General features: G+C 47.7%; 56 protein-coding genes and 2 tRNA genes (1 of these 58 running past the window's edge). 35 read left to right on the top strand and 23 right to left on the bottom strand.

Annotated elements, in window-relative coordinates:
- Nucleotides 1-90: 90 nt before the first annotated feature.
- Nucleotides 91-165 (top strand) — tRNA-Gln (locus tag W04_RS13685).
- A gap of 79 nt (nt 166-244) precedes the next feature.
- A tRNA-Leu gene (locus W04_RS13680) sits at nt 245-329 on the top strand.
- 127 nt (nt 330-456) lie between these two features.
- Here W04_RS13680 and W04_RS13675 read toward each other — a convergent pair.
- Nucleotides 457-1,611 carry an FAD-dependent oxidoreductase gene (locus W04_RS13675; RefSeq protein ID WP_053911203.1) on the bottom strand — a complete coding sequence of 385 codons (1,155 nt, stop codon included), beginning with the start codon at nt 1,609-1,611 and terminating at the stop codon, nt 457-459.
- 253 nt (nt 1,612-1,864) lie between these two features.
- Here W04_RS13675 and miaB point away from each other — a divergent pair, with 253 nt between their 5' ends.
- The 6 genes from miaB (at nt 1,865) to W04_RS13640 (ending at nt 8,584) form a co-directional block, all read left to right on the top strand.
- Complete coding sequence (gene miaB / locus W04_RS13670) at nt 1,865-3,301, top strand: tRNA (N6-isopentenyl adenosine(37)-C2)-methylthiotransferase MiaB (RefSeq protein WP_022944680.1); 1,437 nt, start codon at nt 1,865-1,867, stop codon at nt 3,299-3,301.
- 48 nt (nt 3,302-3,349) lie between these two features.
- A complete protein-coding gene (locus tag W04_RS13665; RefSeq protein WP_053911202.1) occupies nt 3,350-4,381 on the top strand; it encodes a PhoH family protein in 1,032 nt (343 codons plus the stop codon).
- Nucleotides 4,378-4,839 (top strand): rRNA maturation RNase YbeY, encoded by a 462-nt coding sequence (ybeY, locus tag W04_RS13660; protein ID WP_053911201.1) that lies wholly within the window; start codon nt 4,378-4,380, stop codon nt 4,837-4,839. The genes W04_RS13665 and ybeY overlap by 4 nt, the downstream gene beginning before the upstream one ends.
- Nucleotides 4,840-4,899: 60 nt before the next feature.
- Nucleotides 4,900-5,781, top strand: coding sequence for a CNNM family magnesium/cobalt transport protein CorC (gene corC / locus W04_RS13655; protein WP_053911200.1), 882 nt, complete (start codon nt 4,900-4,902; stop codon nt 5,779-5,781).
- Nucleotides 5,756-7,306, top strand: coding sequence for an apolipoprotein N-acyltransferase (lnt, locus tag W04_RS13650; protein ID WP_053911199.1), 1,551 nt, complete (start codon nt 5,756-5,758; stop codon nt 7,304-7,306). The genes corC and lnt overlap by 26 nt, the downstream gene beginning before the upstream one ends.
- A 73-nt stretch (nt 7,307-7,379) precedes the next feature.
- A protein-coding gene (locus W04_RS13640) for an IS3 family transposase (protein ID WP_373432706.1) occupies nt 7,380-8,584 on the top strand; the annotation gives its coding sequence in 2 pieces (ribosomal slippage) (nt 7,380-7,743 and nt 7,743-8,584; 1,206 coding nt in all).
- Nucleotides 8,585-8,612: 28 nt separating this feature from the next.
- Here W04_RS13640 and W04_RS13635 read toward each other — a convergent pair.
- The 5 genes from W04_RS13635 to W04_RS13615 form a co-directional block, all read right to left on the bottom strand.
- Nucleotides 8,613-9,920, bottom strand: coding sequence for an amidohydrolase (locus tag W04_RS13635; protein ID WP_053911196.1), 1,308 nt, complete (start codon nt 9,918-9,920; stop codon nt 8,613-8,615).
- Nucleotides 9,921-10,055: 135 nt separating this feature from the next.
- A complete protein-coding gene (locus W04_RS13630) occupies nt 10,056-11,696 on the bottom strand; it encodes a chitinase (RefSeq protein ID WP_053911211.1) in 1,641 nt (546 codons plus the stop codon).
- 202 nt (nt 11,697-11,898) lie between these two features.
- On the bottom strand, nt 11,899-12,372 hold the full coding sequence (locus W04_RS13625) for an FKBP-type peptidyl-prolyl cis-trans isomerase (RefSeq protein ID WP_022946372.1): 474 nt from the start codon (nt 12,370-12,372) through the stop codon (nt 11,899-11,901).
- Entirely contained in the window at nt 12,365-14,773 is a 2,409-nt protein-coding gene (locus tag W04_RS13620; RefSeq protein WP_022946373.1) for a Lon protease family protein, read from the bottom strand. Before W04_RS13620 ends, W04_RS13625 begins: the two co-directional genes overlap by 8 nt.
- Before the next feature lie 61 nt (nt 14,774-14,834).
- Nucleotides 14,835-15,293 carry a hypothetical protein gene (locus tag W04_RS13615; protein WP_022946374.1) on the bottom strand — a complete coding sequence of 153 codons (459 nt, stop codon included), beginning with the start codon at nt 15,291-15,293 and terminating at the stop codon, nt 14,835-14,837.
- A 167-nt stretch (nt 15,294-15,460) separates the two neighbouring features.
- On the opposite strand from W04_RS13615, the gene leuS reads away from it, so the two are divergent.
- The 14 genes from leuS to W04_RS13545 all read left to right on the top strand — a co-directional run bounded on the left by leuS (nt 15,461) and on the right by W04_RS13545 (nt 28,753).
- Nucleotides 15,461-18,043: a leucine--tRNA ligase gene (gene leuS, locus W04_RS13610; protein WP_053911195.1), complete on the top strand. Its 2,583-nt coding sequence runs from the start codon at nt 15,461-15,463 to the stop codon at nt 18,041-18,043.
- A gap of 1 nt (nt 18,044) precedes the next feature.
- Entirely contained in the window at nt 18,045-18,536 is a 492-nt protein-coding gene (gene lptE, locus W04_RS13605) for an LPS assembly lipoprotein LptE (protein ID WP_053911194.1), read from the top strand.
- Nucleotides 18,536-19,570, top strand: a complete 1,035-nt coding sequence (gene holA, locus W04_RS13600; protein ID WP_053911193.1) for a DNA polymerase III subunit delta — start codon at nt 18,536-18,538, stop codon at nt 19,568-19,570. Before lptE ends, holA begins: the two co-directional genes overlap by 1 nt.
- Before the next feature lie 2 nt (nt 19,571-19,572).
- Entirely contained in the window at nt 19,573-20,214 is a 642-nt protein-coding gene (nadD, locus tag W04_RS13595) for a nicotinate-nucleotide adenylyltransferase (protein ID WP_053911192.1), read from the top strand.
- 55 nt (nt 20,215-20,269) lie between these two features.
- Entirely contained in the window at nt 20,270-20,587 is a 318-nt protein-coding gene (gene rsfS / locus W04_RS13590) for a ribosome silencing factor (protein WP_022946379.1), read from the top strand.
- 2 nt (nt 20,588-20,589) lie between these two features.
- Nucleotides 20,590-21,060 carry a 23S rRNA (pseudouridine(1915)-N(3))-methyltransferase RlmH gene (rlmH, locus tag W04_RS13585; RefSeq protein ID WP_022946380.1) on the top strand — a complete coding sequence of 157 codons (471 nt, stop codon included), beginning with the start codon at nt 20,590-20,592 and terminating at the stop codon, nt 21,058-21,060.
- An 8-nt stretch (nt 21,061-21,068) separates the two neighbouring features.
- Nucleotides 21,069-22,952: a penicillin-binding protein 2 gene (gene mrdA / locus W04_RS13580; RefSeq protein WP_045979816.1), complete on the top strand. Its 1,884-nt coding sequence runs from the start codon at nt 21,069-21,071 to the stop codon at nt 22,950-22,952.
- Nucleotides 22,949-24,052: a rod shape-determining protein RodA gene (gene rodA / locus W04_RS13575; protein WP_022946382.1), complete on the top strand. Its 1,104-nt coding sequence runs from the start codon at nt 22,949-22,951 to the stop codon at nt 24,050-24,052. Before mrdA ends, rodA begins: the two co-directional genes overlap by 4 nt.
- Complete coding sequence (locus W04_RS13570) at nt 24,052-24,819, top strand: septal ring lytic transglycosylase RlpA family protein (RefSeq protein ID WP_045979817.1); 768 nt, start codon at nt 24,052-24,054, stop codon at nt 24,817-24,819. Before rodA ends, W04_RS13570 begins: the two co-directional genes overlap by 1 nt.
- 47 nt (nt 24,820-24,866) lie before the next feature.
- Complete coding sequence (locus W04_RS13565; protein ID WP_053911191.1) at nt 24,867-26,027, top strand: serine hydrolase; 1,161 nt, start codon at nt 24,867-24,869, stop codon at nt 26,025-26,027.
- Between the two features lie 157 nt (nt 26,028-26,184).
- Nucleotides 26,185-26,463 (top strand): DUF493 family protein YbeD, encoded by a 279-nt coding sequence (gene ybeD, locus W04_RS13560; RefSeq protein ID WP_022946385.1) that lies wholly within the window; start codon nt 26,185-26,187, stop codon nt 26,461-26,463.
- A 12-nt stretch (nt 26,464-26,475) separates the two neighbouring features.
- Entirely contained in the window at nt 26,476-27,129 is a 654-nt protein-coding gene (gene lipB, locus W04_RS13555; protein WP_026111315.1) for a lipoyl(octanoyl) transferase LipB, read from the top strand.
- Nucleotides 27,126-28,094 carry a lipoyl synthase gene (gene lipA / locus W04_RS13550; protein WP_053911190.1) on the top strand — a complete coding sequence of 323 codons (969 nt, stop codon included), beginning with the start codon at nt 27,126-27,128 and terminating at the stop codon, nt 28,092-28,094. The genes lipB and lipA overlap by 4 nt, the downstream gene beginning before the upstream one ends.
- Before the next feature lie 107 nt (nt 28,095-28,201).
- On the top strand, nt 28,202-28,753 hold the full coding sequence (locus tag W04_RS13545; protein ID WP_022946388.1) for a LuxR C-terminal-related transcriptional regulator: 552 nt from the start codon (nt 28,202-28,204) through the stop codon (nt 28,751-28,753).
- A 4-nt stretch (nt 28,754-28,757) separates the two neighbouring features.
- Here W04_RS13545 and W04_RS13540 read toward each other — a convergent pair whose 3' ends face one another.
- The 6 genes from W04_RS13540 to W04_RS13515 are packed head-to-tail and all read right to left on the bottom strand — an operon-like array spanning nt 28,758 to nt 34,388.
- Entirely contained in the window at nt 28,758-29,588 is an 831-nt protein-coding gene (locus W04_RS13540) for a hypothetical protein (protein WP_053911189.1), read from the bottom strand.
- A complete protein-coding gene (locus W04_RS13535) occupies nt 29,578-31,998 on the bottom strand; it encodes a fimbria/pilus outer membrane usher protein (protein ID WP_053911188.1) in 2,421 nt (806 codons plus the stop codon). Before W04_RS13535 ends, W04_RS13540 begins: the two co-directional genes overlap by 11 nt.
- Nucleotides 31,974-32,678, bottom strand: a complete 705-nt coding sequence (locus tag W04_RS13530; protein WP_053911187.1) for a fimbria/pilus periplasmic chaperone — start codon at nt 32,676-32,678, stop codon at nt 31,974-31,976. Before W04_RS13530 ends, W04_RS13535 begins: the two co-directional genes overlap by 25 nt.
- A gap of 1 nt (nt 32,679) precedes the next feature.
- Entirely contained in the window at nt 32,680-33,378 is a 699-nt protein-coding gene (locus W04_RS13525; protein WP_045979820.1) for a hypothetical protein, read from the bottom strand.
- Nucleotides 33,379-33,433: 55 nt separating this feature from the next.
- Nucleotides 33,434-33,910 carry a hypothetical protein gene (locus W04_RS13520; protein WP_053911186.1) on the bottom strand — a complete coding sequence of 159 codons (477 nt, stop codon included), beginning with the start codon at nt 33,908-33,910 and terminating at the stop codon, nt 33,434-33,436.
- Between the two features lie 31 nt (nt 33,911-33,941).
- Complete coding sequence (locus W04_RS13515) at nt 33,942-34,388, bottom strand: hypothetical protein (protein WP_138542805.1); 447 nt, start codon at nt 34,386-34,388, stop codon at nt 33,942-33,944.
- 432 nt (nt 34,389-34,820) lie between these two features.
- On the opposite strand from W04_RS13515, the gene W04_RS13510 reads away from it, so the two are divergent.
- The 3 genes from W04_RS13510 to W04_RS13500 all read left to right on the top strand — a co-directional run bounded on the left by W04_RS13510 (nt 34,821) and on the right by W04_RS13500 (nt 37,805).
- Complete coding sequence (locus W04_RS13510) at nt 34,821-35,414, top strand: hypothetical protein (protein WP_045979822.1); 594 nt, start codon at nt 34,821-34,823, stop codon at nt 35,412-35,414.
- Between the two features lie 60 nt (nt 35,415-35,474).
- Nucleotides 35,475-36,470, top strand: coding sequence for a DUF4382 domain-containing protein (locus W04_RS13505; RefSeq protein ID WP_045979823.1), 996 nt, complete (start codon nt 35,475-35,477; stop codon nt 36,468-36,470).
- A 156-nt stretch (nt 36,471-36,626) separates the two neighbouring features.
- The gene (locus tag W04_RS13500; RefSeq protein ID WP_045979824.1) at nt 36,627-37,805 is read left to right on the top strand and encodes a type III PLP-dependent enzyme; all 1,179 of its coding nucleotides are present in this window, start codon (nt 36,627-36,629) and stop codon (nt 37,803-37,805) included.
- 71 nt (nt 37,806-37,876) lie between these two features.
- Here the strand turns inward: W04_RS13500 and W04_RS13495 are convergent, their stop codons facing one another.
- A complete protein-coding gene (locus W04_RS13495; protein ID WP_045979825.1) occupies nt 37,877-38,659 on the bottom strand; it encodes a DUF4124 domain-containing protein in 783 nt (260 codons plus the stop codon).
- A 124-nt stretch (nt 38,660-38,783) separates the two neighbouring features.
- Between W04_RS13495 and W04_RS13490 the strand changes: the two genes are divergently transcribed.
- The 5 genes from W04_RS13490 (at nt 38,784) to W04_RS13470 (ending at nt 44,466) form a co-directional block, all read left to right on the top strand.
- Nucleotides 38,784-40,103 (top strand): DASH family cryptochrome, encoded by a 1,320-nt coding sequence (locus tag W04_RS13490; RefSeq protein ID WP_053911185.1) that lies wholly within the window; start codon nt 38,784-38,786, stop codon nt 40,101-40,103.
- The gene (locus W04_RS13485) at nt 40,096-41,652 is read left to right on the top strand and encodes a cryptochrome/photolyase family protein (protein WP_053911184.1); all 1,557 of its coding nucleotides are present in this window, start codon (nt 40,096-40,098) and stop codon (nt 41,650-41,652) included. The genes W04_RS13490 and W04_RS13485 overlap by 8 nt, the downstream gene beginning before the upstream one ends.
- 95 nt (nt 41,653-41,747) lie before the next feature.
- Nucleotides 41,748-42,767 (top strand): phospholipase, encoded by a 1,020-nt coding sequence (locus tag W04_RS13480; RefSeq protein WP_053911183.1) that lies wholly within the window; start codon nt 41,748-41,750, stop codon nt 42,765-42,767.
- Nucleotides 42,767-43,954, top strand: a complete 1,188-nt coding sequence (locus W04_RS13475; protein WP_053911182.1) for a peptidyl-prolyl cis-trans isomerase — start codon at nt 42,767-42,769, stop codon at nt 43,952-43,954. Before W04_RS13480 ends, W04_RS13475 begins: the two co-directional genes overlap by 1 nt.
- Nucleotides 43,951-44,466, top strand: a complete 516-nt coding sequence (locus W04_RS13470) for a hypothetical protein (RefSeq protein WP_053911181.1) — start codon at nt 43,951-43,953, stop codon at nt 44,464-44,466. The genes W04_RS13475 and W04_RS13470 overlap by 4 nt, the downstream gene beginning before the upstream one ends.
- Here W04_RS13470 and W04_RS13465 read toward each other — a convergent pair.
- The 3 genes from W04_RS13465 to W04_RS13455 form a co-directional block, all read right to left on the bottom strand.
- The gene (locus W04_RS13465) at nt 44,452-44,928 is read right to left on the bottom strand and encodes an NYN domain-containing protein (protein WP_045979830.1); all 477 of its coding nucleotides are present in this window, start codon (nt 44,926-44,928) and stop codon (nt 44,452-44,454) included. The genes W04_RS13470 and W04_RS13465 overlap by 15 nt on opposite strands.
- 9 nt (nt 44,929-44,937) lie before the next feature.
- Complete coding sequence (locus W04_RS13460; RefSeq protein ID WP_045979831.1) at nt 44,938-45,282, bottom strand: hypothetical protein; 345 nt, start codon at nt 45,280-45,282, stop codon at nt 44,938-44,940.
- 64 nt (nt 45,283-45,346) lie between these two features.
- On the bottom strand, nt 45,347-45,793 hold the full coding sequence (locus W04_RS13455; RefSeq protein WP_022946406.1) for an Hsp20 family protein: 447 nt from the start codon (nt 45,791-45,793) through the stop codon (nt 45,347-45,349).
- A gap of 234 nt (nt 45,794-46,027) precedes the next feature.
- Here W04_RS13455 and W04_RS13450 point away from each other — a divergent pair, with 234 nt between their 5' ends.
- The 5 genes from W04_RS13450 to W04_RS13430 all read left to right on the top strand — a co-directional run bounded on the left by W04_RS13450 (nt 46,028) and on the right by W04_RS13430 (nt 50,279).
- Nucleotides 46,028-46,501: a TlpA disulfide reductase family protein gene (locus W04_RS13450; RefSeq protein ID WP_306341153.1), complete on the top strand. Its 474-nt coding sequence runs from the start codon at nt 46,028-46,030 to the stop codon at nt 46,499-46,501.
- Nucleotides 46,494-47,546, top strand: coding sequence for a Kelch repeat-containing protein (locus W04_RS13445; RefSeq protein ID WP_373432705.1), 1,053 nt, complete (start codon nt 46,494-46,496; stop codon nt 47,544-47,546). The genes W04_RS13450 and W04_RS13445 overlap by 8 nt, the downstream gene beginning before the upstream one ends.
- Nucleotides 47,547-47,555: 9 nt before the next feature.
- The gene (locus W04_RS13440; RefSeq protein WP_053911179.1) at nt 47,556-47,834 is read left to right on the top strand and encodes a peptidylprolyl isomerase; all 279 of its coding nucleotides are present in this window, start codon (nt 47,556-47,558) and stop codon (nt 47,832-47,834) included.
- Nucleotides 47,835-47,935: 101 nt separating this feature from the next.
- Nucleotides 47,936-48,202 (top strand): GrxA family glutaredoxin, encoded by a 267-nt coding sequence (locus tag W04_RS13435; protein ID WP_022946410.1) that lies wholly within the window; start codon nt 47,936-47,938, stop codon nt 48,200-48,202.
- A 304-nt stretch (nt 48,203-48,506) separates the two neighbouring features.
- Entirely contained in the window at nt 48,507-50,279 is a 1,773-nt protein-coding gene (locus tag W04_RS13430; protein WP_045979836.1) for a DEAD/DEAH box helicase, read from the top strand.
- A 71-nt stretch (nt 50,280-50,350) separates the two neighbouring features.
- Here the strand turns inward: W04_RS13430 and W04_RS13425 are convergent, their stop codons facing one another.
- From W04_RS13425 to W04_RS13390, 7 genes are all read right to left on the bottom strand, one after another.
- Nucleotides 50,351-51,595: an alkaline phosphatase family protein gene (locus W04_RS13425; RefSeq protein ID WP_053911178.1), complete on the bottom strand. Its 1,245-nt coding sequence runs from the start codon at nt 51,593-51,595 to the stop codon at nt 50,351-50,353.
- 157 nt (nt 51,596-51,752) lie between these two features.
- A complete protein-coding gene (locus tag W04_RS13420; protein ID WP_022946413.1) occupies nt 51,753-52,358 on the bottom strand; it encodes a peroxiredoxin in 606 nt (201 codons plus the stop codon).
- Nucleotides 52,359-52,638: 280 nt separating this feature from the next.
- Nucleotides 52,639-53,352 carry a fatty acid metabolism transcriptional regulator FadR gene (gene fadR, locus W04_RS13415; RefSeq protein WP_022945083.1) on the bottom strand — a complete coding sequence of 238 codons (714 nt, stop codon included), beginning with the start codon at nt 53,350-53,352 and terminating at the stop codon, nt 52,639-52,641.
- A 490-nt stretch (nt 53,353-53,842) separates the two neighbouring features.
- Nucleotides 53,843-54,808 (bottom strand): acyl-CoA desaturase, encoded by a 966-nt coding sequence (locus tag W04_RS13410; RefSeq protein ID WP_053911177.1) that lies wholly within the window; start codon nt 54,806-54,808, stop codon nt 53,843-53,845.
- 109 nt (nt 54,809-54,917) lie between these two features.
- Nucleotides 54,918-55,247 carry a hypothetical protein gene (locus tag W04_RS13405; RefSeq protein WP_053911176.1) on the bottom strand — a complete coding sequence of 110 codons (330 nt, stop codon included), beginning with the start codon at nt 55,245-55,247 and terminating at the stop codon, nt 54,918-54,920.
- A gap of 722 nt (nt 55,248-55,969) precedes the next feature.
- The gene (locus W04_RS13395; protein WP_053911174.1) at nt 55,970-56,458 is read right to left on the bottom strand and encodes a hypothetical protein; all 489 of its coding nucleotides are present in this window, start codon (nt 56,456-56,458) and stop codon (nt 55,970-55,972) included.
- 78 nt (nt 56,459-56,536) lie between these two features.
- A protein-coding gene (locus W04_RS13390; protein ID WP_053911173.1) for a hypothetical protein crosses the window boundary here: on the bottom strand, nt 56,537-56,614 show its 3' portion. The gene runs 123 nt beyond the window's last position; only the last 78 of its 201 coding nucleotides appear in the window; its start codon lies off the right edge, out of view; the stop codon is at nt 56,537-56,539.

The following is a 56,614-nucleotide window of genomic DNA, read 5'->3' as shown; positions in this document are numbered from 1 at the left end:
TTAGGTTCCAGTATCTTCGGATGTGTGAGTTCAAGTCTCACCTTCCGCACCATGTTCTCGATAAGAACTAAAATAATCGTACTGGATTGCTGGAGTATCGCCAAGCGGTAAGGCAGCGGGTTTTGATCCCGCCATTCCCAGGTTCAAATCCTGGTACTCCAGCCAACTTTCCTAAAGTTGAGGAATGAGCCTAGTGTCTCCAACTAGACGCTCTAATTAGGTTTCTTTAGGTAAAGTAAAAAATGCGGAAGTGGCGGAATTGGTAGACGCGCTGGATTTAGGTTCCAGTATCTTCGGATGTGAGAGTTCAAGTCTCTCCTTCCGCACCATTTTTATTATCTCACCTTTTATACATCACCATAGTCTAAGCACTACTTGCTTATCGCGACCACCTATAAGCATCTATAGAGTTCATTTAATAAAAAAATCCGGCACGACTGCAAGATGGCGATTGATCTAATGACCAATCGCGTACTTTAGTACCCAATCTTTTATCGGCCCAGCCTGGTTTGCCGCGCGTAAAAATAGATTACGCCCCCATTTTAATGGCCCACTCTCATTAGAGAACCCCCAATAACATGCATCCATTGTGCTCATCATGGCCAAGTTGGCATAACGGCGCGCTTGCCAATAACGCTGCAATGAAATATCAATGGGGTTGTCATTTTGTAACTGTGCACTGAGCGCCACTACATCAGCAAAGCCGAGATTGACCCCCTGCCCTGCCAACGGGTTGATGGTGTGAGCGGCATCCCCGATTAACACGCAGCGTCCTTGAACATAGCGCTGAGCATGGGCTCTGGTAAGCGGAAAAACCGCCACAGACTCAATATCAAAATCACCTGGCAAGCTTGGGAAATGAGTAATAATCTCTTGTTTCAGTTGCTCTTTTGGTAAAGCCTTTAAACGAGCTAAGTGATCACCGTGGTGATACCAAATCAAGTTGGCATAAGGCGCCTGCATGGGTAGAAACGCCACTGGCCCGGTGCGCTGAAATTGTTGCCAAGTACGCACCTGCTGCGGGGCATCAAGCTTAACCAATATGCCCATACAATGTTGCTGATATTGCCACCCCTCAATACCTATTCCTAACATCGAGCGTACAGCGGAACGCCCGCCATCGGCAGCAATGAGTAGATCGCCTTGATACTGCTTTGCCCCTAAGGTCAGTGTTACTTGCTCACCGTCATCGTCAATCGCACTTATTGGCTCAGCACTTTCGATAGCTGTAATATCGTACTGTGTGAATTGTTGCCATAACGCTGCTTGAATCACGTTGTTTTCAATGAGGTGACCTAAATGGGTTAAACCCAGTTGTTCGGCGGAAAATAATAAACGCGCGTTAGGCTTTTCAAACGCTTCTAACTCAGTGTACGCAGCGCTACGCGTCGCTTTAATCGTCGCCATAGCTCCGAGTTCATCAAGCAATCGCTCGGAGGCACGATTTATCGCTGAGACACGAATATCAACACGGCTGTGTTGCAAATCAGTAGTGACATCTGGAAAGTGGCGCTCAAATACCGTCACCTTCATGCCTTGTTGCGCCAGCTTAATGGCACAAGCGGCTCCGACCATACCGCCACCGACGATTAGCACATTTTTTACACTCATGGCCTATTGCCTCTAAATGCTTCAATATTATGGTGATTGTAACTCAGTTAAGGCAATGGTGGCAGTCTAAGCGCAGGCTAAAGCATGTTGCTTTGATGTCATCCTGTGTCACAGTGTAAATATCAAATCTATACTTGGCTCATAGCGCGATAGCATATAAAATACGCGTCCTTTAGGCGAAGCTCGGGCCATTAGTCCAACCCAAAGCTCTGTCGTGCATTATCTACCGGATTGAAAGCGAGGCATTATCTCAATGAGTAAAAAGCTGCATATAAAAACCTGGGGTTGTCAGATGAATGAATATGACTCCCAGAAAATGGCCGATCTACTTGATGACACCAATGGTTATCAGTTGACCGAAGAAGCCAGCGATGCGGATGTCATTTTACTTAACACCTGCTCAATCCGTGAGAAGGCACAAGAAAAAGTATTCCATCAACTTGGCCGCTGGAAACTGCTCAAAGAGCAAAATCCCGATTTAGTTATCGGTGTCGGTGGCTGCGTGGCCTCACAAGAGGGTGATACCATTCGCCAACGTGCGCCTTTCGTAGATATCGTGTTTGGCCCGCAAACATTGCACCGCTTGCCTGAAATGATTCAACAAGTGCAGGCAAAAGAAGGGTCGGTGGTTGATATCACTTTTCCTGAAATCGAAAAGTTTGACCGTTTGCCAGAGCCCAAAGCAGAAGGACCCAGTGCCTTTGTATCGATCATGGAAGGCTGTTCAAAATACTGCACGTTCTGCGTGGTGCCCTACACTCGTGGCGAAGAAGTAAGCCGCCCTCTGGATGATGTACTTTTAGAAGTTGCGCAACTGGCTGAGCAAGGTGTGCGTGAAGTGAACCTACTGGGTCAAAACGTTAACGCATATCGTGGCGAGACGCATGATGGCGAAATCTGTTACTTTTCTGACTTACTGCGTTATGTTGCCGCTATTGATGGTATTGATCGCATTCGCTACACGACCTCGCACCCTGTTGAGTTTACACCTGATATTATTGATGCCTATGCTGATGTACCTGAGTTAGTTGATCACTTGCACTTGCCAGTACAAAGTGGTTCAGACCGCGTGTTAAATCTAATGAAGCGTGGCCACACGGCCATTGAATATAAGTCGACTATTCGCAAGCTGCGTAAGATTCGCCCTAATATCAGTATGAGCTCAGACTTTATTATCGGCTTCCCAGGCGAGACCACCGAAGACTTTGAAGCAACAATGAAGCTTATCAACGACATCGGCTTTGATATGAGCTTTAGCTTTATTTACAGTGCCCGCCCTGGTACACCCGCAGCAGACTTGCCCGATGACGTCAGCGAAGACGAGAAAAAGCAGCGTCTATACATTTTACAAGATCGCATCAACCAAATGGCACAGAAAATCAGCCGTGATATGTTTGCTACTGAGCAGCGTATTTTGGTGGAAGGCCCTTCGAAAAAGAACCCTATGGAGCTGCGCGGACGCACCGAAAACAACCGTGTAGTTAACTTCGAGGGTCCACATTCTGTGATCGGCCAATTTGTTGATGTCCGTATTACTGAAGCGTTGCCTAATTCACTGCGTGGAGAGCTGCTGCGCACTGAAGATGAAATGAATCTACGTCGCGATGTAGCGCCGAGCGACATTCTTGCCAAAGCACCGAGCGAGCCGCAAGCCAATGACATAGGCGTCGGTACATTCACCCCGAATTAAAATAATCGTGCGCTGCGTTTACGCAGCGCCAAGCAACAGGAAGCAACTTTGAGTAACCAGCTGAAGAATATCGATATATACTTAGAACCGTCAGACAATGCCCGCCTTTCTTCTTTGTGTGGACCCTTCGACGAAAATATTAAGCACATCGAGCGTCGTCTGGGAGTTGAAATTGCACACCGCGAAAACCTCTTTAAAGTCACCGGCAAGCCGCACACTGCAAAAGCTGCCGGGGAAATTCTAAAAAATCTTTACGTAGATACGGCCCCTGTTAAAGGTAAGCAAAAAGAGATCGAACCTGAACACGTGCACTTAGCCATCACCGAAGCTGATGTGCTCGAACAAGAGCAGCCCAGTGTGTGGGGTAAAGAAGTGTTCATTAAAACCCGCCGTGGCGTCATCAAACCGCGTAACCCCAATCAAAGTCAGTATGTGGCTAATATCTTAAATCACGACATTAGCTTCGGTATTGGCCCAGCAGGGACCGGGAAAACTTACTTAGCCGTAGCCGCTGCCGTCGATGCCCTTGAACGCCAGGAGATTCGCCGTATTCTATTGACCCGCCCGGCGGTTGAGGCAGGTGAAAAACTGGGCTTTTTACCTGGTGACCTCACCCAAAAAATCGACCCTTACTTGCGCCCGCTTTATGATGCTTTATTTGAAATGCTTGGCTTTGAGAAGGTTGAACGACTCATAGAGAAAAACGTTATCGAAGTGGCTCCTTTGGCGTATATGCGTGGTCGCACTTTAAATGACGCTTTTATCATTCTTGATGAGAGCCAAAATACCACAGTGGAACAAATGAAGATGTTCCTAACCCGTATTGGCTTTAATTCAAAAGCGGTGGTCACCGGTGATATTACTCAGGTCGACTTGCCTCGCGGCGCGCGCTCAGGCCTGCGTCATGCAATTGAGGTGCTCAGTGATGTTGAGGCTATCAGCTTTAACTTTTTCCAAGCTCATGATGTGGTGCGCCACCCCGTGGTCGCTGCTATTGTTGAAGCTTACGAAAGCCATGATGAAGCACAGCGCGCCAAACGTGCCGCTAAAGAGCAAAACAAAAAAGAGTCTGACTCATGACCACCACTGTCGATCTGCAACTTGCTTGTGAATTTGATAACTTACCGAGCGCTGAGCAATTTCAGCGCTGGGCCGCGTTGGTGCTTGATGAGCTTAAGCCCAACAGCGAAATCACTATTCGCATCAGCGATGCAGAGGAAAGCCAAAGCCTCAACCATAGTTACCGAGGCAAAGATAAACCGACCAATGTTTTATCTTTTGAGTTCGATGCCCCCCCAGGTGTAGAGCTACCCTTAGTTGGGGATTTGATTATTTGCCCCGAAGTGGTATATCGTGAGTCTTTGGAGCAGCAAAAAAGCTTTCATGACCACTTTGCCCACATGGTAGTACACGGGTGCTTGCATTTACTTGGCTATGACCATATAAATGACGCTGATGCCCAAGAAATGGAAGCGATTGAAAAACGCCTGTTGGCAACCATTGATATCAGCGACCCATACAGGGATGATGAGTGTTAATCCCAATAGTGAGGCTCTGCTCACTATCGGAATTAATTCAACTTGGAGCGCATAAAGCTAATGAGCGACGAAAACTCGCATAGTAGAGAGGGTTCTTCTGGAAAATCGTGGATGGATCGCATCACCCAGATGTTCCAAGGAGAACCCCAAAATAAGGAAGAATTGGTTGAAGTCATCTCAGATGCGCAAGAACGCGATCTGATTGACCCTGAGACCAAAGAAATGATGGAAGGCGTATTGGGTGTGTCGGAGCTGAAAGTGCGCGACATTATGATCCCACGCTCACACATGATCACCTTAGATGTAGATAAACCACTGTTCGATCAACTACCGATGATGATCGAGTCCTCGCACTCGCGCTTTCCGGTGGTGTGTGAAGACAAAGACCACGTCGAAGGTATCTTATTGGCCAAGGACTTATTGCCATTACTGATGGAAAAAGAGGCCGCCTTACCAAACCTACGCGATATGCTCCGCCCGGCGGTAGTCGTCCCGGAAAGTAAGCGGGTTGATACGCTACTGAACGAGTTTCGCCAACAGCGCTACCATATGGCGATTGTTATCGACGAATACGGTGGTGTGTCTGGCTTAGTGACCATTGAAGATATTCTCGAAATCATTGTCGGCGAGATTGAAGACGAGCATGATGATGAAGACGAAAGTAAAGCCATCCGTAAGGTTTCTAAGCACGTTTATTCTGTACAGGCTCTGACGCCTATTGAAGAATTTAACGACGTGTTTAAAACCGATTTCAACACCAGCGAAGCCGATACCATTGGTGGTATTGTGTTACATGCCTTCGGCCATATGCCTGGGCGCGGTGAAATCATAGACATTGATCCTTTGCAGTTTAAGGTCACAAATTCCGACAGCCGTCGTATTTTGCAGCTGCAAGTTACCTTGCCGAAATCGAGCGATGGCGAAGATACTGACGCGGCTTAAACAGCAATTTAGTGATAAAAAAACATGGCTGGCACTGGTTGCCGGCCTTGTTTTAACCTTTGCTTACGCCCCTTTCGGGGTCTGGCCTTTAGCTTTTTTTAGTATTGCAGCACTGTGTTACTGCAGTTATCAGGCACCGGTCAAACAAGCGGCTTGGTACGGATTTATCTTTGCCATCGGCTGGTTTGCTGCGGGAATAAGCTGGGTGCACGTCTCCATAGCCCAGTTTGGTGGTATGCCACTGCCCGCCTCCATTGCCATTATGGCCTTACTGGTGGTGTATTTAGCACTTTACCCTGCATTGGCACTGGCACTCACTGCGTTTATACACAAACACAGCGGCGCTTGGCTGGCTCCGCTGTTAATCAGCTTTGCCTTCAGCGAATGGCTGCGCGGCACACTACTAACCGGCTTTCCTTGGTTATCACTGGGCTACACCCAAACCGATTCGCCAGTAAATATTCTCGCGCCGGTGGTGGGTGAATTTGGCTTAAGTGTGCTAGTGCTGGCCGTGGGTTATGGCCTTTATCGTTTATTTTATGCCAAGGTCTGGCACCCTCTTGTGGCAACGCTCGCCGCAGGCGCCCTGGTTGTAGCCCTAGCCACAGTATTCAATTATAACCAGTATTCTGGCAAACAGCTGGATGTGGCCTTAGTGCAAGGCAATATCAAGCAAAGCATGCGCTGGCAACCCGAGAACTTCTGGCCCACTATGCTCAAGTACCAAGATATGACGCGCCTACATTGGGATGCCGATCTGGTGGTGTGGCCTGAGGCGGCGATCCCCGAGCTTGAACAGTTAGCTGGGGAATACCTCACATCGTTAGATAAGGCTGCGGTATTTAACGATACTGCGCTTATCACCGGCATCGTCGACTATCAATATGATACCCGCAATGTTTACAACACCTTAGTGGTGGTGGGTAAAAAACAACAAGACAGCAGCGACGGTCAGTACCGCTACCTCCATAAAAACCGCTATCGCAAACATCAGTTACTGCCTATTGGCGAGTTTGTACCTTTTGAAGACTTACTACGTCCTTTGGCACCGCTGTTTGACTTGCCAATGTCGAGTTTTAGTCGCGGTGAACGCGTGCAAGATAATTTGATTGCCAACGGCTACCATATCCTTGCCGCTATCTGTTACGAAATCGCCTTTCCCGATTTAGTCAGAGATAATTACCGCAGTGATTCGGATATCCTCTTTACCGTGAGCAATGATGCCTGGTTTGGCGACTCTCACGGACCTCATCAACATATGCAAATCTCACGCATGCGCGCGCTCGAGCTGCAGCGTCCACTGGTACGAGTGACTAATACTGGGGTGACTGGCGTGTATGACCCGATTTCGCAATCACAACTTAGCCTTGCGCAATTTGAAGCGGATGTACTACGCGCTGATGTCCGCTTGATCTCTGGCGACAGCCTATACGCGCAGTATGGTCGTTGGCCTACGTGGCTAGCGCTGCTGTGCTTGCTGGGTCTGAGTCTGTATTATTCTAGAAGAGTTAAAAAAAGCGCCTAACGGCGCTTTTTTTATTGCTTGTGACCCTTCCTAAATAGCGTTGACACTTTTCAAACTTAATTTGGAGAGTGTAATGAAATCAAATAGCAAACGAACTCAACGAGATTATTCCCTCGCTTTTAAATTGGCAGTAGTAGACCAAGTTGAAAAAGGCGAACTCACCTACAAACAGGCCCAAGAGCATTACGGGATCCAAGGGTGTTCAACAATTTTAGTTTGGCTTCGTAAGCATGGTCGTCTAGATTGGATGAATGGAACACCTAAGTTTCTAAAACGAGGCAATTTCGTGGATAAACCTAAAGAAGAACTGACCCCCGAACAACGAATCAAAGCCCTAGAGAAGGAGCTTGCTGATACAAAAATGAAAGCCGATTTCTTTGAAGCTGTTGTGAATGTTCTTGAAAGTGACTATGGAGTCAGCGTTGTAAAAAAGCGCAAAGGAAAGTCATCCAAGAAAACGTAATAGAGGGGGTTTCCGTTACCAAAGCTTGTCGTTACCTGAATATCTCTCGTCAGGCTTACTATCAGCACGGTGCTCGCTTGCTCAAGCGCGAAGAGCATGAGGAAATTGTTATTAATTTCGTCCAACATGAACGGATGATTCAACCTCGCATTGGAACAAGGAAGCTTCAGTACCTACTCGCACTTGTTGATATAAATATTGGTAGAGACCACCTTTTTAATTTACTAAGAACAAGGCGGTTGCTTGTGCCATCCAAGCGCGCTTATCACAAAACAACGCACAGCCATCACCGATTTCGTTGTCACCCCAATCTTATAAAATCAGGCTTTAAAGCAGAGAAACCCAATCAGCTATGGGTCGCCGATATTACTTATCTACCAACGCAAACTGGGGAGAGTTACCTGAGTCTCATAACAGATGCCTATTCACGGAAGATTGTGGGCTATCAGGTTGACGATAACATGCGTACTCAATCAGTGAAGAAGGCATTTACTCACGCACTTAAACACAAAAGCACGGATGAAAAGCTCGTACATCATTCAGATAGAGGGATGCAGTATTGCTCACAAGAATACCAAAACATCCACAGGAAACACGATGTGCAATGCTCAATGACGGATGGTTACGACTGCTACCAAAATGCTCTTGCCGAGCGGGTAAATGGGATCCTGAAAAACGAGTACTTAGTGCATAAACCAAGAGATTTAGAGGAAGCGAGAAAGATGGTTGCCGAGTCAGTGGCGATCTATAATAAAAGACGCCCACACCTGGCTCTAAAATACAAAACGCCCGATGAAGTACATCAGGCGCTTTAATCAAAATAAGTGTCAACTTATTTCAGGACTAGTCATTGTCGAGGTAATCAAACACCAAATTGGTCATCGCTTTGACCCCTAATGGCAACGCTTTCTCGTCGATGTAAAAGTGCGGCGAGTGGTTGCTTGGCGCCGTTTTGGCATCCTGATCCTTTGGCGTCACTCCCAAAAAGAAGAACAGTCCAGGGGTTTCCAGGGCATAGTAGGAGAAGTCTTCAGCGCCGGTGATCAAATCTGTAGTGATGACATTGTCGCTGCCTGCGGCCTGTTGCAGCGTGGGGGTCATCATGTTTGTTAACTGCGGATCATTCACGGTGACCGGGTAACCATGGTCGATATGGATATCAGCCTTTGCCCCGGCTGCCTGGGCGGTTAACTCCACGGTTTTTTGCAAGCGCTGCTTGATGTCGGCGCGCATTTGCTGATCAAAGGTGCGAATAGTGCCCACCATCTCCACCTCATCAGGGATAATATTACTGCGTACCCCACCATTGATGGCACCAAAAGAGATCACCGAGGGCGCTTTGGTGACATCGACTTGGCGCGAAGCAATGGTTTGTGTAGCCATAATGATTTGGCTAGAAGCGACAATGGGATCGACTCCATTCCAAGGTCGTGAACCATGAGTCTGACGACCTTTGACCTTGATGTTAAATGAGTCCTCACTGGCCATCAACGGTCCTGAGCGAAAACCAATTTGCCCAGTATTGAGTGATGAGGTGACATGCAAACCAAACACCGCCTCAGGCTTTTGCGCAAATAAGCCTTCTTTAAGCATCAGTTCGGCACCGCCCTGCTCTCCCTCAGGAGCGCCTTCTTCCGCTGGTTGGAACACAAACAGTATTTCCCCAGCTAGTTCAGACTTTGACGCCACCAAGGACTCAGCCACAGCCATAAGGATAGCGACATGGGCATCGTGACCACAGGCATGCATCACCCCCACTTTTTGACCACGGTAAGTGGCACTCTGCTGCGAAGCAAAAGGCAAGTCTACTTGCTCGGTCACAGGCAGTGCGTCCATATCCGCACGCAAGGCAATCAAGGGTCCCGGTTTATCACCCTTGAGCCTGGCTACCACCCCGGTATGAGCCACGCCGGTTTCCACCTCAAGGCCCAAGCTTTGTAAGTGTTCGGCCACGTACTGCGCGGTCTTAAACTCACGGTTACTCAATTCCGGATATTGATGAATATGACGTCGCCAAGTGATCACCTTATCGGCAACCTGTTCATTGGCTTGTTGAATTTGTTGGTCTAAATCAGCGGCCGCAACGCTTGATGTGACACTAAACATACCTGCCAGCAATAGCGCTTGGCCTAAAACCGAAAGCTTTGTCATGGATTGTTCCCCTGTTGAATAATGGTCGGTGCTTACACCTGGATATTAACGCTAATGTAACACTTAGGTGAAAAACAGTGGGTTGCGACCAATGACATAAAAAAGCCTGCGCGAAGGCAGGCTATATTCATGAGCTTAATTATTGGCGCGCTGCCAAGGCCCGCCATTGATGGGGTCGTCACCTTGTGTCCACCATTTAGCCTGATACAGGACACCATTTTTGCTGGCTTGGTCACCCCCGACGTAGATAGTCGCCGCATCCCAAGTGTTCGCCCCATCACCGGGTGCAGGGTCTACCGGATCGCTTGGCGGTGTCGGCTCGCTTTGGCCGCCACTGTCAATAAGTTGCCAAGGCCCACCATTCAGAGGGTCATCACCTTGAGTCCACCACTTGGCCTCATAGATTTGCCCACCTTGGCTCACTTGCTCACCTTGTACATAGACCGTTGCTGCATCCCACGCAGCAACACCATCCACAGGCGGCTCTGTGGGCGGCTCACTCGGCAAGCTGTCGCTAACGCGCACTTGCGGCCAGCCGGCATGAGACTGATAGAAGTTAGTAACACATTTCTCATAGTCACCGGGGACCAAGGCCGAATAAGCCGTTTGATAACCTACTAACTTACATTCGAAGGAATAGCCACCGGGGCGGTCGGCATAATAGCCCCAATCACCCTCCCAATTGGTGTATAACACATCTGTCGCGCCCTCAAGATTAAGACTGCCATAAGGGGTTTGTTGCCAACAGGTGTCCTCTTCGTCACTTTCTATAACGATATTGTAGTGATGAGCGAGGCCCTGCCAATAACGAATGCGATTGACTGGTTGGCCCTTATATTTATTTTGCTCGCCGCACTCTATACCACCATTGATAACATTAATGGTGGTGCCAAAGCCATAACCAATCCCGGCATTACGCTCACGCTGCGACGGCACCCAGGTACGGTCAATCACGTGTAACATTGCCGGTTTCGGGGCTTGCGGAGTGAGGAAAAACCAAATTGCTGAAGCCAAGTTTAACCACGAGTCTGCCACTAACGCCGGGTTATTTAGCAATACGGTGGCGTCACCATCGAACATGACTTCTGAGAATGCGCCGTAGTTAAAATGATAAGAGAGCTGTTTTGCGCCGCGACCAAAGTAGCCCTGACCCGGGGCGCACGGCCAACGACGGTTTTGCCAATCATTTTGACCGCAGCCTGTGGTATAACCCTCTTCGCCCTCGGACCACCCCATTTCTCGCACATGCACCAACGCTTGTTGCCACTCCTCTAACCCCATGGGATTGTCAGAGACGTTGTCTTTACTGATATGACCGCCAGTTTCTTGAGCGAAGTGAGCAAAGGCTGTGACTATTGAGCGTTTGCAAATGGCATCGGCATCGCGACCATCGCTATAGTCGCCACAAAACGCGGGAAATTTGCCTATTGCTCTTAAAAATCGCGTGTAGGTGTACTCTGGTGCCGCCATTTGCGTAAGAAAGTCCCACTGCTGCTGTGGAAATACCCGCTGTGCACGCTGCACGTTTTCGGGGTTTGTGGCGCTCCCTGGGACAATAGCTTCAACCACGGCATTGTCGCGAGTACGCAGTGCTTGCGCCCACACTTGATACATAGGATCGGCTGTTTTCGCCGCTGCCATGGCTTCAACATCAGCTTTGGCGACGACATAGCCCTCGGGGTTGTGTGGATCGGGTTGTACATTAATGGCGTGGGCCGCTGTGGAGACGGCTGCGCTGATCCCCAGCACGGTGAATAGTTGTGTTGTTGTAGACATATTTGACTCATTTTTTCGTTGTAAGACCGACCAGCTGCTCATGCACTGATCACTGAGCCCTCCCACCGTTTATTGTTGCCACAAAGACAGCGTTGTCAAATATATTTTTACATTGTATTTTCAATTTTACTTATATAGGGGACATGAAATTGACGGGGCACACGCTAAATCAGCTACGCTGACCTAGCGTATTTACAACAGTTTAGTTAACAGCAATAAGCTCAACGTCGAAGATTAACAAGCTTGCTGGGGCGATATTCCCCACCCGGCGGTTACCATAGGCTAGTTTGGCTGGAATATACAGCGTGGCCCGCTCTCCAGCATGCATGGCAAGCAACCCTTGCTGCCAGCCACTGATCACTTGGTTTAATTTGAAGGTTAGGGGTTGGCCTCGTTTCTGGGAGTTATCGAATTCGCTGCCATCGAGCAATGTGCCCCGATAGTGCACCGTTACTTTCGACTTAGCGCTTGGCTGCTCACCAGCCTGATTGCGAGTATGCCACAGCATTTGCACCCCACAGTCAAGCTCCACAACCCCTTCTTTGTGTTTGTTCTCGGCCAGAAATTGCGCCTCGGCATCGCCATTTTCTGCTGCCGCCGCTTGATTGCGCCGATGGCCGCGAAAGGTCAGTACCAACAACACGACAATGGCGAGAATTAATAACGCATTAATCATCCTTTTCTTCCTCACCAGCAACAATATCAGCAATGGCCCGTAGGCGTTTCATGGCTAAGTCGTGCAAGCTTCCTTCGGGATATTGGCCCTGATGAAATTGCCCGCATTGCTTACCAGTTAGCAGACTGAGGGCTTCATCGACACTCGAAACTGGATAAATATGGAACTTCCCCTGCTCAACGGCACTTATTACCTCTTGGTTGAGCACCAGGTTCAAACAATTTGACTTAGGAATAATGACCCCTTGGTGAGTATCTAAACCGCGCATTTGGCAAAGTTTGAAGAACCCTTCAATCTTTTCGTTAACACCGCCAATAGCTTGCACTTCACCGCGTTGGTTGATTGAACCAGTCAGTGCAATGCCTTGCTTTATTGGCACTTGGGTAATACTTGAGACCAAAGCACACAACTCAGCCAGCGAGGCACTGTCACCATCGATATAGCCATAGCTTTGCTCAATTGCGATGTTGGCACTGAGAGTCAGGCTGAAATCCTGCGCGTATTTATTACCTAAGTAGCCGGTTAGCAACATGACGCCTTTTGAGTGAATAGACTTACCCAGTTCGGCTTCGCGCTCAATATCAATCACCCCATCACTGCCTGCATAAACCGAGGCGCTCATGCGCGCCGGAGTGCCAAATGAGGTATCACCTACGTGCAACACCGTAAGGCCATTTACAATGCCGACTGCCTCGCCTTGTGTATCAATGAGAATGTGTCCTTCACGAATATCACTCAGCATGTTTTCGCTCATTTGCCCAGTGCGATACTCTTTCCCAGCAATTGCTTCTTCTACGTGGGCAGCTAGGATCTGTTCACTGCTGTCTTGACGAGCATAAAAGCTTGCTTCAGCCACTAACTCAAGTACATCGGCAAAACGTGCTGACAACTTTTGTTGATGCTCAGCCTGGCGGTGGCTGAAACGCAACAGCAGTGCCATCGCCTCATTATTAGGCTCAATTTTCAGCTTTTCTCGACAGTACTCAATCACTTTAGTGATAAATTGATATTGGTATTTATCTGAGCCTGGAAGGTAATAATCAAAATCAGCCAGAACGCGAAAATGCTCGGCAAACTCTTCGTCGTATTCATTGAGGGTGTAATACAAATCCCGAGAACCCAGTAAAATCACTTTTACATCCAGCGGGATCAATTGCGGTCGTAAGGTGAAGCTGCTACCTACCGAGCTGTCTTGGTAAGGTAAATCATTTTTTATCTGATGTGTTTTTAATGATAGTTTTAAGCCGTCCCACACTTGCGCGTTGGTCATCACTTTTTCCGCATCCATAATCAGATAACCACCATTGGCACGGTGCAGTGCGCCAGGCTGAATGCTGCGATAACTGGTTACCAGCGACCCTTGCGATGTTGAATATTCTATTTTGCCAAACAGATTACCAAAGGTCGGATTAGGCTCATAAATAACTGGCGCAGGGTCATCTTCTTTAAAAGACACCAATAAATTGGGAGCAAAGAATTCGGTGAGCATCTCATCACGATCATACTCATCTTTGTTATCTTCACTGCCTTGCTCTTCATCAAGCCACTCGAGTACCGTATCGACCAATTCTGAGCGTAAATCTTTTAAGTAACGCAACACCCCAACATGGGTGGCATACTTGTGCTCAAGCTCACGTAAAAGCGGTTTTATCGCCGCTTCGGCGGTGCTTTTCTTCAGCTTGCGCAATGCCTCGCTAGACTCGCGCTTCCACTTTGGCAGCTCAATAAGGGCATCAATTAATGCGTCTTCAAGCTCTGCGATAGCGTCAAGAAAGCGCTCTTGCGTGGGCTCATCAAGGGCGCTGAACTGCTCATCACTGAGGCGCTGATTGTTGACGATTGGCACAAAACCTACGTTATTTTCATCCTCGATCAACTCGACACTGCGGGCATTGGCCAAGTCTTCCACCGCAGCCAACGCATCCTCGTACTTATCTTCAAATTCACGATCAATGGACTTTTTCTTGCGTTGGAACCCAGGATTATCAAACGCAGCCGGAAAGGTATCGAGAATCTCATCCAGCAAGGCATCAATATCGTCGACTAGGACTTGCCCCTCGCCCGGATTCATTAACAAGGCAATAGGCTCGCGGTGATCATCGTAATTATTAACATAGAGCCACTCACGCGGCGTTTCGCGCTCTTTGGCATGTTGTTGCAGCTTATGCTGCACTAACGTAAAGCGCCCTAACGCTGGCTCTCCCATCACATAAGCATTGTATCCAGGAAGCTGCATACCCAGGGCAAATTCCAAAGCACTGTCGGCACGCTGTTGACCGATAAAAGGTAAGTCCTCGGGATAGGGATGCGCTAAACAAGTGCGCACATGATTTGCTGAAATTTGTGGGGCCAACGCATTGGCACTAAGAGGAGTAACACCGTTATTGCTTTTATCTTTCATTCGACACATCTTGTAGTGGGCCCGATTGAAGGGCCCCAATTATTATCCGCTGAGCACTGCGTTATGGCTGCAGTGCCTGACGGCTGAAGTGAATGCCTTCGCATTGACTGCAAGGCTGAATCTCACTGGCGTGGTAAATATCCACCTGATGGTGGCAATTCTGGCACACTAAGGTGCCCATGGCTATCCATTCTCCAGCGTGATACACGCCTTTATGCTTAAAGTCTTGGCTAAGCGCTTGCCACTCCAATTGTGACTTATCTTCGATATGTGATAACTCGAACCACAGCGACTCCTTAAGTTCTTGCCATGCTAGCTCGTTATAGTGTTTCTCGTGTTCAATGAGGTGGTCGATGTCGCGCTGTAAATATTGTTTATATTGCTCGTACTTGTCTTTACTCAGCTCCTGCAAAGCCTGCTTGGACTCCATAAAGGAGGACACCATGTCTTTCACTTCATGCTCTTTCACATCTTTGAGCCAATCACTAAATTGACCCAACCATTGACGATAATCTGCCATGTTCGCTCCTTTTGAATTTAACAGCCTCTCTCTTTGTAACTATAGCCCGCTTACCAACAATTCAATAACAGCGATAAAAAAGCCTTTGCCTTGCTGTGATTAGATATCGATTTGGGGTATGCTATCGGCAAATTTGTCATCATTTTGCAAGAAGTCTGGAATAGTAGATGCAAGAGCAATATAACCCGCAGGAAATAGAAGCTAAGGCCCAGTCATACTGGGAAGAAAACAAGGTTTTCCAAGTTCGTGAAGACGACTCAAAAGAGAAGTTTTACTGTCTGTCCATGTTCCCCTACCCGAGTGGTCGACTGCACATGGGTCACGTGCGTAACTACACCATTGGTGACGTTGTTTCTCGCTTCCAGCGCTTGCAAGGTAAAAATGTTATGCAACCCATGGGTTGGGACGCCTTTGGCTTGCCGGCAGAGAATGCCGCAATTAAAAACAACACCGCCCCAGCCAAATGGACCTATCAAAATATTGATTACATGCGTAACCAGCTCAAACTATTAGGCTTTGGTTACGACTGGGACCGTGAGATTGCCACCTGTCACCCAGATTACTACAAGTGGGAGCAATGGTTCTTCACTAAGCTGTACGAAAAAGGCCTAGTGTACAAAAAAATGTCCACTGTTAACTGGGACCCTGTCGATCAGACTGTTTTGGCAAACGAGCAGGTGATTGATGGTCGTGGTTGGCGCTCTGGTGCTGTGGTTGAGCAAAAAGAAATTCCGCAGTGGTTTATTAAAATCACCGACTACGCACAAGAATTATTAGATGATTTAGACAAGCTTGAGCACTGGCCTGAGCAAGTTAAAACCATGCAGCGCAACTGGATTGGCCGCTCTGAAGGCGTCGACATCACCTTCAAACGCGCCGATAACCAAGGCGAATTCAGCGTCTACACGACACGCCCCGATACCTTCATGGGTGTTACCTATGTGGCTGTTGCCGCAGGCCACCCTATTGCTCAAGAAGCTGCGAAGAGTAATGCCGATGTTGCGGCGTTTGTTGAACAGTGTAAAAACACTAAAGTAGCCGAAGCCGACGTTGCCACCATGGACAAAAAAGGCATCGCCACGGGTCTGAACGCAGTTCACCCGCTAACCGGTAAAGAAGTGCCGATTTGGATAGCTAACTTTGTGTTGATGGACTACGGCTCAGGTGCAGTTATGGCAGTACCAGGACACGATCAACGTGATTTTGAGTTTGCGTCAGCATACGGTCTAGAGATCAAGCAGGTTATTGCTGCCAATGAAGGTGACGAGTGTGATTTATCCAAAGCCGCTTACACAGAAAAAGGCACGCTCATCAATTCTGGTGAATTCGATGGTCTGGATTTTGATGCCGCCTTTAATGCCATTGCCGATAAATTAGCTGAACTTGGCGTGGGTGAGCGCAAGGTTAATTTCCGCCTGCGCGATTGGGGTGTTAGCCGCCAACGCTATTGGGGTTCACCCATCCCTATGTTGAATAAAGAAGATGGCAGCGAACTGGCAGCGCCAGAAGATATGCTACCGGTGCGCCTACCAGAAGATGTGGTGATGGACGGCGTTACTTCCCCTATTAAATCAGACCCTGAATGGGCCAAGGCAAGCGTCAACGGTGAAACCGTGTTCCACGAAACCGACACCTTCGATACCTTTATGGAGTCATCTTGGTACTACGCTCGTTATTGCAGCCCGCGTTACGACGAAGGCATGCTTGAGCCAGGTGCAGCTAACTATTGGCTGCCAGTCAACCAGTATATCGGCGGTATTGAACACGCAATTTTGCACCTGCTTTATGCGCGTTTCTTCCACAAATTATTACGTGATTTTGGCTTGGTCGACTCTGATGAGCCATTTGAGCGTCTACTTTGCCAAGGCATGGTACTGGCCGACACCTACTTCCGCAAAGACGAAAAAGGCGGTGATATTTGGTTCTCACCCAGTGATGTCGAAGTAGAAACCGATGACAAAGGCCGTATCATTAAAGCTTGGCACAAGGATGATGGTCAACCGGTTGAAAGCGCCGGCATGAGCAAGATGTCTAAGTCCAAGAACAATGGCATTGACCCACAAACGGTAATCGACCAATACGGTGCCGATACCGTGCGTTTGTTTATGATGTTTACAGCGCCACCAGAGCAAACACTGGAATGGTCTGACTCCGGTGTTGAAGGCGCGCATCGCTTTATCAAACGGGTATACAAGTATGCCTATGATGTGAAGCAAGCGGGCTTTGTTGAGCTAGATGTTGCCAGTTTGACGAAAGCGCAAAAAGAACTGCGTCGCGAGTTACACAAAGCCATCGCTAAAATCACTGATGATTTAGCCCGTCGCCAAACTTTCAATACCGCCATTGCAGCGGTAATGGAACTATCAAACAAGCTGATCAAGGCACCATTAGCTGATGACGGTGACAAGGCCGTAGCCAATGAAGCGTTAGAAGCAATGCTGATTATGCTGGCACCGATTACCCCACACCTATCACATCAGTTGTGGCAAGACCTTGGTAAGCCTGGCGATATCCTTGACGCCCAATGGCCTGTTGCCGATGAATCAGCCATGGTTGAAAGTGAGAAACTGGTGGTAGTTCAAGTCAATGGTAAGGTCCGCGCGAAGCTGACTCTAGCGGCCGATGCAGATCAGCAGGCCGTTGAGCAAGCCGCCTTTGCAGATGCCAACGTACAGAAGTTCACCGATGGACTCACCGTGCGTAAAGTCATCTACATTAAAGGCAAAGTGCTTAATGTGGTGGCGAACTAAGATGTTCGCTGCCAGTGCACTACGCCATAGCCTAGTGATCAGCTGCTTAGTATTATTAAGCAGCTGTGGTTTTCACCTTAAAAAGGCCTCGGATCTGCCGCAAGATCTCATGACTTTGGAAGTCAACGCCAGCGATCCTAATTCAGCTCTGTATGAGCAACTATTGAGTGAACTTGCACGCAGTAATGTGCAGGTCAATAAAGGGTTGCGCGCTAACTCTCCGATGTTAAGACTCACCTCCGACCGCCTAGATAGACGAACACTGTCGCTGTTTAAAAACGGTCAGGTCGCAGAATACGAGCTTATTTACTCGGTGTCCTACACGCTTAAGCGAGCAGGTGAAGACCCTATCGAGCAATATTTTGAGCTTTACCGCAATTACCAAGACGATCCAGACAATGCCTTAGCTAAAGCCAATGAAATGACGATTTTGTTGGAGGAGCTACGTAAACAGGCGAGTCGCCGCATTGTTAGGGAGTTAGCACAGCTCTAATGCGCATCTACGCGGATCAACTGGCACAGCAACTATCCCGTGGGCTGGCACCTTTTTACATGGTGTTTGGCGATGAGCCCTTTCAAGTTGATGAGTGTATCCGCCATATTCGCCAAAATGCGCGCCAACAAGGCTTTGATGAGGTCATTAAACTCACCGCCGGGGCGCAATTTGACTGGCAAGAGTTAGACGGCCACTACCACAGCCTGTCGCTATTTAGCTCCCGCACCTTGATAGAATTAGACTTAAACGGCCAAAAGCCAGGGAAAACCGGCGCCGAGCACCTTAAGCAATGTGCACAAGGCGTGAATCCTGATTGCATTATTGTGATCCGTGGCATGAAAGCATCGCAAGATGTCCAGCGTTCAGCCTGGTTTAAAGCGCTTGATAAAGAAGGCATCTTTGTCCCCTGCTACCCGCTAACCGGCAATCACTTACGGCGTTGGCTTGATAACCACTGTCAACGTCTAGGTCTTAATCTTGAAGGCGATGCTAAACAGGTGCTGCTCGATACCACAGAGGGGAACCTCTTGGCCTGTCACCAAGAGCTAGAAAAGCTGGCTTTGCTGTACGCAAATAAAGCCATTGATGGGCGCACCCTCACAGGCATGTTATTGAATCAAAATAAGTTTGATATTTTTGATTTGGCTAATGCGGTACTTGGTGGCGAGGGTGACAAAGCGATGCAGGTGTTGGCACGACTACAAAATGATAACACCGAGCCCACCGCCATCGCTTGGGCTCTTGGCAAGGAAGCGCAGCAACTCCTCACACTCGCAGAGTTGCGCCATCAAGGACAGGATTTTAATAGCGCGTGTAAAAAACTGGGGATTTGGAAGAATCAGCAACCTTTGTATCAAAGAGCCTTGCAGCGCTTAGACATGGCACGTATGGAGCAACTTTGTGATTTACTCAGTGATTTTGATAGCCAGTTTAAAAGCGGCAAGTTATCTTCACCCTACCCCATGCTTGCACACATCAGTATGAGCTTCTGTCGCACCTTACCATTTTCTGCGCCTATTTTTTCGGAGTAAATATGCTTCTGTTCGGCGGTACGTTTGATCCGGTTCATATCGGCCATCTTAATATGGCTAATCAGTGCTTAAATCACTTCAATAGTGAGCAACTATTTTTTATGCCCAACCGCGTCCCTGCTCACAAGCAGGCGAGCAACATCAGTAATGACGACAAACTGGCTATGTTACGCTTAGCCATCGCCTCCGAGCCGCGCTTTAAAATCGATGAGCGCGAGCTGCATCGTGAAGGACCATCCTACTCACTACTGAGCCTACAAGAGTTACGTGAAGAGCTGGATAGTGCCGGTAATCACCAAGAGCCAATACTCTTTTTGATGGGCTTGGACTCATTCAACAGCTTTGATTCGTGGCATCAATGGCAGCAAATTACATCTTTGTGTCATTTAGTGGTCTATCAGCGTCCACAAGAGCGCCTTGATTTATCCGCCACACTCACACAATACTTATCACAGCATCAGTGTCAGCAAGGGGCGGCGCTCAATAACCAACGCAGCGGGCTTGTTTACTTTTTACCCGGTCCGCAGCTGGCGGTTTCATCCTCCGAGGTGCGCGCCAAATTGCAACGTCAGCAGCCTTGTGAGGAACTGCTTACGCCGTCCGTGTACCAATATATCCGCGATAAGCGCCTGTATATAGGTTGATAATAGTGGTAAAATACGCCGCTTAGAAAGCTTTAACTAACTTAGAGAGTGCATTTTGCAAACCAACAATCTTCTTGATTTTGCATTAGATAAAATTGACGATATGAAAGCGCGTGACGTCATTACCTTAGACGTTCGCGACACATCGAACATTACTGATTTCATGGTTGTCTGTTCGGGTAATTCCAAACGCCAAGTTCAATCCATCGCCCAACACCTTGCCAAAGAGGCCAAGGAACATGACTTAGATGTGATAGGCATGGAAGGACAAGACATCGGTGAATGGGTATTGGTGGACTTAGGTGACGTGGTCGTGCATGTAATGCAAGATGAGACTCGTGACTTTTACCAACTCGAGAAGCTCTGGGGTTAACGGTGAAAATCCAACTGGTCGCTGTGGGGACCAAAATGCCATCTTGGGTAGAGACAGGGTTTAGCGAGTATCAACGCCGGTTTCCCAAGGACATGGCTCTAGAGCTGATTGAAATACCCGCTGGTAAACGCGGCAAAAATGCCGATATCAAACGTATTTTACAGCAAGAAGGTGAGCGCACCTTAGCGGCCATTCCAAAGGGAAATCGTATTGTTACCTTAGAAGTGACAGGCAAAGCGATGGACACGCACCAGCTTGCTAAGGCCATGGAAAAGTGGCAACTCGATGGTCGTGATGTCAGTTTGCTTATCGGAGGCCCAGAGGGGCTAGCTCCCGAGTGCATTGCCCGCAGCGAGCAAAAGTGGTCGTTATCGAATTTGACCTTGCCTCACCCGCTGGTTCGCATTATCGTAGCGGAAAGCCTATATCGAGGCTGGAGCTTAAATAACAATCACCCCTATCACCGAGAATAGCCGTTTTTATGCTGCGTAAACGCACTCCTATCCGCGATCATTCCGCCGAGGCCAATTTGTTTGCGCGCCGTTCTTTTACGGCTTTTATTTTTGTTCTTATTCTGGTCGCCATTTTAATTTCGAATCTCTACAACCTACAGGTGGTAGCGCACAAAACCTATCAAACCCGTTCCAACGATAACCGAATTAAAGTATTGCCTGTGGCCCCTAACCGAGGCTTAATTTACGATAGGAACGGCACTTTGCTGGCCGAGAACAAGCCGGTTTATAACCTTGAGGTGATCCCTGAACAGGTGGATGACCTAACACAATCGCTGGACGATATTAGCGCGTTACTCAATATTAGCGAGCAGCAACGTGCAGAGTTTCTCGACGATATCCGCCACAACCGTCGGTTCCAAAGCCAGGTGCTAAAAAGCCGTTTGAATGACAAAGAAGTAGCGCTATTTTCCGTAAACCAACATAAATTCCCAGGATTCAGTGTCGAGGCCCGCTTAGCCCGGTACTACCCCTTCGGTGATACCCTCACTCATGCTCTTGGTTATGTTGCCAAACTGAATAAAAAAGAGCTAACCAACTTGGAAGCGCAAGGCTTGGCCACCAATTATCGCGCCACCCGGGATTTCGGTAAGCTCGGGCTTGAGAAGTTTTATGAGTCGCAGTTACATGGTCAGGTAGGCTCGCAATCGGTGGAGATTAATAACCGAGGCCGAGTATTACGTCGCGTTGAGGAAACGCCTCCGGTGCCCGGTAAAGATTTAATGCTGACCCTCGATATTGGGCTGCAGCAAATCGCGCAAATGACATTAAAAGATAAACGTGGTGCCATTGTCGCGTTAGATGCAAAAACGGGAGGCATCTTAGCGCTGTACTCTAACCCCAGCTATGACCCTAACTTGTTCGTTCACGGTATCAGCTCAGCTAATTACAAAGCCCTGCTTAACCCCGATAGACCGCTTATAAATCGTGCTACCCAAGGCCGCTATGCCCCGGCGTCAACCATCAAACCACATATGGCGATTTTTGGCTTAGAGCAGGGGTTGGTGACCGAAGAAACAAAAATGTGGGACCCTGGCTTTTTCCAAATTCCCAACGTTGAACACAAATGGCGCGACTGGAAGCGCTGGGGTCATGGCCATGTCGACGTTTATAAAGCCATAGAAGAGTCATGCGATACTTACTTTTACGATATCGCATATCGTGCTGGCATAACCAAAATTAGTAATTTTATGGCGCAGTTTGGTTTTGGCGATTTATCCGGTATTGATATCCACGAGGAAACGACGGCTATTTTGCCTTCCAAGGAGTGGAAAGAAGACCGTTTTCGCGAGTCTTGGTGGCGTGGCGATACGATTTCTGTAGGAATCGGTCAAGGGTATTGGACAGCAACCCCGATTCAAATTGCTAACGCCGTCAACATCATGGCCAATCGCGGCGTACACAATCCGCCCCACCTAGTTCATCAATTACGCCGTGATAGCGATATTACCACCGTTAATGACGACGAAAAGCCACCGGTAAAATTACAAAAGCCTGAGCATTGGCAAATTGCCTTAGATGCCATGCATAATACCGTGAAAAAAGTCACAGGTACGGCGCATAAGGCATTCAAAGGGACTAATTATGATCCAGCCGGTAAAACGGGTACCGCACAGGTGGTGAGTATTGCCCAAGGCGAGCGTTACGACGCTGATAAGCTCAAAGAGCGCCATCGTGATAACGCCATTTACGTTGGTTTTGCTCCTTTTGACGACCCGCAAATCGTTGTCACAGTCATTGTTGAAAACAGTGGCGGTGGCAGCTCGGTGGCCGCTCCAATCGCCCGCGAGGTAATGGACTACTATTTCCTTGCGAACCCCATTGCCAGCGAAGTACAGGATGAATCGCAATGACGCCATTACATCAGCACAACTCTTTATGGCAACGCGTGCATATCGACCTGCCACTGTTTTTAGCCTTGCTAGCCATGATGTTCGCAAGCTTGTGCATCGTCTACAGTGCTAGCGGCCAAGATTGGAATATGATGATGCGCCACGGCACCCGGATGGGAGGCGCTCTAGTGGCTATGTTAGTGTTTGCACAGGTCTCTCCACCTACGTTAAAGCGTGTTGTTGTGCCTTTATATCTGATGGGCACCTTGATGCTTATCGCGGTGTTGTTTGTCGGTGTCAGTTCCAAGGGCGCGCAGCGCTGGCTCGACATTGGTATTCGTTTTCAGCCTTCAGAGATTATGAAGCTTGCGGTGCCCATGGGCGTTGCTTGGTATATTGGCCGCAATCATCTGCCGCCTCGCTTGGGGCATTTGTTTATCGGGCTGGTTATCGTCATGGTGCCCACTTTGCTAATTAAAGAACAACCAGACTTGGGGACATCTATTCTGATCGCCAGCTCGGGGATTTTTGTGTTGTTTCTGGCCGGTGTAAGCTGGAAGCTGATTGGCTCTTTGGCTGTGCTCGTTGGCGCCGGCGCTCCCTTATTTTGGCACTATGGTATGCACGCCTATCAAAAGCAGCGAGTCCTTACTTTCTTAAACCCGGAAAGCGACCCCCTCGGTGCTGGCTACCATATTATTCAGTCAAAAATCGCCATTGGCTCGGGCGGCATAGAAGGCAAGGGCTGGTTGCAAGGCACCCAATCACAGTTGGAGTTTTTACCCGAGCGTCATACCGACTTTATCTTCTCAGTATTGAGTGAAGAGTTTGGCCTAATTGGCGTGTTAATCCTCTTAGGGGTGTATTTATTCATTATCGCTCGCGGCCTCTATATCGCCGTGAATGCCCAAGAAGCCTTTGGTAAGTTACTCGCAGGGGCTTTAACCCTAACTTTCTTCGTTTATGTGTTTGTCAACATCGGTATGGTGTCTGGATTATTACCTGTCGTAGGCGTCCCCTTGCCACTGATCAGTTATGGCGGCACCTCAATGGTGACTCTGATGGCGGGTTTTGGCATTATTATGAGTATTGCCACAGAAAAACGGATGTTAAATAAATAATGGCAGTTCGTGCGCTTTTTCTTACTCTTATAACACTTTTAATAAGTGCCTGTAGTACGCCTTCGGGGCGCTATCATATGCGCCATGATGCAGCACCTTTACGTCAACCTACCGCGCTGGAGCTGCAAGATGCAGTGATCACCGATGAACCCAAAAGTGCCGCTGCAAATCGTCCTTATGAAGTTCGTGGGCGCCATTATGTGCCTATTTTTGACGAACGAGGGTTTACACAGCAAGGGATTGCTTCGTGGTATGGCCGCAAGTTTCATGGCTATCACACCTCCAATGGCGAGACCTACAACATGTTCGCCATGACCGCAGCCCATAAAACCCTGCCCTTGCCCAGCTTTGTTCGAGTGACCAACCTCGATAACGGCAAAAGCGTGATCGTTCGCGTCAATGATCGCGGCCCGTTTCATGACGACCGGATTATTGATTTATCATACTCAGCGGCCTACAAACTCGGCTATCACCGCCAAGGTACAGCGCGGGTTAAGCTCGAAGCAGTTACCCTTGCCGACGCAAAACCTCGTACTAAGTATATTCAAGTCGCTGCGGGCTCAAAACTCGCCAATATTGAAGCATTGGCTTATCAATTGGAGCAGCAGTATCACGTACCAACGAATATAAAAAAGCAAAATGATGGAATTTTTCGCTTACGCTTAGGTCCAATAACTGATGAAAATCAGGCACAGTCGCTATTGAAGCAATTAAAAAGTGGCCAATTCGCCCAAGCTTTCTTGCTTTATGATGACCATGCCCTTTAAGATATTAACCAATTCGCATTTTCACCTAAAATATATTTAAAAGCATAATGAAATCAATTAAACATTCTCTTCTCAAAGGCCTAGGCGGATTACTGTGTGCAAGCTCAGTGTTTGTCGCTCAAGCGCAGATCATTCCGGCTCCACCTGAAGTTAACGCTAAGGGCCACTTTCTTGTCGATTTCACAACGGGCAAGGTGATCGCCGAAGGCGAAGCCGACACTAAATTGGCACCCGCTAGCCTGACGAAAATGATGACAAGCTACGTCATCGGTACAGAAATTAATGCCGGTAACATCTCCCCTTCAGATATGGTGACCGTCAGTGAAAATGCATGGGCGAAAAATTTCCCAGAGTCATCAAAAATGTTTATCGAAGTCGGTAAGCAAGTAAGCGTTGAAGACTTAAATCGCGGTATCATCATTCAATCAGGTAACGATGCGTGTGTAGCGATGGCCGAACATATTGCGGGAAGTGAATCGGCATTTGCCGATCTCATGAATGCCCACGCACAGAAGCTTGGCATGGATAACAGCCACTTTATCAACAGCCATGGTTTAGATACCAACGAGCATTTCACTACCCCTCGGGATATGGCGACCTTGGGTGCTGCACTTATCCGTGATGTGCCAGACGAATACGCGCTGTATAAAGAAAAAGACTTTACCTACAACGGTATCAAACAATTTAACCGCAATAGTTTGCTGTGGGATCAAGGCCTCGACGTAGACGGCATTAAAACTGGTCACACTAGCGAAGCCGGATATAGCTTAGTGTCTTCTGCCACTAAGGGTGATATGCGTTTAATAGCCGTGGTCATGGGTGCCAGCTCTGAGCGTGCACGTAAAGTGGAAAGCAAAAAACTGCTTAACTACGGCTTTCGTTTTTTCGAAACCATCACACCGTATAAAGCTGGCGACAAATTTGCCGACCAACGCATCTGGATGGGCGACAAAGAGACTGTGGCGTTAGGCATTTTAGAAGACACGCCTATCACTATCCCTCGTGGCCAACAGAAGAACCTAGAAGCGAACTTTGAGCTCGATACGACACTTGAAGCGCCACTAGAGAAAGGCACCAAAGTAGGCACTTTGTACTTACAACTTGACGGTGAAGATGTGGCTAACTACCCACTGGTAACACTGGAAAGTATTGAAGAAGGTGGCTTTTTCAGCAAGATCTACGACTATTTGCGCTTACAAATCATGTAATCGCCGCTGATTTGTTATAGCGGATCACGCATTACCGAGCGCCCCACTTGTTGGGGCGTTTTTTTTACCTTAAAAAATGCTAGAATACGCACTATTAAGAGCTTTGCTCCGTATACTTTAAACACACCGTCGTCTGTAGTTAAGAGGGTTTATTGTCGTGGTCAAACCGGTCAAAAATACCAAATTTGATGAATATCTAGAGTTTCCTTGTCCTTTCACATTTAAGGTGATGGGTCTTGCTAACGTGAGCCTGACGGAACAGGTATTAACGGTTATGCAAGAGCACGCCCCTGGCGACTATGCACCAAAAACGAAACCGAGCAGTAAAGGTAATTATGAGTCAGTGACTTTAGTTGCGACGGTGACATCAAAAGAGCATATCGAAGTTATCTATACTGAATTAGGTAGCATTGATGATGTACGCTACGTTCTGTAAGCCTTTTAAGGACTGACATTGAGCACCTTAATAGTACGCCAATTGGGCTCTCGCCCATACATGCCTATTTGGCAGGCAATGCAAACCTTCACAGACACCCGTGACGAGGCCAGTGCCGATGAAATTTGGCTGGTAGAACATGAGCCTGTATTTACGCAAGGCCAAGCAGGCAAAGACGAGCACTTGCTAATGCCCGGTGACATTCCAGTGGTCAAAGTAGACCGTGGCGGGCAAGTCACTTATCACGGCCCAGGACAGCAAATGCTGTACGTACTTTTCAACTTACGAAGATTGAAAATCGGTGTACGCGACCTGGTTACCTGGCTAGAAGACAGTATTATCGACAGTCTTGGTGAATATGGAATCGACGCTTACGCCAAAAAAGATGCACCTGGGGTCTATGTTAATGACGCCAAGATTGCCTCCTTAGGTTTGCGCGTGCGTCGAGGCTGCTCCTTCCATGGTTTGGCTTTGAACGTCAATATGGATTTGGAGCCTTTCTTGCGCATTAACCCGTGCGGCTATGCGGGTATGCAAATGGTGCAATGTAAAGATTTAAATGGGCCTCAGTCCACAGAGCAAGCCGGTCAAGGGCTTGTCGAGCAATTAATTAAACGACTCAACCCCGAACACGTTGAGTATCAACAAGGGTTAGCGAAAGAATGACGAAATCATCAGTAAGAATGCAACCGGGTGTAAAATTACGTGACGCTGAGAAAATGGCACTTATCCCGGTCAAAGTCCTACCGACTGAAAAAGACGAAATGCTACGTAAGCCAGAGTGGCTGAAAATCCGCTTACCTAAATCTAACGAGCGCATTGATGGCATTAAACAGGCAATGCGTAAGCACGGCTTGCACTCCGTGTGTGAAGAGGCGAGCTGCCCTAACCTTTCTGAATGCTTTAATCACGGCACCGCCACATTCATGATCTTAGGAGCCATTTGTACGCGTCGTTGTCCGTTTTGCGATGTCGCTCATGGTCGTCCACTGAAACCTGATGCTCAAGAGCCAGAAAAGCTGGCACTGACTATCAAGGACATGAAGCTCAACTACGTGGTGATCACCTCGGTAGACCGCGACGATTTACGTGACGGGGGGGCTCAACATTTCGCCGATTGTATTCGCGAGATTCGTAAGCACAACCCGGGCATTACTATTGAAATTCTAGTGCCAGATTTCCGTGGTCGTATGGACCGAGCATTAGCGATCCTCAGCGAGACACCACCAGATGTCTTTAACCACAATTTAGAGACAGCCCCACGCCTTTATAAATTGGCTCGTCCAGGCGCAGACTACAAATGGTCTTTAGAGCTATTAAAGCGCTTTAAAGAAGCACACCCTGAGGTGCGCACCAAGTCAGGCCTAATGGTAGGGTTAGGTGAAGAAATGAGCGAAATAGAAGAAGTGCTGCGCGACTTACGTGAGCACAACGTTGATATGCTCACAGTAGGCCAGTATTTACAGCCTTCGAAACACCACCTGCCGGTAAAACGTTACGTGCCACCAGTGGAATTTGACGCATTAAAAGCGTACGCAGATGACATCGGCTTTACCCAAGCAGCCTGTGGTCCCTTTGTACGCTCTAGCTATCATGCTGACCAACAAGCAGCAGGTAAAGAAGTTAAATAAGCGATTACGACGCGTCATGGCATTGTGACGCGTCCCTTCTTTATTCACATCCCTAATACAAATGTGCTAGTATCCGTTGCAAGTCGTTAAGATAAGGATAGAGATAAATGACTTCAGCGCACGTCAAGGACACGACCACCCAACTAATCAGCAGTTACCCACAATTCAATACCCTATTACTTGATTATCAAGTAATCAGTGATTTAGTTGACCCAACCTCCGTTACCCGCTTTATGCATCAAAACAAGTTAAAGCACTTAGTCATAGCCAATGTGCCCAGCGATATGAACTTCGGCCACCTTAAACGTTGGCCTAATCTGCGCGGTGTTTTTATTGCCCCAAGTACTGATGAGCAGGTGATGCAAGGCCTGCAAGCCATTGCTGAAGGAAAGCTGTGGTTCCCACGTAAAGTAACGGATCACTGGATGCGCCATTACCTAGCCACAGAAGAGCACCAGCAAAGCCAAAAGTCTCTATTGACCGAAAAAGAAATGACGGTACTTAAGTTACTGGCCTCTGGAATGCCGCTTATTAGCATTGCCGAGCGATTATTCATCAGCGATGCGACCGTGCGTGTTCACCTACATAAGATTTATCAAAAAATCGGTGTGAAAAACAAACAACAAGCCATGCTTTGGTCGCAGCAGCATCTGACCTGAACAATTACAACTCGCGAGGCTCTACTCGAAAGTAAATAATATCGCTGTATCGGCCTGCCACTTGACGTTCAAAATCTTGTAAGCGAATGGCCAGTGGCAGCAATTGAGTTGACTGCTGTGCAGCGATTGGCAATTGTCGCACATGTTGTAGATCGTACCAACGCCCAGCCACAGCTAGCGAATAGCCAATACGCCAAGCAGGTTTTTGCGTATCATGCAGTAAATACCCTTGGTTTTGTGAGCGCATCAATAACCGCAAGTCAGTGTTGCTACGCACCTGTAAACTAGGAAGGTGATGATACTCTTTGTTACTGCGCAGCTCACCAAGATTGACACTCGCTTGGCGCGCATTGTGTCCTAACCAGGTCAACGAAAAGCGCTGTGGCAGATGAGTATCAACCACCACATTTGCTTGCGTTATTAGTTGCCCTTGGAAGTGCCCGGTAATAAGCAGAGTATCTTCGTAGAACCCAGCAGGTGCTGGTTGTTGACGCTTTAATTTGAGATTGATAATGGTGCTTTGAGCGCCGCGCACATGTATGGGCATCGCCAGTGCCTGACCTTGGTCGTTGTGCACATCGTAACTAAGGCGCGCCTTACCCCCATGTAGGCGGAACTGCTGCTGAGAGTGTAAGCTGAGTTGAAATTCACACTCTTGGTGTTGCCTGGGAGTAATACGTAATCGATAGCTCGCTTGCGCCGTGCTCTGAGAGCGATAGCTTGCCAAGGTGTCGCTGAGCTCTTCAATGTGCAGTTGCATATCCGTGCAGCTTTGTTGTGCTGTACTTGGCAAAGCAGCAAGCGCTAATACTAAACACACCCATTTAACGCACATAAATCACCCCTTTTCTTTGCAATTGTTGTTCATCCTCAACCTCCAGCGAGACACTCGGTAAGTGGGTATCATCAAAACGAATGCGATAGTGACACGGTTTCATGCCGGTGATGGCAAAACGTCCTTGACGATTAGTAAAAAAAGCTTTCACATCATCACCACATACCGCTTCACCCACGGTTAAAGCAAGGGGCGTTTCATCGTCATCAATAAGTGTTCCCATCACGGTAATATTGGCACTGGAGCCGACCTTGATGTAATGACCAGAGCGATAGTGTGGATAGAACCGCAATAACCCCGTGCCGATGTCATAGCCAATGGGTAAGTTAGGAATATCTACCGCCGCTCCACCTTGGCTATAGGCGTTAAGATCAGGCAGCAACATGTTCCCTAAGCCATCATTTTTAACGCGTATTGCTTGACCTTGGTCGGTCAAACGTACCTTTAACCCATCTAAACTCGAGTGCGTATCGACTAACGCGAAACTATCGTTAATTGTACGTCCCACTCCCCACTGATTTTGCGCGAACGCCAAGGCCGCTGAGAGTGAAAGACGGGTTTGATGCCGCCCTTCATCAGCCTGTAAACGCTTATAAAAGCTGCCATGATCCAGTGCACTACCAAAACGGTTGCCATTGTATCGCATGCTCACATCGACGGCGCTTTGATAATCAATGCTGTTTTCAATACCAGCGGTGAATTGGCTCACACCAATATGTTGAGCACTCCCCTGGAAACTGTATTCTAAGCGCTCAAGGTGTTTTCGCTGTTGTGCGTACAAACGTAGGCGCTTACCTTGAGAAAATTGATAACTAATGTTGAAACCTAAGTTGTAATCTCGCTGACCCTCATCACGAACTCCAGTAAATACTCGCCAAGACCAACCTTGCTGCCAACTATGCCCGCCTACACTCAAAGTGGCACTGCGCTGCCAAGATTGCTTCTTGCTACCTTGTTGATGACGTTTTTGCGCATTGAGGGAGAAGTTAACTGTGTTGGCGTTATCGAATACATAGCTGTAGTCAAACTGCCACTGGTGCTGCACTGGCAATGAGCGAGCCACTTTAACAGTACTTATCTGCAGCGGAGTGTAGGCTTTCGCTACATATTCGTAACCGAGCTGAAATTCGCTGCCAGAGTTAGACCGGTAGCTGCGTAAAGATGCTCGGTAGGCCTGTGCAGCTCCTAAGTGTGAGTGATGGCTCAACGCATATTCGCTGGCGGCAATAAACCACGGCATTGCATAGGTAGCTCGAGCGCTCAATTGCGCACTTTGCTCATGCCATTGCAGCCCAGCGCCTAGGGTTAGATTAGGCGACCATCCATAGTCAAAGCTTGCGCTAATAAAGGGTTGCTGCCAAAGGTAGTCATACCCCGTTGCTGAGGCTTGACTTAATACACCAGCAAAACTTTGCAGTTGCAAATCGCCTTGGGCGAGCAAATCTAAGCCGGTGGTAATATCAAACTCGATCACCTCCACTTTACCCGCATCATCCGTTATTTTTAACGACACATCATTGCTGCCTTCTTGCAACGGTATATCGGCAAGCGTGTAGACTCCGGGACCAAGCTGTAAACGTTTTACGACTCGCTGTTCAACGATCACATCAATGCTGGAGGGGCGCTCAAGAGTGAAGCTCTGTGAGGCAGAGGGACGTGGAGAATGGCGTGTAATTTGCGCAAAGTTTTTAACAAAAGCAACGCCTAAACTCGACTCACTGCCCTGAAAATAGCCACCGAGTACGTAGTTATCACCAAGACTAAGGCGCGCTCCTATATCCGCATAGTCATAGCTGACACGAGTTCCTAATCGACTCGCCCGAGCCGAGCGTCCGTGTTGAAGTTGCTGCTCTGACTCCAACAGCCAACCATGAGCTCGCAGTGCAAGCTCGGTGCGCCAAGTAAACTGCTCCGCGCTGAGGTTCTCTTTGGATGCTTGCTCTTTAATAACGCTCAGATAGTTATTAAGGTAACCACTGTAGGGAGCCATTTTATGCGCTTCTAAGAACGGTTGCTGTTGCGCCGCTGACACCGTGCGGCTTTGCAATAGCTGACGATCAATAGAGGTCACGAGCAGAAACTGACTCATATCGAATTGCACGCGAATGCCCTGCTCACGTAATGCAAACAACGGTAACCATTTTTGCTGTGGCTGCGCTAATGAGCCTGTGATTGTCGGCAGTACCAGTGGTGTTAGCGCGTGTATAAACTCATCACTATCAACATAAATGGTGTCATCTGCTGCAATGCGAATATCAACCACACTCAAATTAGCACCATTTACGACAAGCTCCACACTCAAATCCAGGTCTTGGCCTGTTGGATTCAGCGCCCCATGAGCAACGGAGCAACAGCAGCCAATCAGTAACAATAAGCACAGGCTAATTACTGGCGCAACGCGAGCCGCCATGGCGCCTTCCCTACTGCCTTTGAAAGTAAATACTGATGCCATTGCGAGCTTAAGCTAATATTGCGGCTGCTCTTGGCGGGCAATAAGCTGTCCTCAGAGAGCCGCGCAATATCAGTGTCGCGTAAAAGAACTTTTTCACCATCAGCGCTGATAAGTACCAGAGGTAGTGAACTAAGATATGCTCTCGCGTTTCCCTGGTTATGAAGCGTTAAGCTTGCATTGTGCGCAGTAATGTTCGAGTCCACTATGCGCACATCACTGCCTGCACCCGCTACATCCAAGTGCACAACAACATTAATATCTAATAACATCTGCAGTTGTGGCTGCGATAATATCAGCGGCTGCTGCAATAACCGCACGAAGTAACTAGCCTCTACACCGTTAGCTGGCATGTTGTCGACCACTATCTGAACACGCTGCGACTGCCCTGGCTTTAAAATCATTGCTGGCGGAAAAACCATCAGGTCATCACTTTCGCTCGAACTATAACCTTGATCTTGAAAGTGAATACGCTCAACACCCAGCTCAAACGCAAACTCACGATTACTTGGGTTATGAATAACAAAATAACCACGGCTCCCCGGCTTATGGCTAATATGCTGCACCATGGGTGTGACCTCGACAGCACCTAGCAGGTGGCTCGTGATCAGAGTGCCAAACAGCAACAACCACTTAGCCATACTAGTGACTCAAGGGCTCTATGCGCACTTTTGTCGTTTCAGCTTTAAACCCAGCAGGAGGCGTAAACCCAATCACGCGCGCGCTATTAGGAGGAATAAAACTGGTTTGCAAAGCCGCAGACAGCGCTGGACCTTGTACTATTCGTTGTTCTTCGCCTTGTTGTAGTATCCATTTGGTTTTAATAAGGCGAATATACTTGTTACCTGAGTTGCTGATATTGACCTGCCACGCTTTTTCGTCGCTACGGATGTCAGTAATTGCAAGATCTGCTTTAGCGTCTTCAGGAGCCACATTAAATAAAGTACGAAAGCTCAGAGCCATACCTACAGAGGACTGCGCTTGATTTGGCAGAGCCACTTGGTCAATGACAATACGGTACGCTTTCGATGCGGCTAGCGCCGGCTCACCAATGTAACGCACGACGATTGTTTGCGCTTGCCCTGGTGGAATAACCGCCGTCATTGGCAGAATTAAGAAGTCGCTGTCATTATCGGTGAGTTGCTCTTCACCTTGGCTGTTAATGACCAAGTTCTTAGCACTGACTTCCACCGTCAGAGGCGTATCCTCAATATTTACGATACGCATATTACGCTGCGCTTGCTTGCCCATAGGCGCAAGCTCGGCCACCATAGGCTGTACTTGGAACGCGCAAACTGGGGCGGCTATCCAAAGTAAAAGAGTAAGCAGTACAATTCTCATAACATAAACCTAAAAAGGCAGCCCGAAGGCTGCCCAACTCAACATGGAAATTGGATTAACGCGCAGTAATAGCAATTTGCAGCGTGTCTGAATAAGTGCCTGCATACAAGGCATCTTCTAATAGCTCTAGCTGAATTTGACCATTGACGCCGCGAGCGAGCTCTTCTGAACCGTCAACATCAACGCTAACACGTTTCTCGTTTTCACCGGTGTCGGCCATTAACTCTAGGGCAACGGCGCCAGCAGTAAGAGAGGCTTTGTAGTCAATACCACGGTTTTCATTGTCGGTATTTTGCAGGTTCCCTTCTGCTGAAGTCAGGCTCACAGTCGCGCCATCAGCATCGTTACATAGCAATGTCACGTCTGACATCGCTGTCGCACCAGAGCTTAAAGAAGAGAAGGTTTGGCTGTTGGTCAAGTTAGAAACGGTGCAGACAGAATCAACTTGTCCGTTAAGATTCAGGCTACTTGAAGCATGCGCCGTTGCGCTAAGAGTCAGAGCAATCGCAGCAGAGATAAGTACTGTTTTCATGTGTAATGTCCTTTTGCTTAAATAATAATCGTTATAGGCCTCGACCATAAAGGTCAGGCGTGATTTCAAGACGAATTTCGTCGCTATAGCGCCCGGCAAAAACCAATGGCTGCTGCAGCTGTACCGCGAGAGAAGCGCGTTCAGAGAACAACACCTGCTCGAAGTGAATCGCCTTTCCTTGCTTCAATTGCAAGGCTGAAAATACTGTTTCCCGTTTGGCTTTCGGCACGGTCAACGTCACTCGGTAAGGCACTAACACATCATTGTTATGATGGCTTAACCCCCCATTTTGAGAATAAAGCGTTAGGGTCATGGGTGAATTACAGCGTAAATCCAATTCAGCCTGAGAGGACCTTGTATTGCTCAACTCAACATCATGTTGATGAAACGCAACGGAACAACGGGCTTTTATATATCCATACATGGCTAGACTAACTTCATTTGCGGTGGCTATGGAGCTACCTAAACTTGCTAGCATTAGCGCCAACTTACAGATTTTTATCACGTTTTGCTTTCGCATCCTGACCCGTTATTGGTGTGCTTCAAACAACGATGAAAAGACTAACTGAGATTTGGGGATTTAAAACGTTTGTTTATGATGAAGCACGTTTATGAACGTTAAACATTTTCCTAAACGGCCGTTTACTTGGGTGTATAACGGGGATTTTTCGGGCTTATAAATATCGATAAATCAGTCTTCTAGTTGCCTGTTTTTAAAATTTTGTAAGACATTCGCCACAAAGCAAGCTAAGCAAAACTAATTCAATTTAATTCAAAAATTAGAATAACGCTCTAGGTTATAATTTGTTGTTCTTTAAACGTTCAGCGAGTGTCTGCTAAATTTGCGCCCAAATTTTGCATATTTGATTTTATTTTTTTATAGTCGCAAAGGGTTATTTGGGGTACAGAGATGGAGTTCACCGAACAAGAGCTGGCTTTTTTCCAGCAGGTATTTAGCGAAAACACGTTGCAAGGCGACGATGTTAACACCACCGGCTTGTCCCTTCGTTCGGAGTTACCGGATTATGTTGCCTCCCTATTTGAGCAGCCTGGGTTATGTATGTTGGCAGAGGTCGGGCACTTTGAACTTTGGTTTCCTCTCTCGCTGTCATTAACCGCAAACGGTGATTTACAGCCCGCGCTGGAAGCACCAGAAATTTTCGAGGCTCTTGGCCAGCACCGCAGCTGGCGCTTTGATAATCCCAAGAGTATTTACTTGCTCACCGACGACGGGCGAAAGCTTCCTATTCATTCTTTATCCTCTACTGGAGCGGTGATTGATGCTGAGCAAATCAAGCATGCGCCACAAAGGGCCACAGCCAAGTTAATCCTGCCAGACTATCCGCCAATGCAATTGGAGATGCAAAAAGCACGGCAACAAGGCTCACTCATTGCCGTCACATTTATACGTAACACCAACAAAAAACAGCTCCGCCAGTTCCTGTTTAACAACCACAAACAAGGCTTTCAAGAGATTTATCACTCCCTCGCAGCACACAGTTAAAACAGTGTTCAGGTAACTTTGCTACGCTAGATAAGTGTGCAATCTGACGGAGTACATTTAATGAATAAACTAATTCTTGCGAGTGCAATTAGCACCGTTTTACTTAGCGGCTGTGGGGGTTCGGACGATAATGACGACAACATCACCAACCCGGAGCCGACACAAGCAGAATTCTCGTTAGGCGTATCTGATGCGCCGGTAAGTAACGTTAAAGCAGTGTGGGTTGCCTTTGACAGCATTACTTTGAACGCGGGCGATGGTGAGATGCCAACCTTTGAGACTCGCTCTGAAGAGAACCCAGATCAACCCGTGATGGTAAACTTACTGGACTACACGGGTGATGATGTGTTTGCGCTTATCGATAATGAGCTTGTTGCTGCCGGTGACTATGAATGGCTACGCGCTGATATAGTCAATGGCGATATGGCCAATATCGAGATGACTTCACATCTGGTTTATAACGATGACACTGTCGTGCCACTTGTTGTCACCCGTAAGGGCAATGACGGCATCGGTGAAATTCAAATAAATGACTTCACTTTGGTCAGTGGTGACAACGACTTCGTGCTTGAGTTTGACCTGAAAAAATCGTTGGTCAACCCAAGTAACAGTAACGAAGTTAAGCTTAAACCCACAGGAATTCGCCTAGAAAACCTTGCCCAAGTGGAAGATATCGAGGGTGTAGTTAGCCAGCAGTTGGTACAAAACTGCGAAACTGACAATGCAGATATCGCGCCTGCCACCGGCGGTTTTGGTCATGCCGTATATCTCTATAATAGCGATGTCAGTGAGCCTAAAGATTTGTATCTTGATGGTGAAACGGTTGCGGCTGACGCACCTATCGCGACCGGTGGCGTAAGCTTCGATGAGGAAGATGAACGTTATGAGTTCGAAATCGGCTTTGTCGCTCCAGGTGAATATCAGCTAGCTTATACTTGCGCTGCACACATTGATGACGCCGAAATCCTCGATCAGTCGTTTACGCTGTATCAGCAACAGACAGTCACGGTGACAAGCGGTGAAGACGCTCAAGTTACCTTTGATATAGCCCAGTAAGCTATTGAAAATTAAAGACTAAAAACATTTTAAATTTTTGCTTGCATGGCGCGATAATTTAACTATTATTGCGCCACTTTAATTCGATAGCCAATCCTAGTACAGCCCCCCAGCCAAGGCGAAGAGTAACTATCCAAATTCAATTTTGGAGTTATTATGTCTGTTTCTTCTTTGCGAGCTCCTGCTCACTCATTTACCGAGCAATTCGTACAAGCCGACCAACTTGCCAATCAATACGGTACCCCTTTACTGGTGCTGGATATTGACCGTGTTCGCGAAAACTACCTAGCGCTTCATGCTGCGCTTCCGGGAGTGACTTTACACTATGCTCTAAAGCCCCTACCTCATGCGGATGTGGTGCGCGCCTTAGACGCGCTGGGCGGCAGTTTTGACCTTGCGACCAATGGTGAAGTGGATGTGGTGGCTCAGTGTGCTGTGCCAGCAAGTAAAACCATTCACACTCACCCGGTCAAGCGCGTGGCCGATATTGAGCATGCCTTGGCTTATGGGTGCAATACCTTTGTATTCGACTGTGCCAATGAGTTACATAAGTTTGCGCCTTATAACCATGAGGTTGAGCTATTACTGCGCTTAAGCTTCTTAAATGAAGATGCGGCTGCTGATTTGTCGAAAAAGTTTGGCGTAACACCAGCACAAGCTTTGCCATTGTTGCAACAAGCTCACAGCATGGGTATTCGCGTGCGTGGGCTGTCATTCCATGTAGGCTCACAAACACGCGACCCTCATAAATACGTGGCAGCAATAGAGCAATGTAAAGAAGTCTTTGAATTAGCTCGACGCGCGGGTTTGCCTGCCATGAATACATTGGATATTGGCGGTGGCTTTCCGGTGAGTTATCAAAACGACAACATTGATATTGATATCGATAGCTATTGTGCACCCATTCGCGAAGCGTTGGCGCAGTGGCCGCAAACCACCCATTTTATTGCAGAACCTGGTCGTTATATTGTTGCCTCGGCCATGGTGCACGTAATGAGTGTGATGGGCCAAAGCCTGCGCGGCGGTAAGCCTTGGTATTATATGGATGATGGCGTATATGGTGCGTTTAGCGGCCGCGTGTACGGCGAGCCTGCGCAACGCTTTTACACTTTGCACCAAGCCCCGGAGCAGCCGTGTGTTTTAGCGGGACCAACCTGCGATAGCATAGATGTCATTACAGAGCATGTGAATATGGCGCAACTGCAGGATGGCGAGCGAGTGTTTACCGCTAATATGGGCGCTTACACATGGACTACGAGCACTGATTTTAATTTCTTCGCTAAAGCGCCTGTTATTAGTGTCGATAGTGCACTGAGCATGGCGCAATTGGGTTAGTCTTCTAAAGCTGAAGTTCAAAAGCTAATTTTACTCTACCAGCGCGAGTCTCACAGCCGCGCTGGCGGGCATCAGTTCGTGTCTTTGTTTTCCTTAGCTTTTTGCATTAATTCGGCGCGCTCTTGAGATAGCCGCGCCAACCCTTTTTGTTCAACATCAATCAAGGTGGTGTACTTAGCCGTCACTGCTGACATACGTTGCGACAAGGCATTGTCATAAGTAGCATCAACGAGGTTATCCGGAGTTTGCGCCGCTTCCCCTTGCAGCGCTTCTAATTCATTGTCTAAACGCGTGTGATAGGTGTCAATTTTATCCAGGTGCTGGCGCATATCGCGGTCAATTTGCTGCAAGCGAATAAAACTGTCGATACTGTCTGGGGCATTTGCTGCGCTGTCTTTAAAGATCTCTTTTTGGGCCAGCAAACGGTCAATATGCATTTGCTCCCGATCGATCAACGCTTGATAACGCTTACTCACCGCCTCCATTTCTTTGGCAATAGCTTGATCTTTTTCAGCTCCAGTGAGGTTATTAACTTGGGCATCTGACTGATCTTTCAAGCGCGCAATTTCTTCTTGCATTTGACGTGTGTAAGTCTCTATTTTATCACGGTGCTGGGCAATTTCTTTATCCGCCTGCTGATTGCGTATATACCCCTCAATATCACTGTCGCTTTGTGGCTTAGCTGCGCTTGAAGTGTCGGCGGCAATGGTATTAACCACCACTGGCTTGGCGTCCTTACCACAAGGGAGCTGCGAAAATTCTACAGTGCCATTTTTGGTGCATTGATATACTGTGGTGCCAGCACTCACCGGTAAAGCGGCGGTAAACACGGTTAAAACAAACAAGCGAATCATTTTTTCTCCTAAGCGCCAGAGCGCGTACCTATCTCAAGTCTAGCTGATGCATAGCCACATGCGAAGGATCCATGTGCGGCGTTCAAACGTACCACAGCGGTATTCGTAATAACCGAGGTGCACCATGAAAACGGGGCTCTATCTTTTTTATCACGATCTGAGATTAGAAGACAATCAGACACTTAGGCGATTATCTTCACAAGTTGATCGGCTTATATTGGCGTATTGTCCGTTGCATACACTCACTGTGCCATCGCGCGCCATTTATAATGCTCGAGAGCAAGGGCCTGCGCGCACTGAATTTGTTGAGCAAACGCTACACCACCTAGGCCAAGCGCTAGCGCCTTATCATCACTCACTGTGCTGCATTGATAATCTTAAGACACTCGACGAACTGGTTGGCGTTCATGACATCACTCACCTAGGCGTAGGGCATCAGCATGGCTGGGATGAACGAATGGCTCTCGCTCATATTAAAGACCGCTACAAGGCTATTGAGCTGATTCAAGATCATGATCATACGCTGTTCACCTTGGCACAACTCCCAGGCCCTGTGGATGAGCTACCTAGCACCTTTAGTCAATTCCGCAAAGCCGTAGAGTCTGAGCTAAGTGTCGATGAACCGCTTGCAGCGCCAACACAGCTTGCTCCTAGCGTCCCCGTTAGGCAAAACCTTTATCTCCAGGATGATGCATCCACCTCTGTACTCACGCCTTGGTTTGCACAAAGCGCTGCGCACGCGCTTGAGAACTATTTTGCTACGGAGGCACCCAGTCGCTATAAAGAAACGCGCAACGCGCTTCAAGGTCAGCACTTTTCGACGGCACTGTCACCTTGGTTAGCAAACGGCGCTTTAAGTGCACGCCTGATGCTAAGCAAATTGCGTAACTATGAAGCACAGCACGGTGCCAACGAGTCAACGTACTGGATTTACTTTGAACTATTATGGCGCGAGTACTTTCAGTGGCTGGCTATTAAACAAGGTAAGCAGTTATATTGTTTTGCAGGCGCCAATAGCGCTAAGCCACAAACCAGTTTTTACGCCCAACGCTACCAAGCGTGGTGTCAAGGCAACACCCCCTATGCGTTGGTTAACGCCCTGATGCATGAACTTAATACCACCGGCTGGATGTCCAACCGGGGCCGACAAATTGTTGCTAGCTGCTTTGTCAACGAACTCAATCTTGATTGGCGTTATGGCGCCGCTTATTTTGAGCGTATGTTGATTGATTACGACAGCGCCAGCAACTATGGCAATTGGCAATATATCGCGGGCGTAGGGGCCGACCCTCGTGGCGGCCGTCATTTCAATCTAGCGAAACAGCAACAGCAATTTGATCCCGATGGCGAGTTTATTAGCCGTTGGCAAGGCGAAGCGAGCCAAAGCGATATCGACTATCAAGATTACACCGGCTGGCCCCAAAAAGGCGTGACTCATGAGTGAAAACTACAAAGAAATCCGCCTTATTCTCGGCGATCAGTTAAATGCGCAACATAGCTGGTTTGAGCACAAGAGCGACGATGTACTGTATATAATTGCTGAGCTACACCAAGAAATGCAGTATACCCAGCATCATATCCAAAAAGTGTGTGCTTTTTTTGCTGCCATGGCTCGCTTTGCCGAAGCCCTGGAATTAGCTGGGCACCGTGTTCTTCATCTGACTCTCGATGATACACAGGATTACGATGATTTAGCGCACCTACTCAAGACGCAGGTGCAGCGCTTTAATGCCAATACCCTCAGCTACCAACTGCCTGATGAGTATCGCTTATATGAGCAACTGCGCGACTTAAATCTCGGTGCAGACATCACCTTGAATGCCTATGATAGCGAGCACTTCTTGTTGGGCTTTAATGAGCTGAGCGATTACTTTCAGGCCGATACGCATCACACTATGGAGCAGTTTTACCGTAAAATGCGCCGACGCTTTAAGGTGTTGATGCAGGGCGACAAGCCTTTGGGGGAGCGGTGGAATTTTGATAAAGAAAATCGCAATAAGCTAACCCAACAAGACCTCACCGAGCTGCCACAGCCACTATGCTTTGACAACGATGTGCGCAGTATCAAAGAGCGCATCACCCGCCATAAGGTAAGTACTATAGGTCAAGGCAGCGATACGCTATTATGGCCTGTGAGCCGCAAACAGGCCAAGCAGTTACTGCGCTATTTTTGTGATCACTTACTACCTCGTTTTGGCACCTTTCAAGATGCCATGACCTGTCAAAGTGATAGCCAGTGGAGCCTTTATCACAGCCGCTTATCATTCGCGCTTAACAGTAAAATGCTGCACCCCATGCAAGTGATCAACGAGGCCACTTCGGCCTATGAGCAAAGTGATGGCGCTATCACCCTGGCTCAGGTAGAAGGCTTTATTCGACAAATCCTAGGTTGGCGTGAGTATGTGCGTGGGATTTATTGGGCTAACATGCCCAAATACAGTTCGTTAAATACTTTAGAGGCCTCGTCGCCGCTGCCAGAGTTTTTCTGGCATGGAAAAACCAATATGGCCTGTCTTAGCCATGCTATTGGTCAAAGCCTTGATTATGCCTACGCCCACCATATTCAGCGCTTAATGATCACCGGCAATTTTTGCTTACTACTTGGCGTTGACCCCGATGCCGTCGATGCCTGGTACTTAGGTATTTATGTAGACGCCATTGAATGGGTGGAAATGCCCAACACCCGGGGCATGAGCCAATTTGCCGACGGCGGCATTATTGCCACCAAACCTTACAGCAGTGGTGGCAACTACATCAACAAAATGAGCGATTACTGCAAACACTGCCACTATAACGTTCGCGAAAAAGTGGGCGAGAAGGCATGCCCGTTTAACAGTCTTTACTGGCACTTTATGGTTCGCCACCGTGAGCGCTTTGGGAATAATCACCGCATCGGTATGATCTACCGAAATTGGGATAAACAAGATAGACGCCAGCAACAGCAGGTGTTAGAACGAGCCCAGTGGTGCATCGATAATGTGGAGAAATTATAAAGACATAAAAATAGATCAAATAATTAACCTTTATGTAACCTCAATGTAAGACGTTCCCATTTTAATACACTTACCATTTAAAAAACGGGAACATTATGAAAAAACAACACCTTATTGCCGCACTACTGATAGCAAGTGCGGCCACCAGCCAAGCACATGCTTTTAGCCAAGAGACCCATAAGCGTATCGTTATCGATGCCGTTGCTTATATGCAGCAGAATCCGAATACCACAGCCTATGCTGAGCTTGAGCAGTATGCACAACAAAACAATATGTCGGTGGACATTCTCGCCGATTTACTGGGCCAGTCAGCTTATGATGTGGATGACTTTGAGGATACCTTTTTTTGCGGTGCAATAACTGGGTCGTGCGTACAAGCGCCACTTTGGGGTGCTGCGAAGAGCATCGTTAAATACACCAGTTATTGGCACTTTCAGAATCACAGCCAAGGTGCCGATGTGCACGGCAATGATTTTGGTGGCTACAATTACCAAAAGCTCACGGTCTGGGGTGATGTTGATAATCTAGCCGCTACGTGGCTCAAGGGGGACTACCTCGATGATGGTCAAGGTGGTGAGACCGGTTGGTTCAATGCCGACAGTAGCAAATACAATAGCTATGGCGTCACCGAGCGTAACTACCGTATCGATAGTCACTCACAATACAGCATGTACGATGACTTTGAGGATATGCCCTTCCAACCTTTAGATAACCTGGGCCAGTACTGGTATCAAAGCTACCTGCAAAGCGGCAACCCGCAGGTGCTAGGGTTTGTCTTTCACACCACAGACTTATTGCAACCACATCATACGTGGACAACCTCAGCACTTAACCACTCTAGTTGGGAAGGTTGGGTAAAAGACTATTATGACCAAGAGCAGCTCAATGATATGCGCCTAGTGCGTGATGCAATGGATAGCTTTAGCGCCCTTGACCCACAACAACAAGATATTCGCCCACTCCTCACGCAAGGGGGGGCGTTTAGTTACGCTCAAGGCGGCATCGTACTTAACTCTGAAGATCACTACGATCGGGTCAACACCGGACGCCTTGTTATTCCTCATGCTATTGCCATGGTCGTGCACCTGCTTAACCATGCCATGGAGCAGCGTTAATGGGGTTCAGGGTTTTTATCTGGATAGGCCTTATTGGCCTATCTTTTTCGTCATTCTCGCAACTGCCGAGCAATGCTGAAGTGCGCTTTATGCGCACTGTATACCAACAACACAGTGCCGATTTAGCGGCGCACACCCGTCAAAGGTTGGTGGAGAATGCTTTTTTGCTACACCAAGCACATCAGCGTTTTCCATCATTAGTGGTTCGCCAAGCTACCGTGGGCTTCAACAATCACTATCATGTGCGCCGCTACTTACTGAGCGCTTGGCAGGCTCAAGGCTGGTTAGACGACAATGCCATAGCGCCGTTGGCGCTTAACCCTGCTTACAATGATGATTGGTTACGCCGCACACTGGGGAACTACCCGGCCGATGGTGCACTCAATCAAGCCACCGTGAATAAGCTCGCAGGCATCAAGCTACTGGATGCCACGGCATTATCCAACACCTTGAACATGGCAGATTTTTACCAGAGCATGTCGATGCAGATAAAATATAAGTTGCATCAAGGTGACATGTCCGTCTTTCATAGCGAGTTGCAACGTTGGCATCGATTTCGCCAAAGCGCCCTATTGGTGAGCCCCCTGCTCAAGAGCCATCAGCTCAGCTTTGAGCGCCTACAAGACATCGCTTTGGCAGATATTCTTCGCCCTAGCCTGTTAACCGAGCTCGGCGTACAACAAACCATGCATGGCAGCAGTGGTGAGCTGGAGCGCCTCAAGCAGGACATCAAAGAGCAAGATATCGTTACCTATTATGAGCGTCACCGCGAGCGCTTTCGCTATATTGCCAAAGTACGAGCTTACGGTGTTCAGTTTGAACAGCATGAGCAAGCGCAAAAGTTCTATCAACAAGCCAAAAGTCAGGGTTTTATTAGCGCAATGGGCGACAAAGAAAACGTATTCGGCAAACAAAATGGCGTATTAAGTCGCGATAACGACAGCGCCCCGGTATTTGCCAAGCAGCTGGCATTCACATTGGCAACACATACCTTATCGCGCCCAGTACGCACGCCTACAAACAAGTGGCTCGTACTAATGAGCACGGAAAAAGCCTATGAATACTATGCTAAAGACAGTGAAACGGTGCGTTACCAGGCCATTGAGGCACTCGCTAAGGAGCAGGCACAGCAGAACTATGAAGCCCAATTTAAGGCGTGGCGCGCGCACATGGAGGCAGCCGGATGAAACGAGTCACAGTGATTTTAATACTGCTCATAGGCGCTATAGCCTGGTATTTGAGCGCTGATGCTGGGGCTGTCAAAGCCCGCAGCGACTCGCCCACCTTGCTGCCAGTGCATGATACCCCCTCTGTAGCAGCCGAAGAGGCGGTCTCTGCTCGCCAGAGTAAAACACAGCGTTCGCAAGCCGTTGGCCCCCCTAAACAGATAAACGCTCAAGCGCCTATCACAGAGCCGGAATATGTGCCTCCTATCGCCAAAGACCGGCAACAAGCCGACGCATATCAAGGTGATTTGCACGATCACCAAGCTTACCAGCGCTACCAACAGCGCCAACATAACGACTTTAAACGCGCCTATATCAGTGCCGCAAAAGATAAAGTCGCGCTCCTTAAAACTTGGCTAGCGCGGGGAGAGCGAGAAGGCATCTCGCCGGAACAGCTGCAGTTTGCTCGGGATAAAATTGCCGCCTTAGAGCAAGCTAAGCAACAGTTGGAAGAGCAATTAGCCCAACAATAGCGTATCGTCTATAGCGCGGAAATGACTGGCGGCATTGATCAAAGATGTCGCCGTCAACGGTGCACAACTGTATACTTCGACACGCTTATTACGTTCATGACGTAGTTTGGCGACGAGCATATCGAAATCACCGTCACCAGAGAGTAAAATGGTGGTATCCGTTTGCGTTCCATGCTCCATAGCATCAAGGGTGATGCCCACATCCCAATCGCCTTTAGCCGAACCATCAGCACGCTGAATATAGGGTTTCAGCTTGACCTCAAAGCCAATGGCTCGGAGGATATTTTGGAATTCTCGTTGTTTGCTATCGCCACGATCAATGGCATAAGCGATGGCGGTGACTATTTCGTACTTAGCGCTTACCTCGCGCCAAAAGGCGTTGTAGTCAAAATTGCGCGCAAAGCTCTCACGGCAGGTGTAATATATATTTTGTACATCTACAAAAATGGCCGCTGTAGGCATAGATCCTCTCTAAAGGTGGCTTAATCGCCGTGCCCAGTTACCATTGTGGCCTACTTTGCACTGCTGTTCAGTGTCGTAGACTATCTGTTTTTTCGGGTTGTGCATAGCTAAGTCCTCGGCCTTGAGCACCGCCATCAACTGCGCTTCCAATTGCGGGCGCATTTGTGAGCCTAAAAAGGAACGTAACTGTTCATCGGTGGTGAACACCACAATCACTTTGATGTTGTCGGCTCGCTGCCAATCAATAACGTGGGTCAGCCACTCAAAACCTGACAACGGCTCACAATGTTCATTACAAAAGCGGGTCAGCGCTTTGCGCAGTGTGTTGTCTTTTTTCTTATCAGTTTTACGCATCGGTTTATCCACACAAAAACGCCGCCCGGTTGGGCGGCGTAAACACAGGGAGAATGACTAGAAATTATTTGCTCTCAAGCAAATTGCCAGAGCCTATTTCAATTTTACGTGGCTTCAAGGCCTCAGGGATCTCTCGCTCTAAGTCAATGACTAGGAGCCCGTTTTCAAGCCCTGCGCCGAGCACTTTAACATGGTCGCCAAGCTGGAACTTACGTTCGAAGTTGCGCTCAGCAATACCTTGATGAATGAATTTTCGCTCTTGCTTGTCGTCTTTGTCAGCCTTAATACCGGCGACTTTCAGAGTATTGTTCTCTGACTCAATACTCAGCTCATCTTCGCTGAATCCAGCCACCGCCATGGTGATACGATACTGGTCTTTACCCAATGCCTCGATGTTGTAAGGTGGGTAGCTTGGCTGCTTATCGGTGCGTGCCGCCGCATCCATAAGTGATGCAAGGTGGTCAAAACCGATGAATGAACGATATAGTGGTGATAAATCTACTGTACGCATAATGATATCCTCATAATTAAGCGATATTAGTTGCTACTTTTCACGATGAACAAGTAACATTTACGTTTTAAATCAATAAGTTTACTTAGTTTGGGACCCTTTCCGGCGTCCTCACTAACTGATGTATGGACAGCGTCTTTATTTTCAAGAAAAAGATGCAAAATTTTTTCTGCCACTATCCGGTCTAATTTATTAAGCCTATGAATTTTAAGTTAAATATGAAAAAAAATTTTATTGCAGATTATTGTTATTGCGATCGTTTTCTTTGCTGTCAGCGCATTTCAACAGCGCAATCTGCTCAGTACCGATCACACCCCCGCGCCTTACTTTGCCTTAACACAACTCAATGAACAGGGGCGATACAGCATCAAAGAACTCCAGGGGCAAACCACCGTGGTATACTTTTTTGCGCCATGGTGCTCTATCTGCAAGGTGTCCATGCCTAACTTACAATCGGCAATGGATGATGGCGATATTAACGCTGTGGCCGTTGCCCTTGATTATCAAAGTGAGCAACAAGTACAAGATTTTGTCGCTGACCTCTCTTTATCCATGCCCATACTTTTAGGTAGCGCACAAACCGCTAAGCAATATAAAATATCTGCATTCCCAACCTATTATGTTATTGATGAATCACTGCGCATAACTGCCCGCTCTATGGGCTACTCCAGTGAATTAGGCATAAAATACCGAGGTAGAGATGAATAAACGACATTGCTTTGTCGCGGCGCTGAGCATGCTCTGCGCGCCAACGTGGGCCACAAAAGCCCTGCCAGCGTTACCCGAGCCAGTGACCAATAATGCGGTCGCCCAAGTGACAACGGAACAAGGGCCTTATTTTATTAGCTTCATGGGGTTAGGTGCTGGGAAAAGTCACGAGGACGTGCACAATAAAGTGTGGGCATTAAAAATTGGCCAGGGGCAATGGCAAGGCCAAAAAAGTGTTCCCGCCAGTACCGAATTAAAAGGCCGATTGGCGGCGACTGCTGTGGGGGTCGGTCCATACGCTTATGTTTTTGGTGGCTATACCGTGGCCGACGACCACAGTGAAATTTCAGCGCCCGACGCCTATCGTTTTGATGTGCTAACCAACAGCTACCAGCGCCTAGCGGATATGCCGGTGCCTGTCGATGATAGCGTTGCGTTGAATTACCAAGACAAATTTATCTACTTGATCAGTGGCTGGCACAATGATGGCAACGTGAACTTAGTACAAGTCTATGACATTGCTAATAATACTTGGCAACAAGCGTCGCCATTTTTAGGCGAGCCGGTATTTGGTCACGCCGGTGCAATTAAAGGTAATATCATGGTGGTGTGTGATGGCGTAAAAACCGTTACTTATATTGATAAACGCCGAGGCTTCGATGGCAAAGCCCAATGTTTTAAAGGGATCATCCACCCCGACAAGCCAACAAAAATTGATTGGCGTATGATTAGCCACCCCACCGGCAAGAGTCATTATCGTATGGCAGCGGGAACAATCAATGGCCAGCTGGTGTTTATGGCGGGCTCCCCTAACCCTTATAACTACAACGGTATCGGCTATAATGGTAAACCCAGTTCGCCGTCAAATCAGGTATGGCGTTTCGATACTGATTCTAATCGTTGGCAACGTTTAGAGCATGCCCAACAGGGCACCATGGACCACCGGGGTTTACTGAGTCACCAAGGCACCGCCTATCGCATTGGCGGCATGGGCGAAAAGCAAAAGGTGCTCGACGTGGTCACCCCTTATCGATATTCATTTTAGGACGCAGTTATGGCAAAAGCGTGCGCATATCACATATTAGTGAAGAGCAAAGAAGAGTGCTTGGCTATCAAAGCCAAGTTAGACAAAGGCGGCGACTTTAATAAACTCGCAAAACAATATTCCACCTGTCCGTCGAAAAAGCGTGGCGGCGACTTGGGTGAATTTCAGCGCGGCACTATGGTCAAAGCCTTTGACGATGTGGTGTTTAAAAAGCCGCTGTTTGAAGTACACGGGCCGGTGAAAACCAAGTTTGGTTATCACCTAATTAAAACCGTTTATCGCAGTTAATCGCTTTTAGCGAATATAGAAATCGTTTTTGCTTATTTTACCCCAGCGACGAACCTCGCTACACTGCAACCTTAACGTTATTAACTGCACTGGAGAGAACTATGCTAACTGTTATTTTTGGCCGTGAAGGGTGCCCTTTCTGCGTACGCGCAAAAGACGTTGCCGAGCAACTGACACAAAGCCGCGATGATTTCAAATACCGCTATATCGATATCGTTAAAGAAGGGATCAGCAAAGCGGATTTAGAGAAATCAGCCGGCAAACCATGTGAAACAGTGCCGCAGATCTTTATCGATCAGGCGCACATTGGTGGGTTTACCGAGTTCGAAGCTTACGCGAAAGAAAATTTGGGTCTCTACCAAGACTAAATTGCAAAAGAACACCGGGTTTATGCTCGGTGTTCTGTTGCTGCTAAGCCAAAATACCTGGCCACAAAGGGAAGCATTTTAGCCACATCATTACTGTGCTTTTCACAACAATTTATCATTATGGTTCTGCTGCTAAATTGTTAAATTCGCGGGGTTTATCTCGTATCTGGCATAAGCACAACCACCTCTAATGGTTAAATTTCATACAAAACCAAGTACATAGGAAATAGTTGTAATTTATACAAGCAATTACTGCTTCATTCCTGTACAATGCGCGCCTCTTTGAATTCCCTGAGGCGTTTTAATGTCAGAACCAGTCACCTTTGAGTCGTTACACCTTTCTCCTGCTACTTTAAAAGCAGTGAGCGAATTGGGTTATGAGACTCCTTCCGAGATCCAAGCTCAATGTATTCCTCTTTTACTCGACAAAAAGGACGTATTGGGAATGGCACAAACAGGCACGGGTAAAACCGCCGCCTTTGCCTTACCATTGTTGAATAACTTGGATGCGGATGCGAAATATCCGCAAGTGCTTGTGCTTACTCCCACCCGTGAACTCGCAATCCAGGTTGCAGAAGCATTCGAGCAATACGCAAAATTTACTAAGGGCGTAGAAGTGCTCGCGCTTTACGGCGGCCAAAGCTACGGTATTCAGCTCAGCGCCCTACGTCGCGGTGCGCAAATCATTGTCGCGACTCCGGGTCGTCTACTTGATCACATTAGTCGTAAATCTATCGACCTATCACGCTTAAGTGCATTGGTGTTGGATGAAGCCGACGAAATGCTACGCATGGGCTTTATCGATGATGTGGAAAGCATCATGGCGCAAACACCAGAAGACAAGCAAACTTGTTTGTTCTCGGCGACCATGCCAAAACAGATTCAGTCTATTTGCAAAACCTATTTGCAAGACGCAGAGCAAGTGCGTATTACGCCGCGCAACAGCACAGTATCCACTATCGAGCAAGTGTACTGGCAAGCGCGTGTACACAAAAACAAAGCCATTGTGCGCTTTTTAGAAGCCGAAGACTTTGATGCTGCCATTGTATTTGTGCGTACTCGTAACGACACTGTGCAGTTGGCTGAGCTCCTTGAGCGCGAAGGCTTCTCTGCCGCACCATTAAACGGTGATATGAACCAGCAGGCGCGTGAGCGCACCGTTGACCGTCTTAAAAATGGTTTACTTGATATTGTTATAGCTACCGACGTGGCAGCACGAGGCCTAGATGTTGAACGCATCAGCCTAGTGGTTAACTATGATATCCCACAAGACAGCGAAGCCTATGTACACCGCATTGGTCGTACTGGCCGTGCAGGTCGTCAAGGTAAAGCTATTTTGTTCGTTAAGGGCAATGAGCGTTACCTACTTAAGAACATTATGCGCCACACCAAGAGCGACATCGCTCAGGTAGAATTGCCGAGCGCTAAAGTCGTTGAGCAAAAGCGTATTGATGCCCTGGAGAAGAAAGTGGCCGCCGCGCTGGAGCACAAAGACAGTGAGTTCTTTGCGCAAGTAGCCAATACCCTAGGTAACAAGTTGCAATTGAGCCAAGGTGACTTAGCCGCCGCGCTACTTTATCTGGCACAGCAACAGTCGCCGTTGAAGGTCGAGGAAATCAAAGCGAAGGAACGTCCAGAGCGTGGTGAACGCAGTGAGCGCAAAGGCGATCGTCGTCGCGACGGTGATAAACCTCGCCGCGAGCGTCGTGATGCTAACACGCCAATGGATACGTACCGTATTGAGGTGGGTCGCGAGCACGGTGTACAAGTTAAAAATATCGTCGGTGCCATTGCTAATGAAGCGGATATCTCCAGCAAGTTTATTGGCGACATTCGTTTATTTGACGCTCACAGTACCGTTGAGCTGCCAAAAGGCATGCCTGAGGACAAGCTGGCTCACTTCCAAAAAGTGTATATCTGCAAGCGTCCTATGAAGCTGACACTCAGCCAAAGCGAAGCACGTGCACCACGTGAGGCACGTGAACCACGAGGTGAAGGCAAAAAGCGTAGTTTCCGCGATCCTAACGCTAAAGGCCGTGGCCAGCGTAAAGAGCGCAAAGCAGTGAGCTTTCAATAAGCCTTAAATGACATAAAAAACCGCCGTTATGGCGGTTTTTTTGTGCCTGGATTTCAGCCTAGCAACAACCCCTAGTTGCTGCGCGTGTCAGGTTCGCGCTTTGGCGGTGACAACAAGGCTGGCCACAAAGTAGCGCCGTCACTGTCGATGGGGGTCAGTATCTCTAAGCCGAGGATATGTGCCACCACAGGGTAAATATCAAGATTACGCACCTGCGCCAGCGTTTTTCCTTGGTGGAAACTTGGGCCCACCGCTAAGAACACAGCGTCCATATTGTCATCATCGATAAAACCATGGGTGCCCAGATAATGATGATCTGGCTGCGTAAAAACCACCGGTGGGCGCGTTTGCAGCACAATATCAGCCTGTCTCGGCCCCATAGTGACACCATATTGAGCCAGTTGCTCCTTACTCATTACCTGATATTGATCCGCCGCCTGCTTGTGCAGTCGCTCTCGCAGTGCCTGTAAAGCGCGCGTAGACGCCTTATGTTGATAAATAGCCACCCGGGTACCAGAGTTAATCACTTTAAACCCATCATCGATGTTGAGCGATGCTAAAGGAATGCCGGCATCGGGGTTTACTTCGCTCATGCCATGATCAGAGACCACAATCAGGTTCACCTCGGTGTCTAACTCGGTATTTATTCTGCGCCACAGCTCACCAATAAGGCGATCGATTCCTAAGGCCCCTGCTTTGGTTTGCGGCGCGTTCGGCCCATACTTGTGGCCTAGGCTATCAACCTCAGAAAAGTAGCTCATAATGAGTTTGGGGCGCTGCTGCTTGGGTAACTTAAGCCATTGAATGATTTGCTCTACGCGATGGGACTGCTTGCCGTGGCTAGAATACGGATAAAAGTAAGACGCAGTGCGGCCATTGAAACGCGCATCCGATTCTGGCCAGTAATAGGTAGCGGCTTTCACCCCTTGTAGCTCAGCTAAATTCCACAGTGGCGTGCCTGACACCCAGCTGGTATCGGCCTGCCCTTTGCCCATGGCATAGCATTGTTGCCGCTGTTTATCACAAAAACGGTTACCCACAATACCATGGTGACTGGGCAGCAGACCTGTGGCGATGCTGATATGGTTGGGGAAAGTTTTACTCGGATAAACCGTTTTCATGCGCAGCGCCCGCACTCCTTGACGGCTTAATTTAGCCAGCGCCGGGGTATCGAAATGCTCAATGTAGTCATGACGAAAACCATCGATGGAAATGATGACCGTGGCGGGCACCGTGGCGGGATTTTGAGTAGCCGATTGGCCGTAAGCCGCCCCACTACAAAACAGAATGAGCATCATAGAAAATACTGCGCGCATGTCACATATCCTTGTTATAAAAACTAAAATCTTAGTTGAGAAGAATGAAGTTATGATGAAGGTACCGATTTTAGTTATTGTAGTACAGGCTTGCAGCTGTTTTCAGGCATAAAAAAACCGCGCTAAAGCGCGGCTTTTCTTGAAACCTTGGGTCGACTTATAGGTCGCCTTCGTTTTCAGATAGGAACTTAGCAACACCTTCAGGGCTTGCGTCCATACCTTTTTTACCTTCAGTCCAACCAGCTGGACATACTTCACCGTGCTCGCTGTGGAACGCTAGAGCGTCAACCATGCGCAGCATCTCGTCGATGTTACGGCCTAGCGGTAGGTCGTTAACTACTTGGTGACGTACTGTGCCTTCCTCGTCGATTAGGAAAGAACCACGGAAAGCAACGCCCGCTTCAGGGTGCTCTACGTCGAACGCTTGACAAATTTCGTGCTTCACATCAGCAACAAGGTCATATTTAACTTTACCGATACCGCCGTCAGCAACAGCAGTGTTACGCCATGCGTTGTGTGAGAACTGTGAATCGATAGAAACACCGATTACTTCAACACCACGCTTTTGGAACTCTTCATAGCGCTTGTCGAAAGCAATAAGTTCAGAAGGACAAACGAATGTGAAATCAAGTGGGTAGAAAAAGATAACCGCTTTCTTTCCTTTGATTTTTTCGTGTAGGTTGTAGTCTTCAACGATCTCGCCGTTACCTAGCACTGCAGCTGCTGTGAAATCTGGTGCCTTGCGGCCTACTAATACACCCATTGTAATCTCCAATAGTTTGAGTTTATCGTTAACACAGTGGCTCTGACGGCAAACGCGTCAAAGCATTTTATGTATGTGCAACTAAATATAGTGACGAAAAAGCAAAAACCAACCCCATCACGCAAAATTCACGTTGCACCTAATTCTGCGCAATATGGTACTGACCCTGTGCACAAAAGAACAATCGCATTTAGCGATAGCTATCATCGATAAAACTGATTGACACCAACGCCTTTGCCTTAGGCACAAAAAAGCCCGCTAGTGCGGGCTTTTAGGTTACTTAATCCATAATATCTTCGGGCATATTGCCACGAATCTCTTGCCATATTTGGCCACTCTTATGGCCGTAGCGACGCATCAAGGCAATCGCCCCATCGTGATCTTGCTGCTCGGCAAGCTCGGCTAAGTCTGAATAGAACTGACGCGCCAGCTCTCGAGTACGCGGGTCAGAGAAATAGTGGCAGCCAATTTTAGAGTAAAAACCTTTAAAGCCATTTAAAATCAATACATAGATTTTATTGTTCCCTGCCCCAGCTAACTGGTGATGGACAAGGTAATCATAATCGGCGAAGGCCTGCGCTGTGTCTTCTACAGTTTCTCTATCTGCAACAATTTCTTTTACACGTTCTGGGTCTATTTTAATCGCTGCGCGCATGTAAATGGCGCTGATGTTCGTACGCGCAGAAAGCAGCTGATCGGTCAGCTCTGGCATTTTGTCTTCATCAAGACGGGCCAAGGTCTCAAGAATGTTCAGCCCTGAGGTTTCCCAAAAGTTGTTCACGCGCGTGGGCTTGCCATGCTGAATGGTCAGCCAGCCATCGCGGGCTAGGCGTTGTAATACCTCACGCAAGGTAGTGCGAGTGACGCCAATCAGTTCCGATAGCTCACGCTCAGCTGGAAGAATTGAGCCAGGCGGAAACTCGCCATTCCAGATGGACTCAACTATGTACTCCTCAGCAAATCCAGCTGGGCTTTTGGCTTTGAATATTCTCATCTAACGTCCACTTCACTACTAAAAATATTATTATTGATCTTAACATACTGATTGTACCAGATGCGAAGCAACTAACAAGCACACTCGCCCAGTCACAGTTTTGGTCATACACAGCAAAGGTGAGATTGTTACACAGTGTGAGACTCTAACCACTCCTAGGAAGAGGGTTTGATTAGTGAAGACCCATTTATCTTTGAAGCTTAAATGACAAATTTAGCAATAAGCTTTTAAGCCTCATGGTTTCAGGGTGGGGGGAGAGGCAAGAATTAAATCAATTTATAACCACAATAACCTTGCTCTACCTTAACAAATAGGCTTAGTTGAATTTGGCAGTCACATATGTGCCAAGTTGAGCCGCTGAGCTACTCCAGCAAAGATTTAATAAAGCCATAAGAACGGACATTGAATCTAACTCATTTTTGGACAGAAACCAGTTAGAGTATTTATTCGGTAACGCCGCCATCACGAGCTTGTCGCGTGCATAGCTTTTTTATCTATTTCCTCGAATAAACTTTGCAATCTCACAGTCCTCAGGCACTCGCTCGACACGCTTTTCCAGATCTATGCTCTCAGAAACAACCTCAGGCCGCGGCGGTAGATCCCTTGGTAATTGAATATTCTTGACGATGCCCAAGTTGTGCAGTGCATTCAGAACCCACCAGCCTGGATCTGGCTCATCCGTGTATAGACCGAGCATGGCCGAGCCGGGATACGCATGGTGATTGTTGTGCCAGGCCTCTCCCATGGAAAGCACCCCAGCAAAACGAATATTATGACCCTGCACCGCGGCTCCATCGACTCGCCAAGTACGCTCCCCGCGATTATGAGCAAAATAGCCTATGAGCCAGTGCCCACCCACCGAGACAACTATGCGCACAGAAATCCCCCAGACCACCCAGGTTAGGCCACCAAACCAATAAAGCGGCAACGCGAGTGCTAGTTGTTGGCACATCCATGTTTTTTCAATGAACCGATAGAATGGATCAGACCAGACAGAATCCTCGATAAAGAAGTCAGGCCCATTTTCCAGCTCTAGATCGCAGTTGAGCTGCCACCAGCCATCTTTCAAAATGCTGGAGCCATGTAACAGATAGTCGTGACAGTGTGTCTGGCGCTGCGCCCAATCTCTCAGATCATGCTGTTTCATCATTCCGATAGGCCCCGCCATACCCACCAACGTGCCAAGATATACAAACAGGTACTCCATCCATTTCGGACATTCGTATGACCTATGGATCAGAAGTCTGTGCATCCCTAAAGAGTGGCCAAAGCATAAGGTAATGCCGGTTAAAAGAATAAATACACTAAATGAGGAGAGGCTAACGACAAAGGGAGCAAGAAAAATTGTGGCCAATAAGTGGGAATTGAACCAAAGCGACTTAATCGGGCTCCATACTACCCGCCCAACGAATGCGTCGGTATCAGGCTTGGCTTTAACCCTTTCGGTGCTATGCATGACTCTCCAGCGATAGATGACGCCCGCATAAAATGCGGATAATGCTTGGCTAAAATTAGCAAAGAATGAGCGCCAGCCAAGCTTTAGCCGTCCATTATTAATGCGTTTATTATGTGTTGAGTAAGCTTGAACAATCTAAGTTGTTTATATTCATTTTCATCGTCCTTTTTTCAGGTGTTTCGATAAATATATCTGTCCCTTCAATTGATGTTATTGTAATTTTTTCTTGCTGAGTGTAAGTCCACAAGTCTTCACAGCTTTTGATGAAAAATATATCAACATATTTTTGCATTGGGTCACCTTTAAACTGTTTTTTTAAACTCTTGTAAGTGTATTTTTCAACACTATTTAACTTTGGTTTAAAAGTAGATTTACACCCTACAATAAGAAATATCACTACAACTAAAATACTAAAGTGCTTCACATTTTCTCCAAACACATAACGCCCCTAAGCAGAGGCAAATTTGTTTTTTAGCGCGAAGCGCGTAAATTTTTCCTGCCAGTTCGCTGGCGAACTGGCTTGGTTTGTTAAGTACTAGCTGATCAATTCCGAAAAACTAATTCTAAACACTCTTCCTTACCATCAATTAAGGACTTTACTTGAGTTAATGCCTCGGGACTTAGATCAGAATATTCATCATGAAGATAATCAATTACCTTTTCAGCGCTCCAAGGCCCAAGAGAAACCATGTAATCAGGATAATGATCTTGAATCTCTTTCCATGATTCGTAGGCCTTTTTTGAAAGAAGCATTGAATCTTGGGTGTGAATTATAAATATACCCATATCTTATTTTGGCACTTAACATGCTTATAGCGAGCGAATCGCGCGTTTTTCTACTACGCTGCCGCTCACTTTTCTGAATGGTATATTCTTAACAGGCTAGTTAACTCATTGCCAGTATTATTTAAAACAGCTATTGCTCGTTTTTATCTTGCGACAAAAGCACGCGATTGGGTCGTTTTCTTGACTATGTGAGCGACTGCGCTGCAACTGTTCTAATACACAGTGTTTGCATGTTCTCAAAGTCACCATACTCGCCACCAGCATACGGCTGCTTCAATTTTTTGACTCGCTTTCAGCGCGAATATCATCTTTCACGTAACTAATAAATAATATGGTTGCGGCCGCACTTGGATTTATTTTAGTGACAAGCAACACCTATACATTCGCTCTGTTGACTCTTTTCTCCATAATTTCAATGCAGTCATTAAGAATGCTACAATTTAGGGAGTTACCCTGAAGGTTATATACAAAGGCTTCCATGGAATTGGCATTCCTGTGCTTATGAACTTCATCATCCAACCGATCTCGTATATAAATTAGCGTGGAAAGGTTTAGGTAACCTAATTCTGCAAACGTTTTCATCGCTACTGGAGAGAACCGGTAGTCATAAGTAATAGCGGTATTTTCCGACACATCGTCTCTAATGTTTTTAAGCATTTCATCAGAATTGAATGCGTTGATCGCGAGCTGCAGCTTTAACTCCTCTAGAGAGTCCCAACAAGCAGCTTGAGCATCGACCAAAACAAAAATCATTCCTAAGGCAATATCTCTTTGAAACTCAGCTGCTCCATAGTCAAAAGTTGACAATAGTTTGTTATACGTTTCAATAAACTCTAATAACTTCTTATCCAAGTGTTCATTCATAGCGATCCCTTTCTTTTCTTCATTGCGTCACTAATTGGCTTATGCTCCAGCCTCATAGCAGAGCACCACACTACATGGTTATGATGCCTCGGTGGTTTTACTTCTTATATAAACCATGGCTTCCTGAAGGTATTTGAGCTCCATTGCAGCGGCCAT

Origin of the sequence: Pseudoalteromonas sp. SW0106-04 (assembly GCF_001293805.1) — a bacterium.
Classification (GTDB): domain Bacteria; phylum Pseudomonadota; class Gammaproteobacteria; order Enterobacterales; family Alteromonadaceae; genus Pseudoalteromonas; species Pseudoalteromonas ruthenica.
Note: the sequence above shows the minus strand (reverse complement) of the source record. Positions and strands in the feature narration are given on the sequence as shown.

Bases quoted from the DNA above. Each gene is read 5' to 3' on its own strand.
- W04_RS13675 (WP_053911203.1), bottom strand. From the start codon at position 1,611: ATGAGTGTAAAAAATGTGCTAATCGTCGGTGGCGGTATGGTCGGAGCC.
- miaB (WP_022944680.1), top strand. From the start codon at position 1,865: ATGAGTAAAAAGCTGCATATAAAAACCTGGGGTTGTCAGATGAATGAA.
- ybeY (WP_053911201.1), top strand. From the start codon at position 4,378: ATGACCACCACTGTCGATCTGCAACTTGCTTGTGAATTTGATAACTTA.
- corC (WP_053911200.1), top strand. From the start codon at position 4,900: ATGAGCGACGAAAACTCGCATAGTAGAGAGGGTTCTTCTGGAAAATCG.
- lnt (WP_053911199.1), top strand. From the start codon at position 5,756: ATGGCGAAGATACTGACGCGGCTTAAACAGCAATTTAGTGATAAAAAA.
- W04_RS13635 (WP_053911196.1), bottom strand. From the start codon at position 9,920: ATGACAAAGCTTTCGGTTTTAGGCCAAGCGCTATTGCTGGCAGGTATG.
- W04_RS13630 (WP_053911211.1), bottom strand. From the start codon at position 11,696: ATGTCTACAACAACACAACTATTCACCGTGCTGGGGATCAGCGCAGCC.
- W04_RS13625 (WP_022946372.1), bottom strand. From the start codon at position 12,372: ATGATTAATGCGTTATTAATTCTCGCCATTGTCGTGTTGTTGGTACTG.
- W04_RS13620 (WP_022946373.1), bottom strand. From the start codon at position 14,773: ATGAAAGATAAAAGCAATAACGGTGTTACTCCTCTTAGTGCCAATGCG.
- W04_RS13615 (WP_022946374.1), bottom strand. From the start codon at position 15,293: ATGGCAGATTATCGTCAATGGTTGGGTCAATTTAGTGATTGGCTCAAA.
- leuS (WP_053911195.1), top strand. From the start codon at position 15,461: ATGCAAGAGCAATATAACCCGCAGGAAATAGAAGCTAAGGCCCAGTCA.
- lptE (WP_053911194.1), top strand. From the start codon at position 18,045: ATGTTCGCTGCCAGTGCACTACGCCATAGCCTAGTGATCAGCTGCTTA.
- holA (WP_053911193.1), top strand. From the start codon at position 18,536: ATGCGCATCTACGCGGATCAACTGGCACAGCAACTATCCCGTGGGCTG.
- nadD (WP_053911192.1), top strand. From the start codon at position 19,573: ATGCTTCTGTTCGGCGGTACGTTTGATCCGGTTCATATCGGCCATCTT.
- mrdA (WP_045979816.1), top strand. From the start codon at position 21,069: ATGCTGCGTAAACGCACTCCTATCCGCGATCATTCCGCCGAGGCCAAT.
- rodA (WP_022946382.1), top strand. From the start codon at position 22,949: ATGACGCCATTACATCAGCACAACTCTTTATGGCAACGCGTGCATATC.
- W04_RS13570 (WP_045979817.1), top strand. From the start codon at position 24,052: ATGGCAGTTCGTGCGCTTTTTCTTACTCTTATAACACTTTTAATAAGT.
- W04_RS13565 (WP_053911191.1), top strand. From the start codon at position 24,867: ATGAAATCAATTAAACATTCTCTTCTCAAAGGCCTAGGCGGATTACTG.
- lipA (WP_053911190.1), top strand. From the start codon at position 27,126: ATGACGAAATCATCAGTAAGAATGCAACCGGGTGTAAAATTACGTGAC.
- W04_RS13545 (WP_022946388.1), top strand. From the start codon at position 28,202: ATGACTTCAGCGCACGTCAAGGACACGACCACCCAACTAATCAGCAGT.
- W04_RS13540 (WP_053911189.1), bottom strand. From the start codon at position 29,588: ATGTGCGTTAAATGGGTGTGTTTAGTATTAGCGCTTGCTGCTTTGCCA.
- W04_RS13535 (WP_053911188.1), bottom strand. From the start codon at position 31,998: ATGGCGGCTCGCGTTGCGCCAGTAATTAGCCTGTGCTTATTGTTACTG.
- W04_RS13530 (WP_053911187.1), bottom strand. From the start codon at position 32,678: ATGGCTAAGTGGTTGTTGCTGTTTGGCACTCTGATCACGAGCCACCTG.
- W04_RS13525 (WP_045979820.1), bottom strand. From the start codon at position 33,378: ATGAGAATTGTACTGCTTACTCTTTTACTTTGGATAGCCGCCCCAGTT.
- W04_RS13520 (WP_053911186.1), bottom strand. From the start codon at position 33,910: ATGAAAACAGTACTTATCTCTGCTGCGATTGCTCTGACTCTTAGCGCA.
- W04_RS13515 (WP_138542805.1), bottom strand. From the start codon at position 34,388: ATGCTAGCAAGTTTAGGTAGCTCCATAGCCACCGCAAATGAAGTTAGT.
- W04_RS13510 (WP_045979822.1), top strand. From the start codon at position 34,821: ATGGAGTTCACCGAACAAGAGCTGGCTTTTTTCCAGCAGGTATTTAGC.
- W04_RS13505 (WP_045979823.1), top strand. From the start codon at position 35,475: ATGAATAAACTAATTCTTGCGAGTGCAATTAGCACCGTTTTACTTAGC.
- W04_RS13500 (WP_045979824.1), top strand. From the start codon at position 36,627: ATGTCTGTTTCTTCTTTGCGAGCTCCTGCTCACTCATTTACCGAGCAA.
- W04_RS13495 (WP_045979825.1), bottom strand. From the start codon at position 38,659: ATGATTCGCTTGTTTGTTTTAACCGTGTTTACCGCCGCTTTACCGGTG.
- W04_RS13490 (WP_053911185.1), top strand. From the start codon at position 38,784: ATGAAAACGGGGCTCTATCTTTTTTATCACGATCTGAGATTAGAAGAC.
- W04_RS13485 (WP_053911184.1), top strand. From the start codon at position 40,096: ATGAGTGAAAACTACAAAGAAATCCGCCTTATTCTCGGCGATCAGTTA.
- W04_RS13480 (WP_053911183.1), top strand. From the start codon at position 41,748: ATGAAAAAACAACACCTTATTGCCGCACTACTGATAGCAAGTGCGGCC.
- W04_RS13475 (WP_053911182.1), top strand. From the start codon at position 42,767: ATGGGGTTCAGGGTTTTTATCTGGATAGGCCTTATTGGCCTATCTTTT.
- W04_RS13470 (WP_053911181.1), top strand. From the start codon at position 43,951: ATGAAACGAGTCACAGTGATTTTAATACTGCTCATAGGCGCTATAGCC.
- W04_RS13465 (WP_045979830.1), bottom strand. From the start codon at position 44,928: ATGCCTACAGCGGCCATTTTTGTAGATGTACAAAATATATATTACACC.
- W04_RS13460 (WP_045979831.1), bottom strand. From the start codon at position 45,282: ATGCGTAAAACTGATAAGAAAAAAGACAACACACTGCGCAAAGCGCTG.
- W04_RS13455 (WP_022946406.1), bottom strand. From the start codon at position 45,793: ATGCGTACAGTAGATTTATCACCACTATATCGTTCATTCATCGGTTTT.
- W04_RS13445 (WP_373432705.1), top strand. From the start codon at position 46,494: ATGAATAAACGACATTGCTTTGTCGCGGCGCTGAGCATGCTCTGCGCG.
- W04_RS13440 (WP_053911179.1), top strand. From the start codon at position 47,556: ATGGCAAAAGCGTGCGCATATCACATATTAGTGAAGAGCAAAGAAGAG.
- W04_RS13435 (WP_022946410.1), top strand. From the start codon at position 47,936: ATGCTAACTGTTATTTTTGGCCGTGAAGGGTGCCCTTTCTGCGTACGC.
- W04_RS13430 (WP_045979836.1), top strand. From the start codon at position 48,507: ATGTCAGAACCAGTCACCTTTGAGTCGTTACACCTTTCTCCTGCTACT.
- W04_RS13425 (WP_053911178.1), bottom strand. From the start codon at position 51,595: ATGCGCGCAGTATTTTCTATGATGCTCATTCTGTTTTGTAGTGGGGCG.
- W04_RS13420 (WP_022946413.1), bottom strand. From the start codon at position 52,358: ATGGGTGTATTAGTAGGCCGCAAGGCACCAGATTTCACAGCAGCTGCA.
- fadR (WP_022945083.1), bottom strand. From the start codon at position 53,352: ATGAGAATATTCAAAGCCAAAAGCCCAGCTGGATTTGCTGAGGAGTAC.
- W04_RS13410 (WP_053911177.1), bottom strand. From the start codon at position 54,808: ATGCATAGCACCGAAAGGGTTAAAGCCAAGCCTGATACCGACGCATTC.
- W04_RS13395 (WP_053911174.1), bottom strand. From the start codon at position 56,458: ATGAATGAACACTTGGATAAGAAGTTATTAGAGTTTATTGAAACGTAT.